At 71.2% G+C, this 52,121-nt stretch carries 41 protein-coding genes and 5 pseudogenes (1 of these 46 running past the window's edge); 21 read left to right on the forward strand and 25 right to left on the reverse strand.

Annotated features, from left to right (window positions below; translation table 11 throughout):
- A protein-coding gene (locus IF12_RS27000) for a SpvB/TcaC N-terminal domain-containing protein (RefSeq protein WP_133884300.1) crosses the window boundary here: on the reverse strand, window positions 1–4,927 show its 5' portion. It extends 2,714 nt beyond the left edge of the window; the window shows 4,927 of its 7,641 coding nt (coding positions 1–4,927); its start codon is at window positions 4,925–4,927; the stop codon falls past the left edge of the window.
- A 396-nt stretch (window positions 4,928–5,323) separates the two neighbouring features.
- On the opposite strand from IF12_RS27000, the gene IF12_RS0107675 reads away from it, so the two are divergent.
- The 7 genes from IF12_RS0107675 (at window position 5,324) to IF12_RS0107705 (ending at window position 12,294) form a co-directional block, all read left to right on the forward strand.
- Window positions 5,324–6,148, forward strand: a complete 825-nt coding sequence (locus tag IF12_RS0107675) for an alpha/beta fold hydrolase (protein ID WP_231492430.1) — start codon at window positions 5,324–5,326, stop codon at window positions 6,146–6,148.
- A gap of 369 nt (window positions 6,149–6,517) precedes the next feature.
- Complete coding sequence (locus IF12_RS0107680) at window positions 6,518–6,952, forward strand: nucleoside 2-deoxyribosyltransferase (protein WP_197034639.1); 435 nt, start codon at window positions 6,518–6,520, stop codon at window positions 6,950–6,952.
- Window positions 6,945–8,063 (forward strand): thymidylate synthase, encoded by a 1,119-nt coding sequence (locus IF12_RS23875; RefSeq protein ID WP_051704096.1) that lies wholly within the window; start codon window positions 6,945–6,947, stop codon window positions 8,061–8,063. Before IF12_RS0107680 ends, IF12_RS23875 begins: the two co-directional genes overlap by 8 nt.
- A gap of 34 nt (window positions 8,064–8,097) precedes the next feature.
- A complete protein-coding gene (locus tag IF12_RS0107690) occupies window positions 8,098–9,348 on the forward strand; it encodes an MFS transporter (protein ID WP_051704097.1) in 1,251 nt (416 codons plus the stop codon).
- Between the two features lie 54 nt (window positions 9,349–9,402).
- Complete coding sequence (locus tag IF12_RS0107695) at window positions 9,403–10,635, forward strand: ATP-grasp domain-containing protein (RefSeq protein WP_030156484.1); 1,233 nt, start codon at window positions 9,403–9,405, stop codon at window positions 10,633–10,635.
- Complete coding sequence (locus tag IF12_RS0107700; protein ID WP_051704099.1) at window positions 10,632–11,885, forward strand: acetyl-CoA carboxylase biotin carboxylase subunit family protein; 1,254 nt, start codon at window positions 10,632–10,634, stop codon at window positions 11,883–11,885. The genes IF12_RS0107695 and IF12_RS0107700 overlap by 4 nt, the downstream gene beginning before the upstream one ends.
- A gap of 94 nt (window positions 11,886–11,979) precedes the next feature.
- Window positions 11,980–12,294 (forward strand): hypothetical protein, encoded by a 315-nt coding sequence (locus IF12_RS0107705; RefSeq protein ID WP_197034640.1) that lies wholly within the window; start codon window positions 11,980–11,982, stop codon window positions 12,292–12,294.
- Window positions 12,295–12,298: 4 nt separating this feature from the next.
- On the opposite strand, the gene IF12_RS0107710 is transcribed toward IF12_RS0107705, so the two are convergent.
- Both IF12_RS0107710 and IF12_RS22780 read right to left on the reverse strand, forming a co-directional pair.
- Complete coding sequence (locus tag IF12_RS0107710) at window positions 12,299–13,078, reverse strand: bifunctional 2-polyprenyl-6-hydroxyphenol methylase/3-demethylubiquinol 3-O-methyltransferase UbiG (RefSeq protein ID WP_030156491.1); 780 nt, start codon at window positions 13,076–13,078, stop codon at window positions 12,299–12,301.
- 69 nt (window positions 13,079–13,147) lie between these two features.
- Window positions 13,148–15,583, reverse strand: a complete 2,436-nt coding sequence (locus tag IF12_RS22780) for a S8 family serine peptidase (protein ID WP_035748601.1) — start codon at window positions 15,581–15,583, stop codon at window positions 13,148–13,150.
- Window positions 15,584–15,825: 242 nt separating this feature from the next.
- Here IF12_RS22780 and IF12_RS0107720 point away from each other — a divergent pair, with 242 nt between their 5' ends.
- A complete protein-coding gene (locus IF12_RS0107720; RefSeq protein WP_030156495.1) occupies window positions 15,826–16,482 on the forward strand; it encodes a hypothetical protein in 657 nt (218 codons plus the stop codon).
- Window positions 16,483–16,522: 40 nt separating this feature from the next.
- Here the strand turns inward: IF12_RS0107720 and IF12_RS0107725 are convergent, their stop codons facing one another.
- The gene (locus IF12_RS0107725) at window positions 16,523–18,049 is read right to left on the reverse strand and encodes an MFS transporter (protein ID WP_051704100.1); all 1,527 of its coding nucleotides are present in this window, start codon (window positions 18,047–18,049) and stop codon (window positions 16,523–16,525) included.
- A gap of 107 nt (window positions 18,050–18,156) precedes the next feature.
- Here IF12_RS0107725 and IF12_RS0107730 point away from each other — a divergent pair, with 107 nt between their 5' ends.
- Window positions 18,157–21,315 (forward strand): BTAD domain-containing putative transcriptional regulator, encoded by a 3,159-nt coding sequence (locus IF12_RS0107730; protein ID WP_051704101.1) that lies wholly within the window; start codon window positions 18,157–18,159, stop codon window positions 21,313–21,315.
- 3 nt (window positions 21,316–21,318) lie between these two features.
- On the opposite strand, the gene IF12_RS0107735 is transcribed toward IF12_RS0107730, so the two are convergent.
- Window positions 21,319–22,530, reverse strand: coding sequence for an MFS transporter (locus IF12_RS0107735; RefSeq protein WP_030156502.1), 1,212 nt, complete (start codon window positions 22,528–22,530; stop codon window positions 21,319–21,321).
- A gap of 65 nt (window positions 22,531–22,595) precedes the next feature.
- Between IF12_RS0107735 and IF12_RS27155 the strand changes: the two are divergent.
- Window positions 22,596–22,949 (forward strand): annotated as a pseudogene (locus tag IF12_RS27155) (MerR family transcriptional regulator); the annotation flags it as partial.
- A 134-nt stretch (window positions 22,950–23,083) separates the two neighbouring features.
- On the forward strand, window positions 23,084–23,905 hold the full coding sequence (locus IF12_RS24795) for an NAD(P)H-binding protein (protein WP_081913380.1): 822 nt from the start codon (window positions 23,084–23,086) through the stop codon (window positions 23,903–23,905).
- 1,119 nt (window positions 23,906–25,024) lie between these two features.
- Here IF12_RS24795 and IF12_RS0107755 read toward each other — a convergent pair.
- The 4 genes from IF12_RS0107755 to IF12_RS0107770 form a co-directional block, all read right to left on the reverse strand.
- Window positions 25,025–26,533, reverse strand: coding sequence for a M48 family metalloprotease (locus IF12_RS0107755; protein WP_133884302.1), 1,509 nt, complete (start codon window positions 26,531–26,533; stop codon window positions 25,025–25,027).
- A gap of 52 nt (window positions 26,534–26,585) precedes the next feature.
- A complete protein-coding gene (locus IF12_RS0107760; protein WP_030156514.1) occupies window positions 26,586–27,083 on the reverse strand; it encodes an 8-oxo-dGTP diphosphatase in 498 nt (165 codons plus the stop codon).
- Window positions 27,084–27,136: 53 nt separating this feature from the next.
- Entirely contained in the window at window positions 27,137–27,991 is an 855-nt protein-coding gene (locus IF12_RS0107765) for an NAD(P)H-binding protein (RefSeq protein ID WP_030156516.1), read from the reverse strand.
- A 109-nt stretch (window positions 27,992–28,100) separates the two neighbouring features.
- A complete protein-coding gene (locus IF12_RS0107770) occupies window positions 28,101–29,063 on the reverse strand; it encodes a YafY family protein (protein WP_030156518.1) in 963 nt (320 codons plus the stop codon).
- Window positions 29,064–29,143: 80 nt separating this feature from the next.
- On the opposite strand from IF12_RS0107770, the gene IF12_RS0107775 reads away from it, so the two are divergent.
- The 4 genes from IF12_RS0107775 (at window position 29,144) to IF12_RS0107790 (ending at window position 32,486) form a co-directional block, all read left to right on the forward strand.
- Window positions 29,144–29,545 (forward strand): VOC family protein, encoded by a 402-nt coding sequence (locus tag IF12_RS0107775; protein WP_030156521.1) that lies wholly within the window; start codon window positions 29,144–29,146, stop codon window positions 29,543–29,545.
- 8 nt (window positions 29,546–29,553) lie between these two features.
- A complete protein-coding gene (locus tag IF12_RS0107780) occupies window positions 29,554–30,093 on the forward strand; it encodes a YdeI family protein (RefSeq protein ID WP_030156524.1) in 540 nt (179 codons plus the stop codon).
- A gap of 97 nt (window positions 30,094–30,190) precedes the next feature.
- On the forward strand, window positions 30,191–31,351 hold the full coding sequence (locus tag IF12_RS0107785) for an aminotransferase class I/II-fold pyridoxal phosphate-dependent enzyme (protein WP_030156526.1): 1,161 nt from the start codon (window positions 30,191–30,193) through the stop codon (window positions 31,349–31,351).
- A gap of 148 nt (window positions 31,352–31,499) precedes the next feature.
- Window positions 31,500–32,486, forward strand: a complete 987-nt coding sequence (locus tag IF12_RS0107790; RefSeq protein WP_081913356.1) for a DMT family transporter — start codon at window positions 31,500–31,502, stop codon at window positions 32,484–32,486.
- A gap of 120 nt (window positions 32,487–32,606) precedes the next feature.
- On the opposite strand, the pseudogene IF12_RS27005 reads toward IF12_RS0107790, so the two are convergent.
- From IF12_RS27005 to IF12_RS0107825, 7 genes and pseudogenes are all read right to left on the reverse strand, one after another.
- A pseudogene (locus tag IF12_RS27005) lies at window positions 32,607–33,191 on the reverse strand (alpha/beta fold hydrolase); the annotation flags it as partial.
- Between the two features lie 117 nt (window positions 33,192–33,308).
- Window positions 33,309–34,142, reverse strand: a complete 834-nt coding sequence (locus IF12_RS0107800) for an undecaprenyl-diphosphate phosphatase (RefSeq protein WP_030156532.1) — start codon at window positions 34,140–34,142, stop codon at window positions 33,309–33,311.
- 680 nt (window positions 34,143–34,822) lie between these two features.
- On the reverse strand, window positions 34,823–36,091 hold the full coding sequence (locus IF12_RS0107805) for a glycoside hydrolase family 16 protein (RefSeq protein WP_231492434.1): 1,269 nt from the start codon (window positions 36,089–36,091) through the stop codon (window positions 34,823–34,825).
- A 190-nt stretch (window positions 36,092–36,281) separates the two neighbouring features.
- Complete coding sequence (locus IF12_RS0107810; RefSeq protein WP_030156537.1) at window positions 36,282–37,184, reverse strand: carbohydrate ABC transporter permease; 903 nt, start codon at window positions 37,182–37,184, stop codon at window positions 36,282–36,284.
- On the reverse strand, window positions 37,181–38,152 hold the full coding sequence (locus tag IF12_RS0107815; RefSeq protein WP_081913358.1) for a carbohydrate ABC transporter permease: 972 nt from the start codon (window positions 38,150–38,152) through the stop codon (window positions 37,181–37,183). The genes IF12_RS0107810 and IF12_RS0107815 overlap by 4 nt, the downstream gene beginning before the upstream one ends.
- Window positions 38,153–38,164: 12 nt before the next feature.
- Window positions 38,165–39,514, reverse strand: a complete 1,350-nt coding sequence (locus tag IF12_RS0107820; protein ID WP_030156541.1) for an ABC transporter substrate-binding protein — start codon at window positions 39,512–39,514, stop codon at window positions 38,165–38,167.
- Window positions 39,515–39,562: 48 nt separating this feature from the next.
- Window positions 39,563–41,200, reverse strand: coding sequence for a glycoside hydrolase family 13 protein (locus IF12_RS0107825; protein WP_030156544.1), 1,638 nt, complete (start codon window positions 41,198–41,200; stop codon window positions 39,563–39,565).
- A gap of 203 nt (window positions 41,201–41,403) precedes the next feature.
- On the opposite strand from IF12_RS0107825, the gene IF12_RS0107830 reads away from it, so the two are divergent.
- On the forward strand, window positions 41,404–42,426 hold the full coding sequence (locus IF12_RS0107830) for a LacI family DNA-binding transcriptional regulator (protein WP_030156546.1): 1,023 nt from the start codon (window positions 41,404–41,406) through the stop codon (window positions 42,424–42,426).
- A 236-nt stretch (window positions 42,427–42,662) separates the two neighbouring features.
- On the opposite strand, the gene IF12_RS0107835 is transcribed toward IF12_RS0107830, so the two are convergent.
- Complete coding sequence (locus tag IF12_RS0107835) at window positions 42,663–42,992, reverse strand: nucleoside triphosphate pyrophosphohydrolase family protein (protein ID WP_030156549.1); 330 nt, start codon at window positions 42,990–42,992, stop codon at window positions 42,663–42,665.
- Window positions 42,993–43,297: 305 nt separating this feature from the next.
- Between IF12_RS0107835 and IF12_RS22790 the strand changes: the two are divergent.
- From IF12_RS22790 to IF12_RS27160, 4 genes and pseudogenes are all read left to right on the forward strand, one after another.
- Window positions 43,298–43,606, forward strand: a pseudogene (locus IF12_RS22790) (HIT family protein); the annotation flags it as partial.
- Between the two features lie 415 nt (window positions 43,607–44,021).
- Window positions 44,022–44,171, forward strand: a complete 150-nt coding sequence (locus tag IF12_RS26095) for a hypothetical protein (protein ID WP_197034643.1) — start codon at window positions 44,022–44,024, stop codon at window positions 44,169–44,171.
- A gap of 31 nt (window positions 44,172–44,202) precedes the next feature.
- Window positions 44,203–44,712, forward strand: coding sequence for a hypothetical protein (locus IF12_RS0107850; RefSeq protein ID WP_197034644.1), 510 nt, complete (start codon window positions 44,203–44,205; stop codon window positions 44,710–44,712).
- Between the two features lie 103 nt (window positions 44,713–44,815).
- Window positions 44,816–44,881, forward strand: a pseudogene (locus IF12_RS27160) (hypothetical protein); the annotation flags it as partial.
- A 239-nt stretch (window positions 44,882–45,120) separates the two neighbouring features.
- Here the strand turns inward: IF12_RS27160 and IF12_RS27165 are convergent.
- The 8 genes and pseudogenes from IF12_RS27165 to IF12_RS0107885 form a co-directional block, all read right to left on the reverse strand.
- Window positions 45,121–45,351 (reverse strand): annotated as a pseudogene (locus IF12_RS27165) (DUF397 domain-containing protein); the annotation flags it as partial.
- Entirely contained in the window at window positions 45,284–46,171 is an 888-nt protein-coding gene (locus tag IF12_RS0107855; RefSeq protein WP_030156555.1) for a Scr1 family TA system antitoxin-like transcriptional regulator, read from the reverse strand. The gene IF12_RS0107855 and the pseudogene IF12_RS27165, both read right to left, overlap by 68 nt.
- Before the next feature lie 261 nt (window positions 46,172–46,432).
- A complete protein-coding gene (locus tag IF12_RS0107860) occupies window positions 46,433–47,113 on the reverse strand; it encodes an ADP-ribosyltransferase (RefSeq protein WP_030156557.1) in 681 nt (226 codons plus the stop codon).
- Window positions 47,106–47,594, reverse strand: a complete 489-nt coding sequence (locus tag IF12_RS0107865; protein ID WP_369807676.1) for a hypothetical protein — start codon at window positions 47,592–47,594, stop codon at window positions 47,106–47,108. Before IF12_RS0107865 ends, IF12_RS0107860 begins: the two co-directional genes overlap by 8 nt.
- A gap of 165 nt (window positions 47,595–47,759) precedes the next feature.
- Complete coding sequence (locus IF12_RS22795; RefSeq protein ID WP_081913362.1) at window positions 47,760–48,092, reverse strand: WXG100 family type VII secretion target; 333 nt, start codon at window positions 48,090–48,092, stop codon at window positions 47,760–47,762.
- The gene (locus IF12_RS0107875) at window positions 48,089–48,487 is read right to left on the reverse strand and encodes a hypothetical protein (protein ID WP_030156562.1); all 399 of its coding nucleotides are present in this window, start codon (window positions 48,485–48,487) and stop codon (window positions 48,089–48,091) included. The genes IF12_RS22795 and IF12_RS0107875 overlap by 4 nt, the downstream gene beginning before the upstream one ends.
- 130 nt (window positions 48,488–48,617) lie before the next feature.
- Entirely contained in the window at window positions 48,618–49,019 is a 402-nt protein-coding gene (locus IF12_RS0107880) for a YbaB/EbfC family nucleoid-associated protein (protein ID WP_030156564.1), read from the reverse strand.
- A 139-nt stretch (window positions 49,020–49,158) separates the two neighbouring features.
- Window positions 49,159–49,986, reverse strand: coding sequence for an alpha/beta fold hydrolase (locus IF12_RS0107885; RefSeq protein ID WP_030156567.1), 828 nt, complete (start codon window positions 49,984–49,986; stop codon window positions 49,159–49,161).
- 155 nt (window positions 49,987–50,141) lie between these two features.
- Here IF12_RS0107885 and IF12_RS0107890 point away from each other — a divergent pair, with 155 nt between their 5' ends.
- On the forward strand, window positions 50,142–50,645 hold the full coding sequence (locus tag IF12_RS0107890; protein ID WP_030156569.1) for a GNAT family N-acetyltransferase: 504 nt from the start codon (window positions 50,142–50,144) through the stop codon (window positions 50,643–50,645).
- Window positions 50,646–52,121 lie beyond the last annotated feature (1,476 nt).

The following is a 52,121-nucleotide window of genomic DNA, read 5'->3' on the forward strand; positions in this document are numbered from 1 at the left end:
CGGCCTGGTCGGCGAGCGGTTCCAGGAGCGCGTCGGCGGCGGCCAGCACCAGGGCCGGGTCCTCGATCCCGGCCGTCGCCGACCAGTCCGGGTCGGTCTCGGGGTCGGTGGTGAGGCGGCGCAGCACGCGCAGCGGGTTGCCCTGGTGGTCGAAGCGGTCGAAGACGGCGGCGCCGGAGGCGTCGAGGAGCAGGAGGGTCTGGCCGAGCAGGTTCCGTTCGGCCGCTTCGGGATGTGCGTCGCCGTACACGATCCGCGTCGACTGCCGCTCGGGTCCGCCGGGTTCGGACGCGAAGGTCGCGACCGGGCGGTGCGCGGCGTCGTAGGCGACCCGGAAGGCCCTGCCGTGCTCGTCCCAGGTGCGGACCAGCCGCCCGACGATGTCGGTGAGGCTCCATCGGCGGCCGCGTTCGGCGCTGTCGGCGCGCACCGGCGCCCCGGACAGGTCGCGCACCGCGGCGGTGACGATCCGGTCGCGGGTGTCGAAACCGCGGAGGTGGCCGCCGGTGGCGTCGGCTTCAGTGCGTCCGTAGCGCAGGTCGCCGTCCCCGTTGTCGGCGACGGTGAGGACGGTGCGGCCCAGGACGTCGAGGTGCGCGACGCCGGGGGTGCCCGCGTGCCGGGCGCTGATCCACGCGGCGCGCTCCCGGGGGTCGGCCGGTTCGGGGCCGAGCGGGTCGGGACTGCCGCGCTCGGCGTACCAGGCGCTGTCGAGCACGGTGTCGGCCGCGTCGTGGCCGACCGACCGCCACGGGCCGAACTCGGTGCGGGTGAAGGTGCCGTCGGGGTGGTCGACGCGGAAGACCCGCCCGAGCGCGTCGTAGCGCGGGACGTCGGTGACCCCGATCTCGACCAGGGCGGCCTCGGACTCGTATTCGTGCGTGGCCGAGAAGTACGGCTCGTACCGCTTGACGGGCAGGCCCTTGTTGTTGAGGACGGTGCGGCCGTTGCCGACCCAGCGGGGGTCGGCCTCGACTTCGGACACCGAGGCGGTGGCCGGGTCCCAGGCGGGGGCCGGACCGGGTGCGACCCGGTTCTTGGCCATGACGGGCGTCCCGGCCCCGTCGAAGTAGGCGAAGGTCTCCTGCCAGGCGGTGTTCTCGGGGCCGTGGCGCTCGCGGCGGCGGGTCCGCACCGACACGGGGCGGCCCTCGTCCGCCCAGGCGAAGAGGTCGTACTCCATGGTGGCGGTCGGATCGGCGAGGGTGTCCATGTTCGCCTCGCCGGGCTTGCCGAGCAGGGCGGTGGCGACGGCGGCGCCGAGGGTGTCGAAGGCGACTTCGGCGCGGTTGCCGTTGGCGTCGGTGATCGCGCGCGGGGCCAGCAGCCGGTAGTCGTGTTCGAGGTGCGTCTCGTTGCCGAGCGGGTCGGTCGCGGTGACGACCGCGAGGTCGTGCGCGTCGCGCGTGACGGTGGTGGTGACGCCGAGCGGGTCGGCGGACCCGACCGGCAGGTGGAAGTGGTCGGCGGCGTCGGGGCCGTACAGGTCGGTTCCCGAAGGGGTCCACCAGCCGCCGTCGAAGTGCTCGTATCCGGCGGCGGCGAGTTCGGCGGCGGTGACCGAGCCGTCGAAGCCGCCCGCGACGAGGCCGTCGGTGAGCGTCAGGCTCCGGCTGTGGTGGCCCAGGCCCAGTCGCCCGTGCGTGCCGAGCGGCAGCGGCCCGGTGAGGTCGTCGGCGAGGAAGAACGCCTGGGCGCGTTCGATGAGGCGCAGGACCGGGCCGTCGGGGGTCGGCACCGTCCCGTCGGCTCGCACCGTCTCGTAGGGAACGCGTTCGGCGTCCGCGACGGCGGCGTCGACCGCTGCGGCCGTCGAGCGGTCGCCGGGGAGTCCGGCCAGTTCGTAGTCGCGGGTCTCGCAGACCTGGCGCAGGCGCCGGGTGTCGGGCCCGAGCACGTCCTCGGTGTAGTCCACTTCGCGGTAGCCGCCGCAGGTTCGGGCCTGGGCCTCGCGGACCCGCTGCGGCAGCGCGGGGTCGACGACCGACCGCCGGTACGCGACGGAGGCCGAGCGCAGCGGCAGGCCCCGGTCGTCGGTCTCCAGGACCATCGACTGGACCACGCGCGGGTCCTCGGGGCGGCGGTCGTACGCGTAGCTCACCGCCTCGGTGGGGAGCACCTGGAAGACCGCGTGCCGCCGCTCCCCGAGCGGTCGGCGCAGCGCGATCGTGTAAGCGGATTCGCTGACGGAGTAGGGGTTCGCGGTGTCGGGGCCGTCGTCGAGCCCGTAGACCTCGGTGCGGAGCGTGAGGCCTTTGAGCGCGCGGCACGCCTGCCGGTACTCCTCGCCGCTCATGCCCGGCGGCAGGGCCGGTTCGGGCATCGGGGGTTCGGGCAGGACCGGGTTCTCCCAGTACTGGGCGCGGCGGGTGTGGAGCATCCGCTCCCCCGTCGCCGCGGCCGCTCCGGTGTGGAACCAGGTGCGGGTGAGCGCGGGCGGCTGGTGCAGGTCCGGGTCGGGATCGATGCCCGGGGGCGGCACCGTGTAGGCCTCGGTGTCGAGGGTCTCGACGCGGCCGAAGCCGCGGAACTCGCGCTCGTGGGGGTCGAAGTAGCCGTCGTGGTAGCTGGTGGTGGCGGTGAACGCGGTTTCGCGGACGTGGTCGATGCGGGTCACGCGGTGGGCGCAGGAGACCGGGAAGGGGAGCGTGCCGGGCCAGGGCCGCCCGGCCTGCTCGTCGGCCAGCGCGAAGTGGGTGGAGGGCAGGTACTCGATGCGGGTCTCGCCGCCGGTGCCGTTCGCGAAGGCGGTGAGCAGGTGCGGGCGCCCGGCGCTCGCCAGGTCGAGGTAGCGCATGGCCGCGGCGGTGCCGTGGGGCAGGCCGGTGGACCAGACGAGGCAGCCGGCGCCGTTGCCGCGCAGGTCCACTATGGCGGCCATGCGGCGGTCGTCGCTCGCGGGCACGCCGGTGAGGACGCGCGCCTCGGACCAGGCGTCGCCGCCGCGGTTGGCGTAGAGGTGAGCGCCGTCGGCGGCGAGGTAGACGAGGTCGTTGCGGCCGTTGCCGTCGAGGTCGCCCAGGAGCACCCGCCGGGGGTCGAAACGGTCGGCGGTGTCGAACCGGGGCGCGTGGTCCATGACGACGGTGGGGCCGAAGCGGCCGTAGCCGAGGTTGGGCCGGTAAGCGATCGTGCCGTTGGCGATGCGCACGAGGTCGGGCAGGCCGTCGCCGGTCATGTCGGCGAGTTGGACGGCGACGGTCGCGGAGGACTCGAGGAGGCTGGGGCGCCCGGGTCCGTCCGCCGCGTCGAAGGGCAGGGGCCCGCCGAAGCCGTCGGCGCCGAGGCCTTCGCACCAGCGCTCCCCCGCGGGGTCGGTCAGCACGAGGTCGGCGAGGCCGTCGCCGGTGAGGTCGGCGAGGCGGACGCGCAAGGCGTCGACGTTGGGGCGGGAGGCGAAGGGAGTGAGGGCCCGCCAGCGGCCGTCTTCGTCGCGGCCGGCGAAGCCGGGGACGGCGGCGCCGAGGCGCACCAGATCGGGCTTGCCCGAGCCGTCGAGGTCGAGGAGGAGTTCGCCGCCGGGGTCGGGCGCGCCGTCGGAGGGGCGTTCGGGCACCGGCCGGGCCGCGGTAAAGGCGACGCCGTCCGCTTCGGTGCCGTGCAGGGGGCTGCGGTTGCGCAGGTAGTACCAGGCACCGCGACGGGAGGCGAGGACCCCGGCGACGCCGTCGCCGTCGAGGTCGACCCAGGTGTAGTCCACGAGGTCGAGTCCTGCCGGAAGGTGCTCGGCGCGCACGTCGCGCACGGCGGGGTCGATCGCGGCGGGCGCGTAGTGGAAGGTCATGGGCGGGGTCTCGGCGCGCGCGTACCCGTCGCCTTCGCGCACGTAACCGACGGTGCGCACGGCGGTGAGGCGCGAGTCGCCGCTGCGCGGGTCCTGCTCGTAGTCGAAGTCGACCGAGCGCACGAGCGTGGGCTCGGCTCCCAGTTCGGGGAGGTCGTGGAACATCAGGGCGCGCCGGCAGCGGCGGTAGGCGCGGACCTCGAAGCCGGGGCGGCAGGTCGTGTAGGGGTCGGGCCGGACGGTCCAGGGCCGGTCGGGTTCGGGTCCGGGCGCCTCGGGGTCGTGGTCGCCGTAGTCGAGGACGAGGGTGAACAGCCAGGCCTCGGGGCGGGCGTCGGGCTCCACCGGATCGTGCGCCGGCAGGTGCGGCACGGCGTTGCCGTAGCGGACGCGTTTGAGATGCCTTGCGGCCGAACGGGACTGCTCGGTGCGCCCGGCTTCGCTCGCGGCGGGGGCGATGCCGGTCGAGTCCTCGGCGGCGTACTCGTAGGAGGCCGCGTTGCCCAGACCGTCGTGGGTGGAGCTGAGCAGCCAGGCGAAGATCCGCGTGGGGTCGGCCGGGTCGAAGACGCGACTCTCGGGCCCTTCGCCGAACCAGGCGGTGGTGTTGTCGCCCGAGAGGGTGCGCCATTTGCAGTCGGCGCGGTCGGCGGTGCTCGTCCAGCGTTCGATGCGGGTGAGGCCGTCGTCGATGCGGGGCCGGAAGCGCTCGATGCGGTACTCGACGCCCGCGACCGTGCGCACCGCCGCGGGCCCGGCGTCGGGCACCAGATCCTCGGCGCCTGAGGCGACGAAGACGTCGGTGTCGTCGCGGTAGCGCGGCAGGCCCCGGTCGGTGCGGCGGCTGATCTGCGGCACCGGCAGGTCCCAGCCGTAACCGAACGGACCCGTGCGCCCGGAGGAATCGTAGGCGACGGCCATCGCGGGCGCGCCGCGCCCGGCGCTGAACGGCAAGGGGATCGACAGGGACGCCGAGCCGGTGACGGGGTTGGTCTGGAAGGTCTCGCCGAGCCGGGCGGGCGGGTTGCCGACGGTGGGGAGTCCGGGCACGGCGTCCGAGGCGCCCTCGTGCGCCGCGTCCGGAGCGCCGAGCGGTCCGGGCCGGGGCGAGCGGCCGTCGGTGCCACCACGAACTGCGTCCACGGTCGCGGCTCCCTTACGACGGGATGAGGGGAAGGGCACTCGGGTGGGTGCCTGATAAGGGAGCGTAAGCGCCGTGCACGGTGCGCGCAATTGACCGTACGGGCCATTCAGTGAACTGTGGACTCACCGCTGAGCTGCTATGATGCCCGACTTTCGCAAAGCTTCAGAGGATCGTCCGAACAACTCGGACAGAGCTTCACACCATACTCTTGAGGCATTTTCAAGCAAGCCGATGAGTGTTCAAAGTGGACTATTACCGTCGATGGTGCAACGGCTGTCAAACGTCCTCGAAACCGACTCTACCGGCTCGCGCGGCCGGTGCCGGCCCCCGCGAGAGGGGACCGGCACCGGTGCGGCTCCTGGACTCGACCCGGTCCCGGTGGTATGAAGTCCCTCGTGTCGCAGAACTCGATCCCGCCGCTGCACTTCGTCGAGCACGGCGAGGGCGTCCCGGTGCTCGCCCTCCACGGCTGGTCCCCCGACCACCGGCTCATGACCGGGTTCCTCGAACCGCTGTTCGCCGCCCGGCCCGGCTGGCGCCGGATCTACCCGGACCTGCCCGGGATGGGCCGAACCCCCGCGACCGGGGCCGTCGCCTCCTCCCGGGACATACTGGCCGCCGTCTCGCGGTTCGCGGACGAGCGCATCGGCGACCGGCCGTTCCTCCTCGTCGGCGAGTCCTACGGCGGCTATCTCGCGCGGGCGCTCGCCAACGTGCGACCGGACCGGGTGCGCGGCCTGGCCCTGGTGTGCCCCATCGGCACCCAGGTGCGCCACGCGGCGCGGACGCTGCCCGAACGCTCGGTGATCGCGCCCGACCCCGATCTCATGGCGGGCCTCGACGAGGCCGAGGCCGAGGCGTTCGGCTCGCTCGCGGTCGTGCAGAGCCCTGAGACCCTGCGCCGGTTCCGCGAATCGATCGCACCGGGGCTCCGCGTCGCGGACTTCCCTGCGCTGGAGCGCATCCAGCGCGACTGGGAACTGGACGAGGCGCCCGAATCCGGTGCGCCGTACGCGCATCCGGCGGTGATCCTCACCGGCCGCCAGGACAACGCGACCGGCTACGCCGACGCCTACGCCCTGCTCGACCACTACCCGAGGGCGACCTTCGCCGTCCTCGACCGCGCCGGCCACAACGCCCAGATCGAGCAGCCCGCGCTGGTGGCGGCCCTGCTCGGCGAATGGCTCGACCGCGTCGAGGAATCCGGCGGGCTGCGCTAGACGATCCCGATGCACAGGGCCGCAACCGACACCGGCCCGTCGCGCCTCGATGCGCCCCGGAACGCGATGCCGGCCCCTGTCGCACCATGCGGAACAACCGTCCCCTTTCGCCGCCCGCCCCACTCCAATGCAATGGCATCGACAATTGCGAGACCATTCGGTGAACTCCGCGGAACGCATAATTCACCGATGTTAAATGAAGACACGGAATTGCAACAGAGATCAGCGTCACAAAGCAGGTCGCTTGACTCTGAATTGCCACGGACACAGTATTGATTCGGCCAGTGAATGCCGATGTCCCACCCACTTCGGCTACTGGCTATTCACCGGGGAATCCACCTGTCTCCATGACCTACCTGGAGGATGTCCGTGCCGCTCACCGAACCCGTCTACTATTTCGCCGGATCCATTCGCGCCGGCCGTGACGACGTACCCCATTACAACCGGATCATCGCGCACCTCAAAAAGTCCGGACCGGTCCGGACCGAACACGTGGGCGACTACTCCCTCTCGCTCTCGGGCCAGACCCAATTCGACGACAAGTACATCCACGACCGCGACCTCGCATGGCTGCGCAGCGCGAACGTCGTGGTCGCCGAGACCACCCGGCCGAGCCTGGGCGTCGGCTACGAGCTGGCCATGGCCACGGTCTACCAGATCCCGATCTTCGCGCTCCACCGCTCCGAGGAGTCCTCGCTGTCGGCGATGATCGCGGGCTGCCGCAACGTGACCGTCATCGAATACACCGACCTCGACGACGCGCTCGCGCGCCTCGACCACCTCCTGGAGGGCATCAGTGGCTAGGAACCTCACCGACGCGCTGACCGGCGTGCTCGACGACGTGCTCGACCGCGGCGTCGAGGTCCACGCCCGCGGGCAGAACCAGCTCGAAGTCCGCGCGCACCTGCTCACCGTCGAGCGGCCCACCGAACGGGTCCTGGTCCTGCCGGCCCGGCGCAACAACATCTTCGCCCAGATCGCCGAGACCGTCTGGGTCCTGGCCGGACGCAGCGACATCGACTTCCTCGGCCGCTACCTGCCGCGCGCCGCGGAGTTCTCCGACGACGGCCTCACCTGGCGCGCCGGATACGGACCGCGACTGCGCGACTGGGGCCCGGGCACCGACCAGCTGGCCGGCGTCGTGCACCGACTGAAAGAGGACCCGAACTCCAAGCGCGCGGTCATGTCGATCTTCGACCCCGCCTCCGACTACGGCGACTCCAAAGACGTCCCGTGCAACAACTGGCTGCATTTCCTGCGCAGGGACGACTCGCTCAATCTCAGTGTCGCAGTGCGCGCGAACGACGCGATCTGGGGATTCAGCGGCATCAACTTCTTCGAATGGAGCGTGCTCCAGGAGATCGTCGCGGTGTCGGTCGGCGCGAGGCCCGGCGACCTCAACTGGTTCGTCGGATCGATGCACGTATATGAACGGCACTACGCCACGGCCGAGCGCATCCGCCGCAACAGCGCACCGGTGAGCCCGTATCACTACGGCGTCCCGAGCCTCGCCATCACCACTACAGTGGAGGAACTTGATCGGCAATTGGACTCGGTCCTGAAAGCCGAGCGACTCGCCCGCGACGGCGAGTACGTCCCCAGGGTCGCCGGACTCACCGACCCCTTCTTCGCCGCGTGCACCCGGATGCTCCAGATCTACAACATGGTCCGCAACGACGAGCCCGCCGACGCCGTGCTCGACGCTCTCGCGGGACTCCCGCCGAGCGACTTCCGCGTCGCGGCCATCGAGTACCTCGCGCGCAAGCGCGGCGCCGACTTCTCCTACGAGCTGCCGCTGCTCGCGCAGGAGCGGGCCTTCCTCGAACACCACTTCAAGGCCGAGGCGGCCCTCGCGAAGGACCGCGCGAACGACCCGGCGCCCGAGAAGGCCGCCGCGGTCGCCGAACCCGTCTGACCCCACCGCAACCGCAACCCACGGAAGGGAATCCATGTCCACGCCCGTCTCCGAGCGCAGACCGCCGTCCCTGGGCCGACGCCTCGGGCTGCCCGACACCGGCGGGCGCGGCAACTACGTCGCCTCCACCGTCATCGACAGCCTCGCCCACGGCCTGGTGTTCGCGTTCCTCCTGGTCTACTTCGACCGCGTCACCGACGTCGGCCTGGGGACGATCGGCCTCGCCCTGTCCGCCGGCAGGCTCGCGGCCCTCCCGGTCCCGGCCCTCATCGGCCCGCTCATGGACCGGTTCGGCTCCAAGACGATCGTGGTCGCCGGGAACGTCGCGTCGAGCGCGGGCATGGTCGTCTGCGCCGTCGCGGCGGACGCGTGGCACATCGCCCTCGCGCAACTGCTCGTCCAGACCGGGACCAACGCGTACTGGACCTGCTCGCGCGATCTGGTCGGCATCGCCTCCCGCGGCGAGCAGCGCTCGCGGTGGTTCGGATTGCAGAACGCCCTGCGCAACATCGGCGCCGGCTTCGGCGCGGCGGCCACGGCCGGCGCTCTGGCCGTGCTCGGCGACGGCGGCCTGCGCGGCGTGATCGTCGTCAGCGCGGTCTCGTTCCTCGTCGCCGGTGCGCTCCTGCTGGCGTGGCGCACCGGCGACGGGTCCGCTCCGGAGGCCGAGAGCGAGGACGGCGAGGAGGCGGCCCCGGAGGCGGTGTCCTATCTCGACGTGTTCCGCGACCGGCGCTACATGGCGCTGCTGGGGGTGAACTTCTCGTTCGTGCTGGCGGCCATGGTCCTGCCGCTCCTGATCGCCATCTGGACGATCGACCACGTGGGCGTCGGGGCCTGGTGGGCGGGCGCCCTGGTGGTGCTGAACACCGCGATCGTGGCGCTGCTGAGCACCGTGATCGTCAGCCGGACCGAGCACCGGCGCCCGCATCGGCTCGTGCAGTTCGCCTCGGCGCTCAACGCGGCCTCGTTCGCCCTGTTCGCGCTCGCGCTCGGGCTGCCGGAGGCGGCGGCGGTCGCGGCCCTGGTGGTCGCGATGCTCGTGTACACGCTCGGGGAGGTCGTGGGGACCCCCTACATCAACGAACTGACCGTCACCCTCGCCCCGGCCACGGGCGCGGGCCGGTACCACGCGGCGTTCCAGCTCTCGTGGAGCCTGGGCATGGCGACCGCGCCGGCGCTGTTCGCGGCGCTGATCACCTACGGCGCGCTGCTGCCGTGGCTGTTCCTGGGGGCGGTCTCCGTCCTCGTCATTCCGCTCGCGCGGCGCTTCGCCGCGCCCTGATCCTTCGAAGCGACACCCGTCTCCGCCCATCGGCGTCAAGAAAGGCACCCCAAGATGACGAAGCAGTCAGTGCTCCTCCTCGAAGCGTACGGAAACTCCGGTGAAGTCCTCGTCGACGCCATCCTGGCCGAAGGCTTCGGCGTGGTCGTGGCGACGCACCGCGCCCTGTTCGAGGGCTACTCCGAGCGCCTGCGCGGCAAGATCGACACCACGCTGTTCGTGGACTACGCCTCCGCGACGATCCGCGCCGACCTGGTCGACGCCGCCCGCCCGCACCCGATCGCGGGCGTGGTGACCGGCTGGGAGTTCTTCACGCCCCTCGCCGCGGAGGTCGCCGCCGACCTCGCACTGCCGGGCAACGACCCGGACCTGGGCCTGGCGGCGCGGCACAAGTGGCACATGGCGAAGGCGCTGCACGGGGCGGGCGTCAGCCACGCGGTGACCGTGCACGGCGCCGACCTCGACGCCCTGACCCGCCAGATCGAGTCGAACGGCCTCGACTACCCGGTGGTGGTCAAGCCCGTCGAGAACGCCGGCTCGATCGGGGTCCGCGTGGTCGAGGACCCGTTCGAGCTGCGGCCGGCGGTCGCCGAGGCCCAGAACTGGCCCCTGGAGTTCCCGCACGACGTCCCGCTCGACACCACCGTGATCGCCCAGTCCTATGTGGGCGGGCGGGAGTACTCGGTGGAGAGCCTGGCGTCGGACGGGGAGATCCGCCACGTCGCGGTCACCGAGAAGGCCACCACGCAGGGGGCGTTCCGCGCCGAGACCGGGCACACCGTGCCCGCCCCGCTGGAGGAGCCCGGTCGCGGGCGCATCCTGGAGGAGACCACGAAGGCGCTGCGGGCCTTGGGCTTTCGCAACGGCGCGGCGCACACCGAGGTCAAGCTCTGGAACGGCCGCCCGTGGATCATCGAGAGCGGCCTGCGACCGGCGGGCGACCACATCGTCAAGCTCGTCACGCTCGCCACCGGGACGGACTACCCGCGGGCCTACGTGCGGGCCGCGACCGGCGGCGGCCTGCCGGAAGTCGATGCCGCGCAGCGGCACGCGGGCGTGCGCTTCGTCTTCCCCGAACGCGCCGGGAAGGTGGCCGCCGTGCCCGCGTTCGAGGCGGGCGAGGGCGTCGTGGAGGGCGAGATCCTCGTGTCCGAGGGCGACGCGGTCGGCGGCGCGGCCGACAACATCTCGCGGCTCGCGTACGTGATCGCGACCGGGAGCGACCGCGCGGAGCTGGACGGGCGGCTCGACGCGGCCGTCAAGAGCGTCCAGGTCGACGTCGAATGAGCCGCGCGGTCGCCTTCGTCCGCTCGATCGAGGTCGCGCAGGCCGCGCCGTTCCTGGCGCAGAGCGTCGAGCGGCTCCGGTCCGAATCGGTCGAACCGCTGCTCTACTACACCGACGGCGCGTGCACTCCGGCCGACTTCCCCGGCCGCAGCCGCAAACTCGACGCGGACGTGAACGCCGCGGGGATCTGGGAGGCGCTCGCCGAGGACGCGGCGACGCTCGGCGCCTCCCTGTCGATCCCGGACGAGAACGCCGTCCGCGACGGCTTCGTCAAGGCCCGCATCGAGGCGAACGGCGGGCGGCTCGTCGCGTGCGACGCCGAGGTGGCCCAGACCTTCGCGAACAAGTGGGAGACCAAGCCGCTGCTGGGCGAGCACGGGTTCACCGTGCCGCCGGCGGTGTTCGTGGACGGCGACCTGCTCAACGGGCGCGGGCCGCACTACGTGGAGTACCACAGCGTCGTCCGCGACCAGGTCCGGCGGATCGGGTACCCGGTGCTGGTCAAGCCGCTGTGGGACTGCCTGGGCAACGGCGTCGCGTTCCTGGCCGACGACGAGGCGCTCCAGGCGTTCCTGGCCGCTCCCGCGCCCGGCAACGTCCTCGTCGAGCAGTGCGTCACCGGGACCCTGTGCTCGGTCGAGGTCCTGTCGGAGGGCGGCCGGGCCTTCATGCAGCCGATTGTGTGGAAGGGACCGGCGGGCGGGCCGCCTTCGTTCGCGTTCACGCAGGTCAGGCACACGGCCACGGCGCCGGATCTGCCCGGGCTGGCCGAGCTGCGGGCGGCGGTCGATTCCTTGTGCGCCGAACCGGGCGTCGAGGGCGCGGTCGAGTTCGAGTTCGTCTACGACGGGGCGTTCCACTGCATCGAGGTCAATCCGCGGGTGTCGGGCTCGACGGGCATCTCGATCGCGGCCTCGGGGGTGAACACCTACTACGAGCTGGCCCGCATGGCGCTCGGCACCTGGGCGCCCCCTGCGCCGGACCTCGCCGAACCCCGTGTCGCACTGCAATTCCCGGTGCGGACGCCCGAGGCGCCGGCCGAGCTGCCGGCGGGCGCGACCGTGCACCGGTGGAACACGTTCACGGTGGAAGGGCAGCGGTACCGCAACGCGCTGGTGTCGGTCCGCCGCTCCGCCTGGCGCGATTTCGAGCGCTGGAGCGCGGGAGCGGGGGTCGAGGGCGGCACGGTCGCCGCGGAGACGGCGGCCGCGATCACCGCCGTCGACCCGGCGGGCGAACTCGTTCCATAGTGGATTGAAAAGCACGGCGGGCGGCCGACGCATCGGACCTCTGAGCTGCGGACCGCGGCCCGGAGGCGGCCGCCCGCCGCTATGCTCGACCACCATGGAGGACGACCACCCGTTCGTGCGCGAGGTGTACCCCGAGCTCGTCGAGGAGCTCTCCCGGCTCCTGGAGGGCATCGGCGAGCGGTACCTCTCGGTCAGCGTGCGGCAGGCGCGGATGATCGCCCCCTGCGAGTGCGGCGACGGCTTCTGCCAGAGCATCCGCACCGCCGAGCACGAGCCCGGCGCCCCTTACGGTCCGGGCCACCGCAATGTCATGCTCGATCCCGAGGAAGGGATGCTCATCCTCGACGTGGTCGACGAGCGGATCGTGTACATCGAGGTCCTCTTCCGGGCCCCGATGAAGCGCCTCTGAGGGTTCAGGCCCCGTCGGTCCCGAGCACGGCGAGGTACTCGTGGCGCTCGCGCAGCAGCGCGGCGTTCCCGGCGTGGTCGGCGGCCGGGTCGAGCGGGTCGTCGCCGACGAGGAGCCCTTCGAGGGCCAGGCCGGTGCCTTCGAGCAGCAGGCGCAGGTCGGCGGGGCTGTAGCAGCGGATCCGCTGGGTGATCCGGCGGTCGGGTTCGGCGGTGTCCCACCAGGTGTCGACGGCGGTGGCGGTGACCGGGTCGTAGGCGGTCGACTGGCGCAGCTCGTGGTGGTAGCCGCGTTCGGGGTCGGCCTTCAGCAGTTCGAGGTCGCCGTCCCAGCCGGCCCAGACCAGCGGGTTGAACACGTCCACGAGGGCCGTGCCGCCCGGCGCGAGCCATGCGGCGATCCGCCGCAGTAGCCGCCGCTGGTCGGCGTCCGATCCGATGCCGAAGCCGTTCCAGTAGACGACCGCGTCGAAGGGGCCTTCGACCGCGGCGGTGTAGAAGTCGCCGTGGACGATCCGCATCCGCTCGGGCCCGAAGCGCTCGGCGTGGGCGAGGGCCCGCTCGGCGCGGGAGGAGAGTTCGACGCCGACGACCTCGTGCCCGGCCTCGGCGAAGGCCGCGGCCGTGTTCCCGTAGCCGCAGCCGAGTTCGAGCACGCGCTTGGGCTCGGGGCCGCAGACGCGGTGCAGCCCTGCGACTCTGCCCCTGTCGCGGTCGCCGACGCCCGATTCGGCCTCGACCCACCAGCCGCCGGTGCGGCTGTAGAACTCCTCGGCCCATTCCATGTCGCGAGCGTAGGAGCCGCGGGCGCGCACCGCAATCGCTTAACAGCCGGCTTCCGCCGAGGGCGCTCTTCAGTCGGCCGGGCGCATCGCGGCGATCGGGCCGTCCGCCAGGCCCTCGGCCATCGCGTTCGACACCGCCAGCGCGAAGTCCTGGCGCAGGTCCCCGGTCGGGGCCGCCCCCGGCGAGTGCTCGGTGACCGAGACGCCGCGCACCCGGATGGTGTAGACCCCGTCCTGCGGTGCGTCGACGGTGATCTGCTGGACGTTGTTGGACACGCGGGTGTAGGGGCCCGCGTCCCAGTTCACGATGGTGCCGTCGGGCGTCTCCAGTTGGAGGTACAGCTGGTTGACCAGGCCGCCGAGGCCTTCGAGCGAGGGCGCGTCGGTCCACGCCAGCGTGAGCTTCAGCGGCTCGTCGGGGTCGGCGGCCTCGACGCGGTAGGTGCGGATCTCGCCGGTGGCGACCGCGTCCTCGGGCGCGTCGGCGTACCGGGTGCGCTGCGCCGGTTCGGAGCCGATCGCGCGGGCCACGTCCACGCGGCCGAAGCCGCTGACGTTGTTGGGGCCGGGCGGGACCTCGCCCTCGTACTGGCCGGCGATCGCGACCGCGCCGTTGACCAGGAGCGCTTTGAGGAGCGCGCCGGAGGGGCGGCGTCCGTCCTCCTTGTGGCCGTGTGCGAGGAGGTGCTGGCGGACCAGGGCCGCGGCGCCGGCGACGAGCGGGGTGGCCATGCTCGTGCCGCCGCTCCAGCAGTAGCGCTCGCGCAGCGGGTGGCCGTCTGGCAGGCGGCCCCACAGGGGTTCGCCGTCGCCGTCGTAGGCCGAGGACAGGAGTGAGAGGACGTTGGTGCCGGGGGCGACCACGTCGGGTTTGAGGCGCAGGTCGTCGGTGGGTCCGCGGGAGGAGAACGCGGCCATGCCCTCGGGGTCGTCCGAGACGTGCCCGGCGTCGCCGAGCTTGGGGTAGGCCGACCACTGGCTCCAGTCGCGGTCCAGGCCCGGCGCGGGCTCGGACCCGCTGGGGCGGTCGTTCTCGGTGGCGCCCACGGTGAGGCAGTTCTTGGCGGTGCCGGGCGAGCCCATGGAGTCGGGGTCGATCTGGCCGTCGGCGTCGGCGTCCTCGCCGTCGTTCCCGGCCGCGAAGAGCACGAGCATGTCCGGGTGGTGCCAGGTGAACTCGTCCACGGACCGGGCGTTCTGGCTGTACTCCCCCGCGAGGGGCGCGCCCCAGGAGTTGGTGTGGACGCGGGCGCCGGCGGCGTAGGCCTCGGCGAAGAGCGCGCTGATGTCGCCGGGGATGCCGTAGAGGCCCGAGGCGGGCGGGGGCCAGGGGAAGGTGAACGGTTGGAGGCCGGCGGCCGCGAGTTCGGCGCGGGTCTTCCAGCGCACGCGTTGCGAAATGGCCTGGAAGAACACCTGGGCTTCGGGCGCGACTCCGGCGGGTACGGTTCCGGCGCCCGCGTGGCGGGCGGCGGCGCCGGAGCCGAGGACCGAGCCGGTGACGTGGGTGCCGTGCCCGGATTCGACGTCGGCGGGGCCGTCGTCGTGCGCGGGCGGGTCGTTGGTGAAGGGCGCCAGGACGTCCCGGGTCGGCCAGGAGGAGATCCCGGCGATGCGGCCGCGCACGTCGGGGTGGATGGTGTCGGGGTCGCCGCTGTCGAGCCCGGAGTCGGCGACGGCGACGATCTGGCCGGTGCCGGTCAGGGCGGTCGCGGCGAACCGGTGGTCGGCGGGCACGCCCATGATGGCGCTCGCGCGGTCGTTGCTGGTCTGGGAGAACGCGTACGGCACGATCGCCTGGATGCCCTGGAGGTCGGCGAGTTCGGCGATGAAGGAGCGCGGGACGCTGGCGACGAGGGACTTGGGGAGGTTGGTGAGGACCATGCCGCGGGCGGCCTCGATGCGTTGCACGAGGGCGGCGGTGTCCTCGCCGGGGAAGACGGCGATCTCGACCATCTGGAGGCCGTCGTCGGCGAACGCGTCGGCGTCGACGGCCGCGAGCGAGGCGGCGTCGAGGTCGCGGGGGCGGGCGGGCTGGAACTTCGGCGAGACCTTCATGGCCGGGCGGTAGGGGGTGACCTCTTCGACGCGCGGGAGGGCGCGGACGGCCTCGACGCGTTCGGGGAGGAGTCCGATGAGGAGGGTGAAGCCCGAGAGGCTGCCGTGGATCTCGGCGCCGGCGTCGGTGAGTTCGGCGAGCCACGGCGCGGCGGGCGGGCCGACGAGCTTCACGAGGTAGTAGGCGGTGCGGCCGGGTTCGGGGGCGAGTTCGACCGATTCCTGCGCGGAGACGGCGGAGGCGAACGCGAAGGTCGCCCCGGCGGTCCGGACGGGCTGCTCGGGGAGCGGGGCGGTCTCCAGGCCGCGCTCGGCGAGGGCGCGGGTCTGGCCGGCGGTGCCGGAGACCAGGAGCGTGTCGGGGTACTCGGCGAGGACTTCGACGCCGGATTCGCCGACCGCCGCGCGGTCTTCGGCGCCCCGCAGGGTCACGAGGAGTTTGGACATTGCAGCCTTCTTCCACAAAGGTGGCCGTCCTGTAAGGGCGGTGGAGGACGACCCTCAGCTCAGGCTACGCGGGAATCGCGGCGCGCACGGTACACCGAGTCACGGGTCTGCGACACGATCGGGTGGATTCGCGGCGGCCTTTCCGGCGAAACGGGCGAATCGGCGGCCGATTCGGCGGCGGCCCGCGGACATTGGCACGGTTCCGGTACCCGTCCACGGTGGAAGATGAGCAGACTGTCCTCATGGAGTTCACCGATGCGATGTTCGCGAGCCCGCCCGTGGCGCGCCTGGTCCTCGTCCTCGCCGCCTACGGCGCGGCCGTCTTCGCGCTGACCGCGAAGCGCGTCGCGGCCGGCGCGATCGGGTGGGCGGTGGTGTACGCGTGCTGGCTCGTCGCGGTCTGCGTCGGCGGGAACTTCTGGGAGTCCGGTTTCGCCGCGGCGGTCGCGTGCGCGCACCTGGCGCTCCCGCCGCTGGCGCTCGTGGCGGCCTCCTGGCGGCTGGAGCGCGGGCGCGGCGACGCGATCGCGGCCGAGATCGGGCTGCTCGTCGGCACGGCCGTCGCGACGTGGATCGTGATGTTCTCCTTCTCCTACGACTCGAGCGCGGACGGGGTGCCGGTCGCGAACACGGTCTGGTTCGCCTTCCTCGCCGCGGTGTTCGTCGCCTCGGCGTTCCCGGTGCCGACGCGGCGGATCGCCTACGGCGCGGCGGCGCTCGCCTCCGCGATCGTAGCGGTCTTCGGAGAGGTGCTGCTGTGGTCGGAGACCGGGCAGCACCCCGACGTCCCCTTCAACGACGACCTGCTCGTGGCGGCCGTGTTCGTCGGCATCCCCCTGATCGGCACGCTGGCGCAGATCGCCTGGTGCGCAAGGCGGCCCAAGACTTCGAGAGAGTAGTGCCTGAAGCGGCGCCTCCTGCGAGGCGCCGCTTCGGGTCCTACTGGCCGAGCGGGCGCAGCCGCCGCAGCGCGAACACCGTGATCGCCAGCGCCGCCACCAAGACGCCGATCGCCGCCGCGGCGCCGAGGTTCACCGCGTCGGTGAACGCCGCCCGGCCCGCCTCCACCAGCGCCGCGGCTTCGGCGGCGGGCAGGTGCTCGGCGCTCGCGAGCGCCGCCGGGAGGTTGTCGCGGGCCGCCTCGGGCACGCCCGCCGCGAGCGGCACCTCCGCCATCCGTCCGGTGTAGACGGCAGTGGACACCGCGCCGACCACCGCGATGCTCAGTGCCGAGCCGAGTTCGGAGGCGGTCTCCGACAGCGACGCCGCCGAGGAGGCCCGCTCCTTCGGGGCGGAGCCGACCACGAGGTCGGTGCCGAGGACGGCCGCGGGCATCAGGCCGATGTACAGCAGGACCACGCCGACGATGAGCGTCGCGACGCCGCCGGAGGCCTCCAGTTGCGTGAACACGACCATTCCGGCGATCGAGAACACGATGCCGACGCCGATGACGAGCGCGGGGCGGATGCGGCTCGCCAGGGCGGGGGCGAGCACCGAGGCGACGATGCTGGCGGCCACGCCCGGGAGCATCAGCAGGCCCGTCTCCAATGGGGAGCGGTCCTTGACCATCTGGGAGAACTGCACGAAGAGCATGAACACGCCGCCGATGGAGAGCATGGCCAGCAGCAGCACGCCGAGCGCGGCGGCGAAGCCGGGGCTGCGGAACAGGCGCAGGTCCACCAGCGGGTCGGGCAGGCGGCGCTGGCGGCGCAGGAACCAGGCGCCGAAGGCGACTCCCGCGATGAAGGTCCCCACGGTGACCGCGCTGAGGCCGTCTTTGGCGAACTCCTTGAGCGCGTAGACGCCCAGGAGCATCATGGCGAGCGACTGGAAGACGCTGAGCAGGTCGATGCGCCCGGCCGAGCGCTCGCGGTGCTCGGGCAGCAGCACCGGTCCGGCGATGAGCAGCAGCGCCATGACGGGCACGCCCAGCAGGAACACCGATCCCCACCAGAACCGCTCGAGCATGAGGCCGCCGACGATCGGGCCGATCGCGCTGCCGATGATGAACGCGAGCATCCACATGCCAATGGCCATCGACCGCTGCTTCGCGTCGGCGAACATGTTGCCGATGAGCCCGAGGGTCGAGGGCATGAGGGTCGCCCCGGCGATCCCGAGGAGCGCCCGGGCGGCGATGAGCAGTTCGGCGGTGGGCGCGTAGGCGGCGAGCACCGAGGCCGCGCCGAATGCGGCGGCGCCGATGAGCAGCAGGCGCCTGCGGCCGATCCGGTCGCCGAGCGTGCCCATGGTCATGAGGAATCCGGCGACCATGAAGCCGTAGATGTCGAGCACCCACAGCAGTTGCGTGCTCCCGGTCCCCAGGTCGGCGCTGAGCGCGGGTGCGGCCAGGTGCAGCACGTTCAGGTCGAGGGCGAGCAGCAGCACCGGCAGCGCCAGCACCGCCAGTCCGGTCCACTCCTTCGCTCCGGCCCGCGCCGGGGGCGTGTCCACTTCTGTGGCGGTCATCGAGTCCTCCTCGTCGTTTCCCTTGCTGGAGCAAGGGTCCGGGTGGCGCTCACGGTTCGCTCACGGAAAACTTTCGGTCTTCGCCCCTCCCCCGTTAGAGTTGAGCGGTGCGCTTCGGGATTCTCGGGCCGCTCGAGGTGCGAGCCGCCTCCGGTGAGCCGCTGCCGGTGCCCGAGCGGAAGGTCCGGGCGCTGCTCGCGCGCCTGCTGACCGAACCGGGCCGTGCCGTGCCGGTGGGCCGGCTCGTCGACGACCTGTGGGGCGATCGCCCGCCCGCGGAGGCGAAGGCGGCGCTCCAGACGAAGGTCTCGCAGCTGCGGCGCGTGCTCGCGGGCGGCGAGGCGCGGATCGAGCGGCTCGACGACAGCTACCGGCTCGCGGTCGCGGCCGACGCGATCGACGCCGAGGTGTTCGAGTCGCTGGTGCGCGAGGCGTCCCGGAGCGGGGCGGCCGAGCGGGCGAACCTGCTGGAGTCGGCCCTGGCGCTGTGGCGCGGTGCGGCGCTCGCGGAGTACGACGCGCTCGCCTCGACGGCCGCTCGACTGGAGGGGCTGCGGCTGACGGCCCTCGAAGACCTGCTCAGGGCCCGGATCGAACTGGGGCGCTACGACAGTGTGCTGGCCGAGTCGGCGGGGCTGATCGAGCGGCACCCGCTGCGCGAGGGGCTCTGGTGGGTCCACATGCGGGCGCTGTACTGCTCGGGCCGCCACAGTGAAGCGCTCGACGCCTATCGTGAACTGCGCGAACGGCTCTCGTCGCAGCTCGGGACCGAGCCGGGCCGGGAGGCGCAGGAGCTGCACCGGGCGATGCTCCGGCACGACCCGGCGCTGGCCCCGCCGCCCGAGACCGCGCCGGGGAACCTGCCCGCGCAGTTGACGGCGCTCATCGGCCGCGACGGCGACCTCCAACGGCTCCAAGGGTTCCTGGAGGGCTCGCGGCTGGTGACGCTGACGGGCCCCGGCGGGGTCGGCAAGACCCGGCTCGCCTCCGGCGCCGCGGCAGCGGCGGCGGCCCCCGACGGGGTCTGGCTGATCGAACTGGCCTGCTACGAGGATTCGGCGAACGCCGAGGAGATCGCCGCGGGCATCGCCGAGACCATGGGCCTGGTCGGCGCCGGGCGCCGCGTGGACGCCGCCGACCCGTTCGCGCTCCTGCGTTCGGCGCTGGACCGGAAGCGGACGCTGGTGGTCATGGACAACTGCGAGCACCTCATCGGCGCCGCCGCCGAGCTGTGCGCGCGCCTGCTCGCCGAGGCGCCCGCCGCCCGCGTCCTCGCCACCAGCCGCGAGCCGCTGCGCATCCCCGGCGAACGGGTCGTGCCGGTCGAGCCGCTCGACGCCGACAGCGCCGTGCGGCTCTTCGTCGCCCGCGCGGGCGACGCGCAGCCCGGGTTCGCGGTCACCGAGGCGAACGCGGCGGCCGTGGCCGCCGTCTGCGCCCGGCTCGACGGCCTGCCGCTGGCGCTCGAACTCGCGGCCACCCGCGTGCCCTCGCTCGGCATCGAGGCGCTCGCCCGGCAGATCACCGACCTCGTGCTCGGGGTCGAGGCCCGGGGCCTGCACGAGCGCCAGCGCACCCTGCGGGCCGTCATCGACTGGAGCTGGCGGCTGCTGGGCCCGGCCGAGCAGCTCGTGCTCAGGCGCCTGTCGGTCCCCGCCTCCGCCGCGCTCGACACGGTGCAGGCGCTGTGCGCCGGGGACCTGACCGAGACCGAGACGACGACGGCGCTGGCGAACCTCGTCGACCGCTCGCTGGCCCAGGTCGCGGGCGAGTCGGAGCGCCGGTACCGGTTGCTGGACACCGTGGCGGCCTACGGCCGCGAGCGGCTGCGCGAGGCGGGCGAGCACGGGCGCGTCGCCGATCTGCACGGGCGCCACTTCACCGAGCTCGCCGAGCGCTCCGCGACGGCCCTGCGCGGGAGGGAGCAGCGCCGGTGGCTCAAGCGGCTCGACGCCGACACCGCGAACCTCCACGCCGCGCTCGACGCCGCCGTGCGCCTCGGCGAGGCCGAGCGGGCGCTGCGGCTCGCGGTGGGCCTCGTCTGGTTCCGGTTCCTGCGCGGGGGCGTCCGCGAGGGCACGCGGTCGCTCCAGGCGGCCCTCGCCGTCGAGGGCGCGGCCCCGGCCGAGCTGATCGGCAGGGCCCGGTTCTGGCTGTCGTGCTTCGAGACGATGACCACCAGCGCGACCGGGCACGACCTCGCCGAGGCGCCCGGGCACATCGCGGCCTTCGCCGACCCCGGGGACCGCGCCCGCGCCCAGTTGTTCCTCGCGCTCACCCAGATCGGCGTCAGCGAGAACCGCGAGGCCGAGGGCTTCGCCGAGGAGAGCGCGGCGTACTTCGCGGCCGAGGGCGACCGGTGGGGCGGGGCGGCGGCCGACAGCGCCAAGGCCTGGTTCGCGCTCCTGCGCGGCGAGCTGGACCTGGCCTGGGAGCTGGCCTCCCGCGGCCGGGCCGCGTTCCGGGCGCTGGGCGACGGCTGGGGCGAGCTCCAGGCCCTCGAGTGCCTCGCCGTCCACGCCGAGGGCACCGGCGACTACGACCTGGCGCGGCGGATCAACCTGGAGGGCCTCGCGATCACCGAAGACCTGGAGCTGCGCATGGAGGAGTCCTACCGGCTCTCGCGCCTGGGCCGCGTCGAGATGCTCCGCGGCGAGTTCGACCTGTCGCGGACCCTCCACCGGCGCGCGCTCGCGATGGCCGTCGAGCATTCGGTGGGCTTCTGCGAGATGTTCGCCGCGACCGGTCTGATGCTGCTGGAGCGGCGCAGCGGCCGCCTCGACGAGGCCGAGCGGATCGCCCGCGAATGGCTCGCGTGGGTGTCCGGGCCGCCCGCGCTCAGGGACGCCCAGGCGATGCTCTTGGGCGAACTCGGCTTCATCGCCGAGCAGCGCGGTGACGGCGAGGAGGCGCTGCGCCTGCACCGGGAGGCGCTCGCGGTCCTGGCGGGCGGGGAGTTCGGCGACCGCACGGCCGCCCCCGGCGCCGAGGGCGTGGCCGGGGCCTGGTCGCTGCTGGAGGCGCCCGAGGCCGCCGCGGTCCTCCTGGGAGGCGCGGCGGCGCTGCGCGAGCGGGCCGGGGCGCCGCTGCCGGACGGCGAGCGGTTCGACGTGGACCGCGTCGAGGCGCGGATCGTCGCATCGATCGGCCCCGCGGCGTTCGCCGAGGCGTTCGACCGCGGCCGAAAGATCGGGACCGAGGGCGTCCTGGCCATGGCCGCGAAGGAGCCCGGCAGGCCGGTCGGCCCGCAGCGGACGCCGGCCTGACGGTCAGTCGGTCCCGTAGACGCGGGGGAAGGCGCGGTGGCGCGCCGCGGCCACGATGAGCAGCACCGGGACGCTGAGGATCACGACGCTCCACGGCAGCGCGATCGGGCCGCGGTGCGCCAGCAGGATCCCGCCGACCGCGCCGCCGGCGGCCGTGGCGAGGTTCCACAGTGTCACGACGACGGCCTGCACGTTGTCGGCGGCCTTGCGCCCGGCGAGCCCGGCCGCGGTCTGGAGCAGCGTCGGCACGCCGCCGTGCCCCAGGCCCCACACCCCGATCGCGACGTAGACCAGCGCGGGGCTCTCGGCGAGCACCGCCAGGCCCGCGGTGGCGAGGGCGACCAGGACGGCCGCGCCGATCGTCAGGTGCCGCAGCCGCCGGTCGATGCGGGCCCCGACGATCCCGATGCCGAGGATCGAGGCGAGCCCGAAGACGAGCAGGGCCTTGTCGATGTCCCCGCCCATGCCGAAGCGTTCGAGGTAGGTCGCGATGTAGGTGTAGAGCACGTTGTAGGCGACGACGTAGAGGACGATGACGGCCATGATCGCGGGCACGCCCGGGAGGGCGACCGCGCGCAGGACCGGGACGCGGTGCTCGGGGCGCTGTCCGGGGAAGTCGGGGACGATGAGGGCGATCCAGACGATCGCGGCGACCGCGAGGGCGGACATGAGGCCGAAGGCCTCCCGCCAGCCGACCGCGCCGCCGATGAAGGCGCCCACGGGCACGCCGAGCGCGAGGGCGAGCGGGATGCCGGCCATGACGATGGCGATCGCTTTGCCCTGCAACGCGGGCGGGGCCATGCGCCGGGCGTAGCCGACCATGAGTGCCCAGGAGAGCCCGGCGGCCATGCCCGCGACGAACCGCGCGGCCATCGTCAGCGCGTAGTCGGCGGAGACCGCGGTGACGGTGTTGGCGACGACGAAGCCGCCCATGGCGAGCAGCAGGACCGGTCTGCGGTTCCACCCGGCGGTGAGGGTCGCCAGCGGGATCACGGTGAGGGCGGTGCCGACGGCGTAGACGGTCACCGCCTGGCCCATGGCCGATTCGCTGACGTCAAGGGAGGCGCGCATCCCCGGGAGGAGCCCGGCCGGGAGGGCCTCGGTGATGACGGTGATGACCACGGCGGTGGCCAGCGCCAGCAGCCCTGGCACGGGCAGGCGGTCGGGTGCGGCCGCGGGGGTGTCCGCGGTGTCCCGCGTCGTCGTTTCGCTCATGTGCAGTAGTGTCGAACCTTGACACTAATGTCAAGGTCCACGATTTTCGGGGTGAGGTGGCCCACATGAGGATCGGCGAGTTGGCGGAGCGCACGGGCGTCTCGCCGCGGCTGCTGCGCTACTACGAGGCGGGCGGGCTCATCGCCGCCGAGCGCTCCCCGAACGGCTACCGGGACTTCGGCGAGCACAACGTGGCGCGGGTCGGGCAGATCCGGGGCCTCTTGGACGCCGGTATCCCGGTGAAGATCATCAGGCAGATCCTGCCGTGCCTGGGCGGGCCCGCGGACATCTACTTCCCCGATCCCGAACCGGAGATGCTGGCCCTGCTCGAGGAGCAACGCGACCGCATGACCCGCAAGGCCGAGTGCGTGCTGAAGAACCGCGACGCGATCGCCGAGTACCTCGACCGGGTGCGCAGCGGCGCGGCGGACGAGCCCGGCCGGGTCTTAGGACTTGCGGCCGAAGGGAACCGCGACCGCGGTCGGATGCCCGGTCGCTGCGGCGCCGATAGCGTCGGGCGTAGTCGGACCCCCCAGCGAAGCGAGGAGCGGCGATGTCCATTCTGGTCACCGGTGCCACGGGCAATGTCGGCCGCCACGTCGTCGCGGGCCTCGCCGGGGCCGGCCGCCGGGTCCGCGCGTTCACGCGGCGCCCGGGCGCCCGGTTCCCCGGCGGCGTCGAGGTCGCGGTCGGCGACCTGGCCGATCCGGCGGGTTTCGGCGCCGCCCTCGACGGGGTCACCGCGGTGCACCTCATCGCCGCCCAGGGCAGCGGGTTCGCGACCGTGCCGCTCGAAGCGCCCGAGGAGCTGGTCGCGCTCGCCGTCGAGGCGGGGGTGCGGCGGGTGACGGTGCTGTGGAACGGGCAGCCGGGCCCGGTCGAGGCGGCCGTGGAGCGCAGCGGTCTGGAGTGGACGCACCTGCGGCCGGGCGGGTTCATGTCGAACGATCTGGGCTGGGCCGAGGCGGTTCGGTCCGAGGGCGTCGTGCGCGAGCCGTTCCCCGAGGCGGCGCATCGCCTCGTCGACGAGGCCGACATCGCGGCGGTGGCCGTCGCCGCGCTCACCGAGGACGGCCACGTCGGCCGGACGTACGCGCTCACCGGCGCCGAGGCGCTGACCGTTCCCGAGCGGGTCGCGGCGCTCGCGCGGGCGAGCGGCCGCGCGATCCGCTACGAGGAGCTGAGCCGGGCCGCCGCCCGCGAGCGCATGATCGGGGCGGGCCTGGACGCCGACAGCGCCGACTTCTTCCTGGACTGGCACGCCGGGTCGCAAGCGGAGGAGCCGGCCGAGGCGGCCGACATCGCGGCGATCACCGGCCGCCCGGCCGGGACGTACGCGCGGTGGGCGAAGCGCCAGGCGCCGCTGTTCTCCTGAGCTAGGGCGTGTTTGGGAATCCCCGGTGAGTCGGTATCCGAGTCCATTTGTTCGCTCGCGAGGCGGAAGGCCTTCCCGATACCGGTGTTGTATCGGGAAGACGCGTCGGTGCCCAGCTGCGCGAACAGCGGCACGGCCTCGGCGCCGCGGCCGGCGCTCACCAGGGCGTGCGCCGCCCACCGCCGGTCGCCGCCGGCGTCGACGCCGCCTCCGGCAGGCGTGGCCAGGCGGGCGAGGACCGCGTCGATCGCGCGGTGGACTCGGGGGTCCCTCCAGATCTTCTCGTCGTGGTCCTCGTAGCCGAACGCGGCCTGGAGCACCAGGAACGCGAGCGAGGGCGAGGCGGCGGCGCGTTCGGCGAACGCGAACACCTGGTCGTAGCCGCCAGGCCCTTCGGGGGTCATGTACATGAGGGCGAACTCGTGTCCGGTGCGGTGCAGCGGGTCGCGGGCCTGGAGTTCGCGCCAGACGGCGCCGAACGCGTTGCCGTCGTAGCCGCGCCCGCGCGAGAGGATGATGAGCGTCGACCACGGGGTCGGGTCCTCGGGCGCGAGTTCGGCCGCGCGGTGCGCGGCGGCCTCGGAGCGCTGCACGGTCTGGTAGAACGCCTCGTGCTGCTGGGGCGCGGTCGCCTCGGGCGGCTGGTTGCCGCGCAGTTTCCATGCGAGCCAGAACAGGCCGTGGGCGTCGACGGCCGCGAGGTCGCGGTGCTCTCCGGCGGCGGCGCGCCACGCCTGGATCCAGGTGGCGTCGTCGGCGGCGGCCTCGCCGAGGGCGTGGACGGCGGCCGATCGCATCGCCCAGTCGCCGTAGCTGCGGCCGAGCAGGTCGGCGGCGGGCCGCCAGTCGCCGGCGCGCGCGGCGTCCACGGCCGCGGCGATCACCGGGACGGGTCGGCTCAGGTCGGTGCTCAGCGCGGCCTTGGGCGGCAGGCCCCAGCGGGTGACGTCGACGGGAGGGATGTCGGGCAGGCCGGGGATGATCTCGGCCGGGTTGACGTTGGGGTCGACCTGCGCGATCAAAGCGATCAGGTCACCGTGGGGTGCGACTTCCAGGTATTGCGTCACCGACAGGCCCCGGCCCTTGGCCTCCTTGCGGAGGGCCTTGAGGACGCGGGTCTTAGTCGCCAGGAGCAGTGCCACGGGGTACTCGCCTTTCGAGAGATCGGCTCGCCGACTCGAGGAGTGCGCGCAGGGGCGCGGTGTCCGGCCGTTCGGAGACCGCGGCGTCGACCAGCTCCGGCAGTGACTGCCGGTACCGCTCGTCGAGTTGGGCGGTGCCGACCGACGGCCACGATTCGCGCCAGTGTACAGCGCCACTACCGGTAAGGGTTTCGACCACTGCCCCGTAAAGTCCTTTCTGCACCCGCAGCCGGGTCCGTTCCAGGCGCACCCGCGGAGGGTCGGCCGCGCCGATCCCGTCGCCTAGTCCCGCACCGAGGTCGGCGAGGAGGCCCGCGTCGAGGGCGTCGAGCACCGCTTCGGGCGAGGGCGCCCGCCCGGTGAGGCGGGCGGCGGCGGCCGGCACGCGCTCGGCGTCGTCCCGCAGCGCGGCGAGGTCGCCGACGCGGGCGAGGGTCGGCCAGTCGACGCGGCGCATCTCGCGCGCCTGCGGCGGCAGGGCCTCCAGTACCGCCGCGTCGAGCAGCGCGGCCGGATCGCGCAGGAGGTCGAGCGCGTCCCCGGTCGGCACGGGCACGGTCGCGGCGGCGTTCAGGGCGGTGACGGCCGCGATCCGCTCGCCCATGGGCGGGTGCGTGTCGTACGGGTCCGCTTGCGGGTGTTCGTAATCTTGTTCACCGAGTGCGGCGCGGTAGGCGCGGTAGCCGTAGAAGACGTCGGCCGGGAGGTGCCCGGCGTCCCAGGCGTGGACGAGGTGGTCGCCGGTGAACACCGCCCAGGACCGGGTGATCGGCGCCAGCTCGCCGAAGGCCGCGGCGGTGTCGGCCGAGCCGACCGCCGAGGCCGCCGCCTCGTCGGCGGCGAGTTCCTGGCGCCTGCTGAGCCGGGCGGAGGAGCGCAGCACGAGGGCGCCGTAGCGGCGCAGCAGGAAGTGCAGGGCGCGTTGGAGCAGGTCGTGGCGGTTCATCGCGGTCATGGTGCGGGCGAAGGCGAGTCGGCTGCGGTAGGCGATGGCGGAGAGGCGGGTGTCGCGGTTGCCGTAGTGCGCGAGCTCGTGGGTGATCACGGCCGCGAGCCGGGGCGCGCTCAGTGAGGCGATGAGCGGGGCGCCGAGGTACATGCGCCGCCGGGTGGCGATGAGGCCGAGCAGCCGGGTGTCCTCGGAGACGGCGGCGTTGGCCTCGGCGGTCACGCGGATCTCGTCGGGCGGCGCGGTGCCCGCGGCCTGCGCGAGGGTGCGGACCAGGGCCCACAGTTCGGGCTGCTCGCGTTCGGGCACCGGCACGCCGCGGATCGGGCCGCCGCGCTCGGCGACGAGGAGCCACAGGCCGCGGCCGAGCACCAGGACCGTCGGAAGCACCCCGATCGCGATCTTGGCGGCGTCCCAGGGGGAGACGGTGAACGCGTAGGCGTTGAAGGCGACCAGGGCGCCGATGACGGCGACCATCGCGGCCGGCACGGCGCCGATCAGCAGGAGCTGCGACAACTGGCGCGGCAGCGGTGTCACGAGCGGTCCCCTTCGACGCCGGGGCGATCACCGATCGCCGATGGTCGCCACCCTACCGAGCGTCGGCCACGGCGACCACCCGGCGCTCGGCGACGGTCTCGCAGTCGTCGGCGAACACGAACTCCGCGCGAATCCGCTGCCCGGCCAGGACCTGGGGAAGCCAGTACCGGTTGTCGTCCCACATGTCCCGGCCCGGCAGGTCGTCGATCGGATACCAGCGCGGGGCGAGTTCCGCGGTCTCGCGCGCCTCGCCGGTGAACCGATCGGCGACGAACACGGCCACCTGCATGTCCCAGGCGGGTTTCGCCGGGAACCGGAACGTCACGCTCGCGGCCTCGCGGAGGTCGCCGACGTTCACGACGAGGCCCGACTCCTCGGCGGTCTCGCGGGCCGCGGCCTGGGCCGCGGTCTCGCCGGGTTCGACGTGTCCGCCGGGGCCGACGATCTTGCCGGTACCGAAGCCGGTCTTCTTGCGCCCGAGCAGGACCTCTCGGTTCCCATCGGGGGCGGGGCGGGTCAGGAAGCACAGGCACACGGGTGTCGAGGTCACACGGCATTGTCACACGGCGTTCTCGCGGGAGGCCCGTTCGGCACCGGGCGTCGCTAGTCGGCCCAGGCGCCTTCAGTGGCGGCGCGGGCGGCCCAGTCGGCGAAGGCGACCGGTTCGCGGCCGAGGACGCGGGAGACCCCGTCGGCCGGGTCGGCGATCTTGCCTTCGCGCATGACCTGGTACATCACGTTGAGGAACGCGACGAGCGGTTCGGGCAGGTCTGCGGACCGCAGGGCGGCGTCGTGCTCCTCGGGGGTCTCGGACCGGAATTCGATGGTGGTCCCGGAGGCCTTGGCGATGAGCGCGACGGCCTCGGCGAAGGTGAGCGACTCGGGTCCGCTCAGCTGGTAGATCCGGCCGTGGTGGCCGTCCTCGGTGAGGACGGCGGCGGCGACGGCGGCGATGTCCTCGACGTCGATGAACGGTTCGGAGGTGCCTTCGAGCGGCAGTGCGAGTTCGCCGGCGCGGAGCGCCTCGTGGTACTCGCCTTCGCTGAAGTTCTGGTTGAAGTTGTTGGGTTGCAGGACGGTCCATTCGAGACCGGAGTTCTGGACCGCGACCTGCGCGGCGTACATGCCGATCGCGTCGGGGCCGACGCCGGCCGCTTCGGCGAGGACGTGGATGTTCCGGCCGGACTGGGCGACGAGGCGGCGCACGCCCGCGTTCGCGGCCGCGGCGGCGAATGCGGCGGCGGGGAAGGGCTCGTCGGGCGGGATGAGGTAGGCGGCGGCGACGCCGTCGAGGGCCGGGGCCCAGGTCGCGTCGTCGTGCCAGTCGAACGGGAGGGCGGTGCCGCGCGAGACGGCGCGGACGTCGTGCCCGGCTTCGGTCAGGCGGGAGACGAGGCGGCGCCCGACCTTGCCGGTGCCGCCGGTGACGAGGATGGTGTATGCGGTGTCGTTGCTCATGCACCCCAGTCAAGTCGGGAAGGGGAGGAAAGCCCATCGTCACGACGCCACAATGAATGCGAGATCGTCTACGGGCGACAGATCGTCTCCGCGCTCGCAGGAGACGCCGCTAATCCGATTCCGGTCCGGCCGCATCCACGTATCGCTTTGCGAGGGTGCGCAGGTGGGCCTTCAGCTCCTCCGGATGCTCCACCGTGAACGGCAGGTGCAGCGACCCGAGGTAGCTCGCCAGGTCCGGGATCGAGTCCGTGCCCGTCTCCAGCACGCACTCGCCCTCCCCCGCCGCCTCCACAAGGCCGCTGCCCGGCGGCAGCACCTCGGCCACCGCCTCCGCCGAGGCGTGCAGCCGAATCCGGGCCCGGTGCCGCCACGCCGTCTGCCCCAGGCCCCGCAGCACGTGGTCCACCGCCTCCTCCGGCGGCTCCTTCGGCGCGAACCGCGGCCCGTTCGGCGTCCGCGGCCGCACCCGGTCGGCCCGGAAGGTCCGCCAGTCCCCTCGGTCCACGTCCCACGCCAGCAGGTACCAGCGCCGACCCGTGTAGACCAGCCGGTGCGGCTCGGCCCGCCGCCGCGTCGCCTCCCCCGCCCGGTCCACGTAGTCGAACCGCAACTGCTCGTGCCGGTGCGCCGCCTCGGCGATCTGCGTCAGCGTCGCCGCATCCACGGTCGGCCCCGCGGCCGCCGCCGAGACCGTCGCCGACCGCAGCACGTCGATGCGCCGGCGCAGCCGCGAGGGCATCGTCTGCTCCAGCTTCGTCAACGCCCGCAGCGAGGTCTCCTCGATCCCCGACACCGAACCCGACGCCGCGGCCCGCAGGCCCACCGCCACCGCGACCGCCTCCTCGTCGTCCAGCAGCAGCGGCGGCATCGCGTTCCCCGCCTCCAGCCGGTAGCCGCCGGCGCTGCCGGTCGTGGACCGCACCCGGTACCCGAGCCGCCGCAGCCGGTCGATGTCGCTGCGCACCGTCCGCGTCGTCACCTCCAGGCGCTCGGCCAGCGCCGCGCCGGTCCACTCCCGCTGAGCCTGGAGCAGTGAGAGCACGCGCAGCAGCCGCGCGGAAGTCGCCAACATTCCCCGATTCTCCCACGCATTGCGGAAGCTCATCTTCCGCAATCGGTCCTACCTTGGACGAAACGACGAAGGAGACGCCAATGCTGCGGGGATTCACCACCATCAGCTATTTCGCCGAGGATCTGGAGGCCGCGAAGGCCTGGTACACCGAGCTGCTGGGCATCGAGCCGTACTTCGAGGTGCCCGGCGGGTACGTCGAGTTCCGGGTGGGCGACTACCAGCACGAACTCGGCATCGTCCAGTCCGGCTGGGCGCCGCACGACACCACCGCCGCGCCCGGCGGCGCGATCATGAACTGGCACGTGGACGAGATCGACGCCGCGATCGAGCGGCTGCTGGCCATGGGCGCGACGGCGTACGAGCCGAAGACCGAGCGGGGCCCGGGTTTCGTGACCGCCGCCTTCCTCGATCCGTTCGGGAACGTCCTCGGCGTCATGTACAACCGGCACTACCTCGACGTGCTCGCCGCGAAAGGAGCCTGACCGTGCACATGCTCGATTTCGCCGACCTCGCGGCGTGGGAGTCCTGGCTGGAGGCCAACGGCGCCGAACGCGAGGCGGTGTTGCGCATCGGGAAGCGCTCCTCCCCCGCCGGTCGCCTCCGGATCGAGCCGGCTCTCGAAGCCGCGCTGTGCTTCGGGTGGATCGACGGCCGGCGCAACGCACTCGACGAGGTGTCCTTCCTCCAGCGGTTCTCGCCGCGGGCGAAGGGCAGCTCGTGGTCGCGGCGGAACCGGACGATCGTCGAGTCGCTCATCGAGTCCGGCCGGATGCGCCCGGCCGGGCTCGCCGAGGTCGAGGCCGCGCGGGCCGACGGCCGCTGGGAGGCCGCCTACGCCTCGCAGCGGGACGCCGAGGTGCCGCCCGAGCTGGTCGCCGTACTCGCCGCGAACCCGGCCGCGAACGCGGCGTTCGAAGAACTCAGCAGGTCCGAGCGGTACACGTTGATCCTTCGGATCCTCAAGGCCCGCACGCCTTCGAGCAGGGAGCGGACGGCGGCGCGGATCGCCGAGCGGCTCGCGTCCGGTTGAGGCCGCACGGCGCGACTGCCCTGTGGAACCGCCGCCGCCCGGTTGCGGGCCGGGCGCGGCGGGCGGCGATGATGGCCGGGTTCGCAGAGGAGGAACCATGAACGGATCCGGCCCGGCCCGGCGGCCCCAGACGACCATCTTCACGCGGATGTCGGCGCTCGCGCAGCGCCACGCGGCGGTGAACCTCGGCCAGGGCTTCCCCGACGAGTCCGGGCCCGCCCGGATCGTCGAGGCCGCCGCGGCGGCCATGCGCGCGGGCCACAACCAGTACCCGCCGCTGGCGGGCATTCCTCAACTGCGCCAGGCGATCAGCGAGCACCAGCGGCACTGGTACGGGCTCGAACCCGACCCCGGCGAGGGCGTGGTCGTCACCGCCGGGGCGACCGAGGCGATCGCCGCCGCGCTGCTGGCGCTGGTCGAGCCGGGCGACGAGGTGATCGCGTTCGAGCCGTTCTACGACTCCTACAAGGCGGGCGTCGAGATGGCCGGCGGCGTCCTCGTGCCGGTGCGCCTGGAGGCCCCGGACTACCGGCCGGACCTGGAGCGGCTGCGCTCGGCGGTCACCGACCGCACCCGGTTGCTGCTGGTCAACACCCCGCACAACCCCACCGGCACCGTGTTCGACCGGGCCGAGCTGGAGGCGATCGCGGCCCTGGCGGTCGAGCGGGACCTGCTGGTGGTGACCGACGAGGTGTACGAGCACCTGGTCTTCGCGGGGCGCGAGCACGTGCCGCTCGCGGGCCTGGACGGCATGTGGGACCGGACGGTGACGATCAGCTCGGCGGGCAAGACGTTCTCGCTGACCGGCTGGAAGATCGGCTGGGCCACCGGGCCCGCGGCCCTGGTCGGCCGGGTCGCGGCGGTCAAGCAGTACCTGTCGTTCGCCTCGGGGACCCCGTTCCAGCACGGGATCGTGGAGGCGCTGGCCTCCGGCGAGAAGTACTACCGCGGGTTCGCCGCGAGTTACGAGCGGCGCCGGGACCTCATGGTGGCGGGCCTGGCCGACCTCGGTTTCACCGTGCGCGAACCGGAGGGGACCTATTTCGTGACCACCGGGATCGAGTCGTTCGGCGTCGAGGACGGCATGGCGTTCTGCCTGGAGCTGCCCGAGCGGTGCGGGGTCGTGGCCATCCCCACCCAGGTCTTCTACGCCGACGGGGACGTGCCGCGCCCGGAGGTCCGCTTCACCTTCTGCAAGCCCGAGCCGGTGCTCGAAGAGGGCCTGGCTCGACTGCGCAAGGGCCTGCGGGGGCAGTAGGGTGGCGTTCATGCGCCTCGGACGACTGTCGCCGCCCGCCGCTTAACGCGGGCACCTGATTCCTTGCCGCGCACCGGCTTTGAGCCCGGTGCGCTGTCGAACGTGCCCGCAGACGAGAGCAATCGCAACGACTCTCATCTGGAGTGGCATGTCCTTCGACAGCACCGTCGTCAAGAATCTCGTAAAAAGCACCGCGGAAAGCGATGCGGTCCTTCCCGCCGAACCCGATGCCTCGGGCCCGCGCCGGGGCCTGTTCTTCCTCGCCGTCACCGGCCTCGCCTGGGGCACCACCGGCGCCGCGGCGGCGATCGTCTACCGCGTCGGCGACCTCGGCCCGGTGGCCGTCTCGTTCTGGCGCAACCTCGGCGGCCTCGCGCTGCTGCTGGCCTTCACCGCGGTCCGGCCCGTCCGGGCCAGGCCCGCGACCCGGAGGCCGCTCCGCGGCCGGGCCGCGCTGCTGGGCGGCGTCGGCCTCGGCATGGCGGTCTTCCAGACCGCGTACTTCGCCGCCGTCGAGGCCACCGGCGTGGCCGTGGCGACCCTGCTGACGCTCGGGTCCGGGCCGATCCTCACCGCGGTCGGCGCGCGGCTGCTCCTCGGCGAGCGCGTCGGCCGCGGCGGTACCTTCGCGGTCGCCGGGGCACTCGCCGGGCTCGGCGTGCTCGTCGGCGGGAACGGCCTGAGCCTGGTCGATCCCGCCGGGATCGGCCTGTCGCTCCTGTCTGCGGCCGGGTACGCCGTCGTCACCCTCCTGGGCCGCCTGACCGGGCGCCGGGCCGACGCCGAGCACCCGTTCACGCTCACCTTGTGGTCCTTCGGGATCGGCGCGGTGCTCCTGGCCGTCCCGGCCTGGTTCGAGGGCCTGCTCCCGCAGCCCGAGGACGCGCTGCGGACCTTCGCGGTCATCGCCTACCTCGCGGCGTTCGCGACCGCTCTGGCGTACCCGCTGTACTTCGCGGGCGCGGCCCGCGTCCGGGCTGCCACGGTCGCGGTGATGATGCTGCTCGAACCGGTCACCGCCGCGGCCCTGGCCGTGTCGGTCCTCGGCGAGCCGCTCACGGTCGCGACGGTGGCCGGGTCGCTGGTCCTGCTGGGTTCGATCGCGGCGCTGGCGGTGGCCGAGTCGCGGCGATGAGTTCGCTCTCCGCCGGCCGGCCCGGTCTGGTGGTAACGCAGTCCAGTAGCGGTGGAGCCGGTCGGCGAGTTCGTCGGGGCGGCTGAGCATCACGCTGTGGCTGCCGTCGATCTCGTCGGGTTCGATGCCGAGGCGCTCGCGCACGAGCGGGCGCATGAACTCGGGCGGGAAGAACCGGTCGTCGCGGCACAGCAGGAACCGGGTCGGCACGTCGGGCCAGGCTTCGAGCGGCGAGGGCTCGTCCCATCTCGCGCCGGACTGCTCGCGCCCGTGCGCCAGCGCCTCCTTCGCGAAGGCGACCGGCACGTCGTGGAGGAAGGCGTCGATCATCTGCTCCTCGGTGTCGATGCCGACGCCGACCTTCTCGTATTCGGCGCCGGACCACCAGGCGCCCATGGACTCTCCGGGGAGCGGGATCATCGCGGTCAGGAGGATCAGGAGGTCGACGGGGACCCGTTCGCACACGAGCGGGGCGGTGAACCCGCCGAGGGAGTGGGCGACGAGGACGATGTTCTCGCGGTCGCCGATCACGGCGGCCACGGCGTCGGCGTATTCGGGGAGGCCGTTCGCGTCGTCCTCGATCGGGAGGTCCACGGCGATGACCTCGTGGCCGCGTTCGCGCAGTCGCGGGGCGACCAGGTGCCAGTCCCATGAGCTGCTGCCGCCGCCGTGGATGAGGACGAACGTGGCCGTGTCGGGTCGCATGGGCGCTCCTCTGCGAGTCGGGACCTGGCCTCCGACGCTACCGCCGGCCCCCGACAATCCGGGAGCGGAAAACGCGAAGGGCCGGTCATTCGACCGGCCCTGTGGCGTTCTCGCGGCTCAGGTGGCCGAGAGGTAGCCCGTCTCCAGCAGGATGATCACGAACGCGCCGAGGATGCAGCGGTACCAGACGAAGATGAACACGCTGTGCTTCGCGACCCACTTGAGCATCCAGTGCACGGCCGCGAGGCCGACGAAGAACGCGACGATCGTGGCCACGAGCATCTGCGCGCCGCTGGGCACCGAGCCTTCGGCGACCGGGTCGAACACGTCGCCGAGGCTCAGGATGCCCGCGCCGAACACGGCCGGGATCGCCAGGAGGAAGGAGTACCGGGCCGCGACCGACCGGTCGAGTCCGATGAACAGGCCCGCGGTGATGGTGCCGCCCGAGCGGGAGATGCCGGGGATGAGCGCGGCCGCCTGCGCGAAGCCGAGGATGAGGCCGTCCTTGAGGCGGAAGTCCTCCCAGGTGCGGGTCTTCCTGCCGACGAGTTCGGCCAGCCCCAGGAGCAGGCCGAAGAAGATGAGGCTGAAGGAGACCAGCCAGAGGTTGCGGGCGCTCTCGCGGATCTGGTCCTGGAAGACCAGGCCGAAGAACACGATCGGCAGCGTCCCGATGATGACGTACCAGCCGAGCCGGTAGTCCGTCTCGCCGCGCAGCTCCTTGTCGAACAGGCCCTTCCACCAGGCGACGAGGATGCGGACGATGTCCTTCCAGAAGTAGAGGAGGACGGCCGTCTCGGTGCCCAGCTGCGTCACCGCTGTGAAGGACGCGCCCGCGTCCTCCTCGAAGAACAGGGCCGAGGTCAGCCGCAGGTGCGCCGAGGAGGAGATCGGCAGCATCTCGGTCAGGCCCTGGACGACCCCGAGCACGATGGCCTCGAACCAGGTCATGTCGACCACAGGGCCACCTCCGTCCGTGCACGGGACAGACTGGGGGAAGTGTGCATTTGCGCTTCTTTCGTCACATCGACGGTCAGGAGTCGCTTCCGCCTGCTCTCGGCGCCCGGCGCGACTGGGCCATCTTGCCAGACCCTTTCCAGTGACCGTCCGGCACACGCACTCGCGAGTGAGCCGCGTCAGAGGGGCGAATAGGACGGTGCGGGGCGCTTCGGAGCGACTCGGTCAGACCGTCCCCGCCGGACGGCGAGGACGCGAGGACGTGCGGTGACGAAATGGTCGATGTGACTGTGCCCCAAGGAATGCGGTGATGGTCCTCATAGGCGGGTGGGGCGCCGGGACCGGCTTCGTCGGCGGGGAGCGGGCCGTGTGGTCGTCGGGCGGCGCCGGCCCGGGTCGCGGGTCCGGCGCCGCCGGGGACCAGATCGAATCGATGGCAGGAACGCGAACTGGTCCACCGCCGGGAGCGCCGCGAAGCGTGCCGCGCCGAACCCGGGTGATGAAGGCACTATACGACCGCGGATTCCGATTAGTCGGGATTTCAGGCGATTTTCAGTACATGGGGTGGATCAGCGCGCGGAGCCGGGAACCCGGCCGGATCGGAGCCGGGCCCGGCTCCGCGCGCGGGGGCCGGAGGGGCGTGCGCCCCTCCGGCCCCCGTCCGAGCCCCCGGCTCAGGCTCGGAACCACTTCTGCGCGGGGTTGCCGCTGCACGTGGCGATCTGGAGGTTCGTGCCGTCTGCGGGGTTCGCCCACGGCACGTCCAGGCACTTGTCGGCCTGCGGGTTCACGATGTCGTTGGCGCCGGAGAAGGCCCATTGCTGCGCCGCCGATCCGTTGCAGTTCCACAGCCGGACCGGCGTGCCGTCGGCCGTGGAGCCGTTCGCGACGTCGAGGCACTTGCCGAAGGCGCGCAGGGTCCCGTCGCCGGGGGTCGTCCACTGCTGGGCGGCCGTGCCGTTGCAGGTGTAGATCTGCACGGGCGTGCCGTCGGCGGTGCCCGAGCCCTCGACGTCGAGGCACTTGCCGGCGAGGCCGGTGATCGTGCCGCCCGAGGCCGAGGCTCCCGAGTAGACGCGCACGTAGTCGATCTTCATCTGCTGCGGGAACTGGGTGGAGCCGTCGGGGTAGCCGGGCCAGTCGCCGCCGACCGCGACGTTCATGATCATGAAGAACGGGTGGTCGAAGACCCACTGGCCGCCGACGTTGGCGGGCGTCAGGGTCTGGAAGGCGTTGCCGTCCACCGACCAGGTGATGGAGTTCGGGCTCCAGTCCACCGCGAAGACGTGGAAGCCGTTCGCGAAGGGCTCGCCGATGGTGTAGCTGCTGCCGACCCCGCCGCCGCCCGAGTAGCCGGGGCCGTGGACGGTGCCGTGGACGGTGTTGGGGATGTGGCCGACGTTCTCCATGATGTCGATCTCGCCGCTCTGCGGCCAGCCGACGTCGCCGAAGTTGTCGCCGAGCATCCAGAACGCGGGCCAGATGCCCTGCCCGCGCGGGATCTGGATGCGCGCCTCGAAGCGCCCGTACGCCTGGGTGAAGGTCTCGGCGGTGAGCAGCCGGGCCGAGGTGTACTCGCAGGTGCCGTACCAGCACTGGTAGTTGTTGGGGTTCTCGCGGCGGGCGGTGATGACCATGTTGCCCTCGCCGTCGTGCGCGGCGTTGCTCGTGCTGTTGGTGTAGTACTGGTGCTCGTTGTTGCCCCAGCCTCCGCCGCCGGTCTCGTGGCGCCATTTGCCGGAGTCGGGGGCGGTGCCCGCGGCCCCGTTGAACTCGTCGCTCCAGGTCAGGGTCTGCTGCGCTTCGAAGGCGGGCTCCTCGGCGTTGGCGGAGAGGCTGACGGTGACGGCGGTGGCGGCCGCGATCGCGGCGGTGGCCAGCGCGAGGAGGCGGGTGCGTCTGCGGCGCAGCCAGGTCGGGGTGGAGTCGGTGAATGGTCTCACGGAGTGGTCCTCTCGTTCCGTGGGAGAGAGCACTGTCCGCGGTCGGATGGGAACTCCGAGAGAGCGCTCTCTCTAAACATTCCTATCTTTTTACCATTGGGGATAGAACACTGTCAATAGGACAAGTCGAACCCGTAGCGTGACGGCGGGGCCGGAGGGGGTGCGCTCCTCCGGCCCCGCCGAGTCCGGGTCAGCCCTTGATCGCGCCGCCGAGGCTCGCGCCGCCCAGGAACATGCGCTGGAACACCAGGAACAGCGCGATCGGGATGAGCGAGGAGATCGCCAGCGCCGCGAGGAACACGTCGAGTTCGACGTACTGCTGGAGGATCGGCAGCCGCACCGACAATGGCTGGAGGTTCGGGTCGGGCAGCACCAGCATCGGCCAGAGGAAGTCCTTCCAGGAGGCGATGACGGCGAAGACCGAGACCACACCGATGATCGGGCGCGACATCGGCAGCACGATGGACCAGAACAGCCGGTAGGGCCCGGCCCCGTCCACTTTGGCGGCCTCGAAGATCTCCCTGGGGAGGTTCGCGAAGAACCGCTGCATGAGCAGCACGTTGAACGCGCTGGCCCCGGCGGGCAGCCACACCGCCCAGAAGGTGTTGAGCAGCGAAGTGCCCAGCAGCGGCGGGTCGAGGACGGTGAGGTAGAGCGGGACGAGCAGGACCACGCTGGGCACGAACAGGGTCGCCAGGACCGCGCCGGAGAGCACCTTGCCGATGCGGGGGCGCAGGACCGCGAGCGCGAAGCCGCCGGTGGCGGCCACGAGGAGCTGCACGGCCCAGGACCCGGCGGCGAGGGCCACGGTGTTGAAGAAGTACTTGTCGATCTCCACGCGCGTCCAGGCCTCGACCAGGTTGGCGAAGTCGAAGCCGTTGGGCCACAGCGCCATGGGTTGGCGCAGCGTGTCCTGCGTGGGCGTGGTGGCGGCCTTGAGGAGCCAGAGCATGGGCCCGAGGCCGGCGATCGCGAGGCAGGCCAGGAGGAGGCCGTGGGCGATGCGGGTGGACCAGCGGACGCTGGGCCGCTTCCAGTCGGTGGGGGCGATCAGGCCCCGGTCGGCGGCGCCCTTCTGCCGCGTGGCGCTCATGAGCTGCTCCAGGATCGGGTGAGTCGGAAGTACAGCGCCGAGAAGACCGACAGGACGCCCGCGAGCAGGAGGCTCAGGGCCGCGGCCGCGCCGTAGTCGCCGCCGAGCGAGTTGGTGAACGCGTAGCGGTAGATCAGCAGCAGCAGCGTCAGGGTCCGGTTGGCCGGTCCGCCGTCGGTGAACAGGAACGGTTCGAGGAAGACCTGGGCGGTGCCGATGATCTGGAGGATGAAGGTGATGAGGAGGATGCCGCGCAGTTGCGGGAGGGTGATGTGCCAGAGCTTGTGCCACACGCCCGCGCCGTCGATCTCGGCGGCCTCGTAGAGGCTCGGGTCGACGCCGGTGAGGGCGGCGAGGTAGATGATGACGGTGCCGCCGGCGGCGGCCCAGGTCGCCTCGAGCACGAGCGCGGGCATGACGATGTCGGCGCCTTGGAGCCAGGCGACCGGTCCGATGCCGACCCAGCCGAGGATCGTGTTGAACACGCCGTCCTCGCCGGCGTCGTAGAACAGCTTCCACAGCAGCACGGCGACGACCGGGGGCACGACCACAGGCAGGTAGGCGAGGGCGCTGAACAGGCCGCGCATCTTGCGGACCTCGCTCATGAGGATCGCGGCCACGAGCGGGATCGGGTAGCCGAAGAGCAGGGCGAGCACCGCGAAGTAGGCGGTGTTCTGGACGGCGGTCCACAAGAGCGGGTCGGCGAAGACCTGCTGGAAGTTCGCCAGCCCGACCCATTGGGGGTCGGTGACGAGGTTGGTGCGCTGGAAGCTCATGACGACGGCACGGCCGATGGGCAGCCATGAGAACACGCCGAAGATGACGAGCATGGGCGCCAGGAACACCAGGGTGGGGAGGCCGCCGCGGGCGCGGGCGAGGAGTCCGCCCGGGCGCCCGGGCCGGGCCGCGGGGAGCGGCCGGGCCCGGGTGCCGGTGACACCGGCGGGGCGAGTGTCGTGGGTGGTCATCTGCTGCTTTCGTTACGCGGCGTCGAGCGCGGCCTGGGCCTGGGTCTGGGCCGTCTCAAGCAGGGCGTCGACGTCGGCGTTCTCGTCGGTGAGGACGGTCTGCACGACGGTGTCGAGGATGCCGTAGACCTCCTGGGTGGCGGTGACGGGCTCGTTGAGCAGTTGCTGGTCGAAGACCTGGTCGGTGTAGGGGGCCATCTGGTCGACGGGCACGTTCACGTACTCGGCGATCCAGGTCTGGACCTGGTCGTAGGTGTCCTTGTCGAACACCGGGAGCTCGGGCGCGCCGACGGGCTGGCCGGTCTCGAACTTCACTTCGGCGTCGGCGACCGCGGCCTCCTCGACGGTGAGCTTCTCCATGTAGTAGAAGTCGATCCACTTGACCGCGGCGGCCTGCCCTTCGGCGGAGGCGTTCGGGCTGACGGCCGCGAGGGTGCCGCCGCCGAGGACGCCCGCGTTCGGGTCGTCGGCGAGCGGGAGCACGGTCAGGCCGTAGTCGTCGGGGTCGAGCGCGTTCTGGGTGAACAGGTTGCCGTAGTTGCCGCCGCCGGAGACGTACATGCCGATGCGGCCGGAGGCGAACTCCTGGTTGATGGTGCCCCAGTCGTAGAGGAAGTTGTCCCCCATCGAGTCGTCGGCCCAGCGCATGGTCTGGAGGTCGTCCAGGGCCCGGCGCATCGCGGGCGTGTCGATGGTGGCGTTGCCGCCGCCGTCGTCGGTGCGCCCGCCGAGGGCGTTGACGACGGTGGTGAGGATCCAGCCGCCGGTGTTGTCGTTGGTCATCACCGCGTAGCCGGCCTCGCCGGTCTCCTCGGCGATCTGGTCGGCGGCGGCGCGGACCTCGTCCCAGGTGGTCGGCGGGGCGTCGGGGTCGAGCCCGGCCTCGGTGAACAGGGTCCGGTTGTAGTGCAGCCCTTGGCCGTAGGCGGCGATCGGGATGGCCCACATGTCGCCTTCGGGGTCTTCTCCGGCGGCGGCGATGTTCGGGTTGTAGTCCTCGCGGTAGGGCAGGTCGGCGGTGAGGTCGCCGATGTCGGCGATCTGGCCGCGCTCGATGAGGCCGCGCCCGTCGGTGAAGGGCACCACGAACACGTCCGGCAGGGTGCCGCCGGCGAGCTGCGCGGTGAAGGTGCCGGCGGTCCAGGTGTACTCCTGGGTCTCGACGGCGATGTCGGGGTTGGCGTCCTCGAACTGCGCGATGCGCTTCTCGAACGCGTCGATCGCGTCCTGCTCCAGCCCGGCGTCGATGGTGACGGTGATGTGGGTGCGTCCGTCGTCCGGTTCGTCGTCCGAGCAGGCGGCGAGGCCGACCGCGGTGAGCGCGGCGGCCGCGACCGCGGCGGCGGTGCGAGAGGTTTTCATGGTTGCTCCTTGTCGGTTATGCAGGTGTTGCGGTGAGGGATTGCGCGGTCACGTCCGCAGCCACACGGCGGCGTCCGCTGGAAGGCGGCCGCCTTCCAATGGGGCGCTGGCGAGCAGCGCGCCGGTGTGGGCGGGCAGGTCCGCGAGGGCGTCGCCGAGGTTGACGACGCAGGTGAAGTCCTCGCCCCGCCGGAAGGCGAGCACTCCGGGTGCGGTCTCGGTCCAGGCGAAGGCCTCGCCGCGCAGCGCGGGTTCGCTGCGGCGCAGGCGGATCGCCTCGCGGTAGAGCGAGAGGAAGGAATCAGAATCCGAGGCCTGGGACTCGGCGGCAAACGAGCCCCAACCCGAAGGCTGAGGAAGCCAGGTGGAGGTGCCGGTGTCGTTGAACCCGAAGGTCGGCCCGTCCGCGCTCCAGGGCAGCGGCACGCGGCAGCCGTCGCGGCCGGGGTCGACGCCGCCGGAGCGGAAGTGCATGGGGTCCTCGCGGACGCCCTCGGGGAAGTCCTCCACTTCGGGCAGGCCGAGTTCGTCGCCTTGGTAGACGTAGAGGACGCCGGGGAGCGCGGCGGTGAGCAGCGCGGCGGCGCGGGCCCGGCGGGCGCCCAGAGCGAGGTCGGTGGGCGTGCCGAAGCGCTTGGCGCTGAAGGCGAACGAGGAGTCTTCGCGCCCGTACCGGGTGACCGGGCGCGTGATGTCGTGATTGGACAGGACCCAGGTCGGCGGGGCCGAGACCGCCGCGTGGGAGGCGAAGGTCGCCCGGATCGACTCGGCGAGGGCCTCGGCGTCCCAGGGGCGGGTCATGAAGTCGAAGTTGAAGGCCATGTGCATCTCGTCGTCGCGCAGGTAGCGGACGAACCGGTCGTTGTCCTCCAGCCAGACCTCGCCGACGAGGAGCCGGGGCTCGTCGTAGGAGTCGGCGATCTTGCGCCAGCGCCGGTAGACCTCGTGGACCTCGTCGCGGTCGAAGTGCGGGTGCGCGCCGGGGGCGTGGTGCTCCCCCACCTCGGGCAGCTCGGGGTCCTTGGCGAGCATCGAGGCGGAGTCGATGCGGACGCCGGCGACGCCGCGGTCGTACCAGAAGCGAAGCACCGCTTCGTGTTCGGCGGCAACGTCGGGGTGGGACCAGTTGAGGTCGGGCTGCTGGGGGGCGAACATGTGCAGGTACCACTGGCCGGGCTTCCCGTCCGGGCCGGTGGTGCGGGTCCAGGTGTTGCCGCCGAAGCTGGAGGTCCAGTTGGTGGGGATCTCGTCGCCGCCGGGGCCGCGCCCGTCGTGGAACCAGAACCGGTCCCGGGCGGGATCGCCGGGGGCCGCCGCCAGCGCCTCCTGGAACCAGGCGTGCTGGTCGGAGACATGATTGGGAACGATATCCACAATAGTCCGAATCCCCAGCTCCAGCGCCTCGGTGATGAGGGCTTCGGCGTCTTCGAGGGTGCCGAAGGCGGGGTCGATCTGGCGGTAGTCGGCCACGTCGTAGCCGCCGTCGGCCTGCGGTGAGCGGTACCAGGGGGTGAACCAGAGGGCGTCGACGCCGAGTTCGGCCAGGTGCGGGAGGCGGCGGCGCACGCCCGCGAGGTCGCCGGTGCCGTCGCCGTCGGCGTCCGCGAAGCTGCGCGGGTAGACCTGGTAGATCACCGCGTTCCGCCACCACTCGGTGCCGGGACGGGCTCGCTGTGCCGATTGCAATGTCGCTCCGTTTCGTCGCTGACGCGCGGAAGTTGGTCCTGTACACGGGTCCTGGGTACAGCGGAACCGCAGCACATGATAGGTTTAGCGCTATACCTAGCTCGGAATTTTAGACTCAAGGTGTCAGACTTGTCAACGGCGGATTTCAGACATCCCCAGCGAGAGCGTTTGCCCGTTCTCGCCAAGCCCCGAGAGGAGCCCCGTTGGGCGTCACGCTGAAGGACATCGCCGCCGAGGCCGGTGTCAGCCTCATGACCGTGTCGAATGTGGTCAACGGCAAGCAGTCCAGGGTCTCCGCGGCCACGCGCGAGCGCATCATGCGGATCGTCAAAGACCGCGGTTACGTGCCGAGCGCTTCGGCGAGGAGCCTCGCGGCGCGGTCCTCGCGCCTGGTGGGCCTGCTGGTCCCGGCCAAGGACGAGGCGAGCCTGACGATCGACCCGCACACCGTGGAGGTGGTCGGCATGTTGGAACGCGAACTCCGCAGACTCGACTACCACCTGATGCTGAGGGGCATCGCCCGGAGAGCGGAGATAACGGAAGCCCTCCGCTCGTGGAACCTGGATGGAGCGGTCCTCCTGGGCTTCCAAGACGCCGAAATAGACCGCCTGAAGCCCGACGCGGTGGGCAAAGTGGCGATGGTGGCGATGGACTCGTATTCGGAGAACCCCCTGGCGCTAGAGGTCCGCTCGGACGACTTCGGAGGAGCTGAACTGGCAGTGCGCCACCTGGTATCCCTGGGCCACAGGCGAATCGCCTTCGCGGGCCCGGCCTTCTCGAAGACGGGCGTGGTGAGAGAACGCTTCGAGGGCTATCGAAAAGTCCTGGCAGAGAACAAGATCGAATTCGATGAGAGCTTGGTCTCCACGGTGGACATCTCCCACCAGGAGGGCGAGGCCCACGGAAGATGGCTCGCGGCCGAGAGGCCCGATGTGACAGCGGTCTTCACAACGGCGGACCTGCTGGCGATAGGAGTGGTGGAAGGCCTGGCGAACGCGGGAAGAGCAGTCCCCCAAGAGGTCTCGGTGATCGGCTACGACAACGCCGACATAGCGGTGTATGTGACCCCGAAGCTGACGACGGTGGCGCAGGACCTGCCGGGAAAAGCCGCGGAAGCGGTACGCCTGATGATGGACCGCCTGGCAGGAAAAGACCGCCCAGAACAGGCGACAACCCTCCAAGTCCGCCTCGTAGAACGAGAAACCGCAGCTCCCCCACCCGCCTAGACCACATGGCCGGTGCCCGCAGTGACCCGGGCCCCGCGCATGAGCCCACCAGCTCGGCGGTCACCTCACGAACTTTGCTCACCGCAGCGGCCGCTGTGTCTTGATTCTCTTGGCACACACCAGGAATCATCGATCGGCGGCCGCATTGCGTCACGCTCGAACCTGTTGTGTCCCAACCAGTCGGACACCGGTCTCAGCCGTCACCGACAGTCAGACAGCGAACGTTCGCCGCCGCGTCAACGATTGTCGCCGCTGCCGCCGAGCGCCGCGCGCTGCTGCCGGTCGGCAAGCTTGGCGATGTTGAGTTTGGCGACGTCCTCCAGCTCGATGTCGAAGTGGTCCGCAAGGACCGCGAGGTACCACAGCGTGTCCCCCAGCTCCTTCTTGAGATCCTCGATGTCCCAGTTGGCGAAGTCGCTGCCCTTGTCGCGCACGATCTTCTTGGCCTTCTCGGCGATCTCACCGGTCTCACCGACCAGCCCGAGCAGGAGATGGAACAGCTCGTTGTGCTTGTCTCGCGGCGCGGCCGTGCGCAGCGCCGCCTGCTGGTATTCGTTCATGTCCACCACCAGACCCTAAAGGTCACTCGCCTCCTGGGGGTGTGGTGGGTCGGAGCGGTGGTGTCCAGACCGTCCCGTCAGGACGGATTGACTGCTCCGTGCCCAGGGTTCGCGACCAGCATCCTGGCCCGGTGTCGTTCAGCTATGGTCGCCCCATGCGAATAGCCCACGAGCCGACCGGCTACCGGTGTCCGTTCTGCGATCGCCTGGCAGGCAAGGCAGACGAGGTCTCCGGTCCAGAGAACATCGTTCGGCGCACGGACGACGCGGCGGCCTTTATCTCGCCGCGGTGGTAGCCGAACAACTTCGGACATGTGCTCGTCGTCCCGACCGCACATCACGAGAACCTGTACTCCATACCCGCTGAGGCGTATCGAGCCGTGGGAGACCTGGTGCGCGAGGTCGCCATCGCGATCCGCGAAACCTACGGATGCGACGGCGTCTCCACCCGCCAACACAATGAACCGGCTGGCAACCAGGATGTCTGGCACCTGCACATCCACGTGTTCCCCCGCTTCGAGGGCGACAACCTCTACCGGTCGCGACCCCAACCCGGGTGGGCCACGTTCGCAGAGCGCCAAATCTATGCCGATCGACCGCGGACGTACTTCGCCCAGTAGGTCACCGAGCCAGGTGGTGCTGCGAGTCGCCGCCGACCAAAGAGCGCAGCCGCGAGATTATGGACAGCTGCGCCGCGCCGCTCCCGCCACCAGAGAGAAGGCGAGCCAACCGTCACGGGATCACGATCTTCCGCCGCCGTACTAGCTACGAAGTGGGGCGGCAGGGCCACAGCATCACGCACTATTGGGCCACCCGGCCACGACGGGCCGCCGTTGCCGGTCTGGAGTGTCGGCCTGTGGTAGCCGCAGCCGGAGGACTTGTACGAGGCAGACGACGGCGGCACGACCGCCGCGTTGTGGGAATCGATCGGGGTGGGCATCCGCAATGGGGCCGAAGACACCTGTTCTCGGTTGTGAATGCGGCGAGTGGGGATGTTGGCCTCTCCTGGCCCGCATCACCGCGACAACCGACCTCGTGACCTGGGACGCCTTCGAGCAACCGCACCGCAAGACCCGCGATTATGTGGCGTTCGGTCCGTTCCAGTTCGACCGACACCAATACGATGACGCCTTGCGGGCCCTGAGCGCGGTTATCGGCTCCGACATCGGCGACGCACGCGCATGAGCGCTACAGGCGCGGCCTGCTGGACCAGAGGATGGAGAAACTGCTCATGGAAAGGTTCGAGACGGAGAGTCTGGCGCTCATGCCTGGTCAGAAGGTTCAGGCCACGGTCCTCAGCCATCATCCATGGGGTGTGGTCGTTGAGATCGTCGGTTACGAGAACGCCGGTCTGTCGGCATCTATCGATATGATCCAGCAGTTCTCCCGAACCACGAGCAGCCATGACGAACTGCTCGCGCTCTTTCCGACCATCGGTTCGCAGATCGATGCAGTGATCGAGCAAATCCGCCGTTGGCATCCGCCGGTATCGGTGCGGCTCAGCATCCGACCTGCCGACCTTGAGTCGCTGACCTGGAGCTGCGACTTCTGTGGTGAACGGATCACGGTGGGCCCAGGTGGAGACGCCCTCGTCTTGGATTCGCGGAGCAACGACGGCCCAGGAAGCCACACCCTCATCTCCCACCGGCACTGCTTGGCCAAGCGAATCCGCCCAGACAACACCGGAGAGCGGGCGCGAGCATTGAAGATCGGGAAGATGCACTGAACCTCTCTCATCGTGAGTGAGTTCCATTGCGCAGCAACGAAGAAGCTCCTGATACAACAACAGTCGCCAAACTCGTTGTCTCCCAGGAGCTCCCTATGACCAGCTCGCCTCCGGCTTCGGGATCTCGCGAGCCACGGCCGCCCGCCGGGTGCACGAGACCATCGACCTGCTCAGCGCCCAGGCACCGAAGCTCCCGGCCGGCCTGCGAAAAGCCAGACGCTCGGGGAGGAGCTTCGTGATCCTCGACGGCACCCTCATCCGCACCGGCCGCCTCGCCGCCGACCGGATCTGGCAGCTCCCGCGCCTGCTGCGAGCGCGGCAGTGGCGATACGGGAAGCATGACGAAGGGCGTCCCCCGTTCAGGAGACGCCCTTGGCCTTCAGTTCTTGGAGCTAACCGGGTCGCTCTCAGCAGACCGGCGAAGTCGGTGGCGGCGAGGTCGAAGACCGGGGAGTCGTCGCCGAGCTTAGAGTCACGCACCTGGTACCCGGTGCAGATGCTGCGCGCCTCGACACACTGGTCGTTCCCGCTGTTGTTGCTACGGGTGCTCTTCCGCCAGGACTGGCGGCACTCAACGCAGTTGTCGTTCGCGGAGTCGCTGCTCCGGGTGCTCTTCCGCCAGCCGGTGTAACCCGCCATCGAGGAACCTTCCAATCCCTTGCGCGATTGCTCGCAGGTGTCTGCGGTCCTGATCATACAAGGCGATCTTTTCGGGCTGAACGATGTGGCGGCTCTGGTCGCGGTTCTCCACGTAGACGAAATCGGGCCCAGTGGCGGGCCGACCCTCACCAAGGAACATGTCGAACGGATACACGGCGAGATGCCGCGGCGGAACCACCAACACCTCGCATCCCGGCAGTGAGTCCACCCAGCGCAAGTGCTCAATCTGCCTCGCTTTGTCGGCGGCCGTCAACACATCGAGGTCCGCGATGGCACTGGCTGGCACATAGAGTTCGGCCCCTGGACCGTCCTCGTCGGTGAAACGAGCGAAGAACGCCTCAGCTCGAAGTTCTCGTTGTTTCCACAGCTTCATCCTGCTTGCGGGGTCTCGTTTTTTCGCGATGAGGTTCATGAAGGTGGCTTCGGTCTGGAGCACGCCGAGCAACAGGCTTGGGTCCCACTTCACGAAGCCTCCGTAGTTCCGCTCGACGCTCTCAACGATGTAAAGCGCGCGCTGATCGAGGTCGGCGATGAACTCGCTTCCGCTGAACAGTTGGTCCCACACCATGTCCATGAACGCCGACCGGTCCGGATCGGCCCCGGCTTTGGCGCATATGAAGGCGAGGTTCCCCTTGTCCGGCAGCCGGTTCCCCTCCAGCCATTCCTTAGTGGAGTTGGGACTCTTGCCGACCGCCTTCGCGAACTGTCGGTTCGTCCACCTCTTCGCCTCCACAAGTCGGTTGATCTCCGACCACAGATAGGCCTTGAGGAGTTCCGTGTGCAGTCCCGCCGATGCCATGCCGCCTCCCATGCGGTGTCGCCCATTACCCGTTGTAGGCATGATCGCACGGCTTGTCCAATGCGCAACCCTCATGTCCCCCTGTCAATTTCGAGGGGCCATTGCGGGCGGTCAATTGCGCCGCTCCGAAACGGGGCGCCACAACGGACCGCAAAGACCGCACTCGAACCATGCGCCGAAATGCGAAACCGGGCGGGGCCAGAGGCCCCGCCCGGTGCGCCGTCGATAGAACGGGGGACCGTCGCTCCCCCGCCCGCGTCGTCAGGTCAGTTCTTCCAGGTCGAGGTAGGTCGTGTCGCCGTCCTTGGTCTTGTCTTTGACTCGGAAGAGCGTTCCTCGGTCGAAGAGGACTTCCTTCTGGTGGGAAAGGCTCGAGGAGTCGGTGATGTTGCGACCGTTCTTGCCGTCGACGGAGAAGATCACGCCGTTGCTCTTGTTGCCGGAGAAGCCGCCGGTGGAGATGAACTTGAAGCGTTGGGCCGCCGATTCGCTCGTCGAGGTGCTCATGAACGCGGGGTCGGAGTACAGCCCACCCTTCTGGACCTTGTCGACCCAGTCGCCTCCGGGGGCACCGCGCCAGGTCTTGCCCGGGTCCGCGGGGCGTTCGTTCAGCGCGGCCGAGATGTCGGCCGCCTCCTTGTCGAGCCGCTTCCGGTCCTTTTCGCTGTACGAGGACTTGTTCGTCGTGCGCAAGTACCGGTTCAGCTCGTCGCTGCCGGTCGTGTAGCGGCGGATCGCGTCGTCACTGTTGTTGCTGCCGTTGCCGTTGCCGCCGCTGCCGCTCGGGCCGCCCGGGTCGCCGCCGCCCGCGTTGCCCTTGTCGCGCTGCTTGGGCGTCGGCGGCGTCCAGGCGCCGTCGTCGAGGACCTTGCCCAGGAGCTTGGCGCCGTTCCCGGGGGAACGATCCCTGCTGCCGCTTCTGCTTCTGCCGCCGTTAACCATTGAGCACCTTGTCGATTGCCAGGCCCATCAGCTGGTCGATGATGATCCCGGTGATGGTCTTGAAAATCGGTATCTGCGCCAGCGAGGCGCCGAACGTGACCGCCGCGAACGCGATCGCCTGCGCGATCTGGAACGCGAGGATCGCCAACTGCACGATCACCTGGATCTTCAACGTCAGGACGATGCCGGCCATGACAGTCAGGCCGATGTTGAGCACGTTGGCCGGGTCGCCGGCCTCCGCGAGGCTCGCGGGGGACGACTCCTCGGCCTCCCACTCGCGCTGGAACGCGTCGACCTGGGCGCCCTGGTTGTTCTCCAGGAGCGTCCGGGCCGCGGACTGGAGCGATTCGACCCGCCCGGCGAGCTGGTCGGCCATGCCGGTCCACTCCCCCGCGAGGTTGAACAGGGACTCCTCATCGGACTCGGGCCAGTCGTAGCCCAACATGCCGAGCAGGCCGATCAGTTCAGAGGGCAGTTGCATACCCACGAATGCGCACTCCTTGGGGGGAATCGGTTGCGGGTTGGAGACCCGCACGGTGGTCCGGCCGATGATCTGGGTGAGGGGCCGGCGAAGCGACCGAACGGCGGTCGGGCCGCCGCCCGCAGACCAGACTTCGCGATCAGGACTGGAGATCGGGCTTGGCGGTCAGGTCCGCAGGTCGCCTTCGAGCTGGGTGAAAATCTGCGCGATCTCGTCGTCGGTGGCCTGGTGGTCGTCGGCCATGTCCCGCAGCGCTGCGGAGAGGCCGGTCAGATCCTCGACCACGCCGCCGAAGCACTCGGAGACGGCCTCCACGCACGCCTCGTGGGCGATGCCGCCCGCGGTGCCGATCGTGTCGCCGCCGAAGGCGCTCGCGTACTGGCCGACCGACGCGATGAACTGGTCGAGGAGCGCCTGCACCTCGTCCTTCGCACCGTCGAGCTCGTCGGCGGACCGCCGCATCGTCTCGGGGTCGACGTCCATGCCCGCCATGGTCATCGACCTCCGTGGACTTTGGACATGAGTTCGCCGACCGCGGCGTGCATGTCCTTGAACTGCTGGAGCGAGGCGTCCTGGAGGCGGGCCATCTGCGCGTTGACCGCCTGCATGTCGGGGGCGGGGGCGTCGGTGGCCGTCAGTTCGGACCGCTGGTCGAGCGCGGTGTTGACCGCCAGCGTGAGCTGCTCGACGAGCGCCTCGGGGCCGTCTTTGAGGGCGCTGAGGGTCATCTTGATCCGCTCGAAGCGCCCGTCGGTGCCGAGGGTGACCTTGATGCGGCCGTCGGCGGCCTCGGTCAGTATCGGCTCCGATTGGCCGCCAGGCGAATCAGGGCCGTGCGACAGCGTCTCGCGCGTCTGCGCGAGCTGCTGTGCGAGCTGGTCTTCTCCGAACATTCGGACCTCCCGCCGCCGGACAGTACCGGAGGAAACCTGGACATAAGCTGGCGGCACTTCGCACCGCCGCAACCGATCACACAAGGGCGTCGCCGGAAATGGTTCGGAGGGCGCCTGCGACGCGCCGCCGTCAGGCGCTCTTGTTGAGCTTGCCCAGGACCTGGCCGATCGAGGCGCTCATGGCCTGGAGCTGGCGGACTCCCGCGTCCTGGACCTCGGCGAGGGACTCGCCGATGGCCTGGAGGTCGGGGACGCGCTCGTCGGAGCCGACCATGGCGGAGCGCTGGTCGAGCGCGTCGTTGAGGGCGGTCAGGACGTGTTCGGCGATGTAGTCGGTGCCTTCCTTGACCGCCTTGGGTTCGACGTTGATCGCCGAGACGCGGCCGTCGACTCCGAGGGTGACGCTGACGAGCCCGTTGGCGGACGCGGCGGTGACAGGTTTGGCCTGGCCGTCCTCCGGGGAGGCGGTCGCTTTCGCCAGGGCCGCGCGGGCCTCGGCGAGTTGCTGCGCGGGATCGCTCTCTGCGGACATCGGTTCCCCTCTGGTATTCGAAACCCTGTGATCGTAGCCCGCAGATGGGGATGAGCGCGGACACGCGGGTCGGCGCACCGGAATGAGGAACGCCCCCCGGTGACGCGCTCAGCATTCGACCGGGCCGCCCACTGACTGCCTACAGCGCGAGCATCGCCGCGGCGACCTCTCCGGCGGCCGCGTCAGGGAGGGCGCTCGCAGCCTGTTCGAGCACGAGCAGTCGTGCGCCGGGAATCTCCCGAGCGAGTGCCTCTCCATTTCCCACCGGGAAGAAGCGGTCGTGCTGACCGTGGACCACCAGAGTCGGTATTGCAAGCCCGGCTAGCCGCTCGCGCCAGCGCGGCGTGCAGTCGAGCCTGGCGAAGACCATGCCCAACTGGTTGGCCATCTGGACCGCCGGTTCGGTGCTCGGGGTGCGGTCGAAGATGCGTTCGGCACGCGCGCTGGCCTCGGCGGGATCGTCGCCGAGGATTTCGGCTCCGGCCGCCGCGTACCGGGCCACGGCCGCCCGGTCGGACCAGTCGGGCATCGGGAGCGAGAACTGCCGGTGCATGGTCTCGGCGTCGTGGTCGGGCAGGTCGTCGTCAACCGGGCCCGGCGCGACGGGCCGCGTCCCAACAAGAGTGAGGGCCGAGAACGCCTCCGGGTGGTCAAGTGCCGCAACCTGGGCGACCATGCCCCCAACCCCGATGCCCGCCAGATGCGCAGGCCGAGCGTCAAGTCCACGCGCGAGTTCAGCTGCGTCGGCGGCGAGGTCGCGCAGCGTATATGCAGGCGCTTCAGGTTCAACGGTCGTCGATGCACCCGCGTCGCGCAGGTCGTACCGCACCACATGACGTCCCCCGCGCGCGAGCGCCTCGCAGAGCGCGTCGGGCCAGGAAAGCATGGTCGTGCCGCCCGCGAGCAGCACAAGAGGCGCCGACGCGTCACCGAAATGCTCGACCCCGAGCGTGACCTTCTCAGACATGAGCAACTCCCCCGATCGGGCAGCCTGACGGCCGCAGTCATATAGACGAGATACGAAGCCGAGAATCATCGGCCCCAAGCAGCACCGAGGAACGCCCGACACCCATACCCCCATCTCTGTTGTCGCCGTGGACGAACGAAGGCAGAATGCTCGCTGTGATCGAGTTGCGCGTACTGACCGCTGATGACTGGGCCCTGTGGCGAGAGCTCCGCCTCGCGGCACTCACCGAGGCGCCCTACGCCTTCGCATCGCGATTGTCCGACTGGCAGGGCGAACATGACAACGAACAGCGCTGGCGGGCACGCTTGGAGATGGCGGGCTCGTACAACCTCGCCGCGATGATCGACGGTCACCCAATCGGCATGGCCAGCGGCGTACCGACCGACGAACCCGCCACCATAGAATTGATCGCCATGTGGGTGAACCCGAAGGCTCGGGGAAAAGGCGTCGGCGACCGGCTGGTGAACGAAATCGCGACCTGGGCCGAAAAGATCGGAGCGAAGATCCTGCGGCTAGGAGTAGCAGAAGGCAACCCGGCCGCCGCCGAACTCTACCGACGAAACGGCTTCCAGGACACTGGAGGAATCGGCGACTCGATGCCAGACGGAGTAAGCCGAGAAAGACGCATGGAAAAACAACTCCGCACTTCAACCGGATAAGTATCGCCACTCCCAGCAAACCGAAAGCAAGAATACAAACCAGCCTCATCATGCCCGCCAATGAGAACCGCACCCGTCGCGACCGGCCGCCTACTGCGGTCGGTCTGGTCGGTCCGGCTCACCCGCGTGAGCCGATCGGACCGGAGCGACCGTTCCGCGCTGCCGTGGCCGGTTTGGTGTTCGGTTGCGGTGCAAGCAGGCAGCGACGGAGCGGCCGCCGGAAAGGTCGTGGTGTGCTGCCGGGGCCGGGCCGTGTGCGAATAGCGGTACAACCCATCAGCGACGGGAGCGGCGCGGGGACGGCCTGCGGTGCGCTGCCGGGCCGGGGCCAGTTTCGGTCGAAGCCCAGGCGGGCGGCGGCGAAGCGGCGGCGCGAAGCCGAAGGTTTGTGTCCGCAGTGCGGTCGTCTTCGGTGCTGGTGCTGGTGCTGGTGCTAGGCGGGAGCCGGTGTCGGTGGTGGGCCGGTGTGGTGGTGTTGAGGCCAGGATGGTGTCGGTCGCGGTACCACCGGGCAGCGACGGAGCAGCTGCCGAGAGGGCCGTGGCCGGTTGCCGGGCTTAGGGCGACTTCGATCATGGTTCGAGTCGTCACCGAGGCAGTGCCGGTGTCGAGTCGGGGGTGCGTTGCCGAGGCGGGGCCGTGTCCGGTACCGGCGCGGGACCCGATCCGGCGGATCGCGCCGCAAACCGGCCTGCGGCCGCCGCCCAACCCAACGATGCGGAGAGCGCAGAGGGCTCGGTCATGTCCTGCATCGCCTCCACACTCCCTTCCGCTTCCCACCCCCGCACCTTCCAGTACCGGGCATTGCCACGTTGCCCTTCGCCTTCAGGCTGTCGCCTTCCGGCCCCGGGCATGAACGCCGTACCCTTCGCCTCCCAGCTCAGGGCAAGCACTCATCGCCCCTCGCCTTCCGGCCCCGGGGCATTCACTCGTTGTTTTTCACCTTCAGGCTGGCACCCTCCGGCGCTGGCTCGCTACCTTCGGACCTTCGTCCTCCGGTTCCGGGCTCCCGCCCTCCGCCTCCCGGCTGTGGTTCGCTGCCATCGGGCTTGCGGGCTGGTGCTCTCGGGCACCCGGCTTCTGCCCTTCGGCGCTCATGCTGCGCTGTCGGGCAGTGTGCTGGGTGCAGCCGGTGCAGCCGGTGCAGCCGGTGCGGTCGTGCGGCCGCTGTGGCTGGTCCAAGGGGCATCGGTCTACCGGCCCGGGGTCCATCCCCTTTTGGCCACAGTCGTGCCCTTGCACCCGGTCGGCATGCTTTCTCCGGCTCGTTCCCGCGCGTGTGGCGTGGGCGTGGCCCTCTGGTGCCGTGCATGTCTGACGGTTCGTGCGCACTGCGCCTTATAGAGACCCCCCGCACCTGGCCCTCGTGTGTTGCCCTGTGTGGGTGTCTCGTGCCCAACCGCGCTCATCATTGCGCGTGGCGCGCACCGTGTGTCTCGTTCAGGACACTGCCTCCCGGCCCAGGTGATCCAGACC

Source organism: Glycomyces sp. NRRL B-16210 (assembly GCF_000719515.1).
GTDB lineage: Bacteria > Actinomycetota > Actinomycetes > Mycobacteriales > Micromonosporaceae > Glycomyces.

Excerpts from the sequence above, each read along its gene's own strand:
- IF12_RS0107690 (WP_051704097.1), top strand. The coding sequence starts at position 8,098 with ATGTCCACGCCCGTCTCCGAGCGCAGACCGCCGTCCCTGGGCCGACGC.
- IF12_RS0107695 (WP_030156484.1), top strand. The coding sequence starts at position 9,403 with ATGACGAAGCAGTCAGTGCTCCTCCTCGAAGCGTACGGAAACTCCGGT.
- IF12_RS0107700 (WP_051704099.1), top strand. The coding sequence starts at position 10,632 with ATGAGCCGCGCGGTCGCCTTCGTCCGCTCGATCGAGGTCGCGCAGGCC.
- IF12_RS0107705 (WP_197034640.1), top strand. The coding sequence starts at position 11,980 with ATGGAGGACGACCACCCGTTCGTGCGCGAGGTGTACCCCGAGCTCGTC.
- IF12_RS0107710 (WP_030156491.1), bottom strand. The coding sequence starts at position 13,078 with ATGGAATGGGCCGAGGAGTTCTACAGCCGCACCGGCGGCTGGTGGGTC.
- IF12_RS22780 (WP_035748601.1), bottom strand. The coding sequence starts at position 15,583 with ATGTCCAAACTCCTCGTGACCCTGCGGGGCGCCGAAGACCGCGCGGCG.
- IF12_RS0107720 (WP_030156495.1), top strand. The coding sequence starts at position 15,826 with ATGGAGTTCACCGATGCGATGTTCGCGAGCCCGCCCGTGGCGCGCCTG.
- IF12_RS0107725 (WP_051704100.1), bottom strand. The coding sequence starts at position 18,049 with ATGACCGCCACAGAAGTGGACACGCCCCCGGCGCGGGCCGGAGCGAAG.
- IF12_RS0107735 (WP_030156502.1), bottom strand. The coding sequence starts at position 22,530 with ATGAGCGAAACGACGACGCGGGACACCGCGGACACCCCCGCGGCCGCA.
- IF12_RS24795 (WP_081913380.1), top strand. The coding sequence starts at position 23,084 with ATGTCCATTCTGGTCACCGGTGCCACGGGCAATGTCGGCCGCCACGTC.
- IF12_RS0107765 (WP_030156516.1), bottom strand. The coding sequence starts at position 27,991 with ATGAGCAACGACACCGCATACACCATCCTCGTCACCGGCGGCACCGGC.
- IF12_RS0107770 (WP_030156518.1), bottom strand. The coding sequence starts at position 29,063 with ATGTTGGCGACTTCCGCGCGGCTGCTGCGCGTGCTCTCACTGCTCCAG.
- IF12_RS0107775 (WP_030156521.1), top strand. The coding sequence starts at position 29,144 with ATGCTGCGGGGATTCACCACCATCAGCTATTTCGCCGAGGATCTGGAG.
- IF12_RS0107780 (WP_030156524.1), top strand. The coding sequence starts at position 29,554 with ATGCTCGATTTCGCCGACCTCGCGGCGTGGGAGTCCTGGCTGGAGGCC.
- IF12_RS0107785 (WP_030156526.1), top strand. The coding sequence starts at position 30,191 with ATGAACGGATCCGGCCCGGCCCGGCGGCCCCAGACGACCATCTTCACG.
- IF12_RS0107790 (WP_081913356.1), top strand. The coding sequence starts at position 31,500 with ATGTCCTTCGACAGCACCGTCGTCAAGAATCTCGTAAAAAGCACCGCG.
- IF12_RS0107800 (WP_030156532.1), bottom strand. The coding sequence starts at position 34,142 with ATGACCTGGTTCGAGGCCATCGTGCTCGGGGTCGTCCAGGGCCTGACC.
- IF12_RS0107810 (WP_030156537.1), bottom strand. The coding sequence starts at position 37,184 with ATGAGCGCCACGCGGCAGAAGGGCGCCGCCGACCGGGGCCTGATCGCC.
- IF12_RS0107815 (WP_081913358.1), bottom strand. The coding sequence starts at position 38,152 with ATGACCACCCACGACACTCGCCCCGCCGGTGTCACCGGCACCCGGGCC.
- IF12_RS0107820 (WP_030156541.1), bottom strand. The coding sequence starts at position 39,514 with ATGAAAACCTCTCGCACCGCCGCCGCGGTCGCGGCCGCCGCGCTCACC.
- IF12_RS0107850 (WP_197034644.1), top strand. The coding sequence starts at position 44,203 with ATGGAGAAACTGCTCATGGAAAGGTTCGAGACGGAGAGTCTGGCGCTC.
- IF12_RS0107855 (WP_030156555.1), bottom strand. The coding sequence starts at position 46,171 with ATGGCATCGGCGGGACTGCACACGGAACTCCTCAAGGCCTATCTGTGG.
- IF12_RS0107860 (WP_030156557.1), bottom strand. The coding sequence starts at position 47,113 with ATGGTTAACGGCGGCAGAAGCAGAAGCGGCAGCAGGGATCGTTCCCCC.
- IF12_RS0107865 (WP_369807676.1), bottom strand. The coding sequence starts at position 47,594 with ATGCAACTGCCCTCTGAACTGATCGGCCTGCTCGGCATGTTGGGCTAC.
- IF12_RS22795 (WP_081913362.1), bottom strand. The coding sequence starts at position 48,092 with ATGACCATGGCGGGCATGGACGTCGACCCCGAGACGATGCGGCGGTCC.
- IF12_RS0107875 (WP_030156562.1), bottom strand. The coding sequence starts at position 48,487 with ATGTTCGGAGAAGACCAGCTCGCACAGCAGCTCGCGCAGACGCGCGAG.
- IF12_RS0107880 (WP_030156564.1), bottom strand. The coding sequence starts at position 49,019 with ATGTCCGCAGAGAGCGATCCCGCGCAGCAACTCGCCGAGGCCCGCGCG.
- IF12_RS0107885 (WP_030156567.1), bottom strand. The coding sequence starts at position 49,986 with ATGTCTGAGAAGGTCACGCTCGGGGTCGAGCATTTCGGTGACGCGTCG.